Origin of the sequence: Curtobacterium sp. MCPF17_001 (assembly GCF_003234615.1) — a bacterium.
GTDB lineage: Bacteria > Actinomycetota > Actinomycetes > Actinomycetales > Microbacteriaceae > Curtobacterium.
The window spans coordinates 1-57041 of the sequence record NZ_QKSL01000007.1 but is presented as its reverse complement, the minus strand read 5'-3'; the positions used below and the strand labels follow the sequence as shown (position 1 = coordinate 57041).

Genomic DNA, 57041 nt, shown 5'->3' with positions numbered 1-57041 from the left:
GGCACGCTCGCGCGGCAGGAAGCCGGCGCGCTTGACGTTGCCCTTCCAGTTCTTGATGTCCCGCTGGTCGTGGCCGACGTTGAGGTCACCGACGACGACGGCGAGCGGGTTGTGCGCGCGGAGCGCGGGCAGCCGCTCGGTCATGGCGTCGAGGAACTTCCACTTCTCGTCCTGCTTCGGGGTGTCGACCTCGCCCGAGTGCACGTAGGTGGAGACGACCGTGACGGTCCGTCCGCCGATCTCGTAGTCGGCCTCCAGCCAGCGGCCGGCGGAGTCGAAGTCCTCGGCCCCGAGCTCGACCCGGTGCAGGTGCGCCCGGTGCCGCGAGGCGATGGCGACACCGGCGCGGCCCTTCGCCGACGCCGGGTCGTGCACGACGTCCCACTCGTCGCCGAGCAGACCGGTCAGGTCCTCGGTCGAGGCGCGGACCTCCTGCAGGGCGAGCACGTCGACGTCGCGCTCGGCGAGCCAGTCGCCCATCCCCTTCCGGAACGCAGCACGGATGCCGTTGACGTTGACGGTCGCGAGGCGCAGGCGTGTCATGCCGACCAGCCTATCGGCGGCGTCCGACGCGGCGGCGCGGACGTCAGCGGTGACCCGACGACGGACGGGAGGCCCGGTACCAGCTGGTACCGGGCCTCCCGTCCGATCTTGGTCGCGCAGGTCGCGCACAGGCCGGGTCAGGCGGCGTCGTGGTCCGTCTGCAGGAAGTCGACCAGGCTGTCCGCGGTGGTCTCGGCGTCGTCGCCGGACACGGTCAGCGCGACCTCGTCGCCGTTCTCGACGCCGAGGCCGAGGAGGCCGAGGATGCTGCCGGCGTTGGCCGACTTCTCACCCTTGGTGATGGTGACCTGGTGACCGGACGCGGTGACGGTCTGGACGAACAGCGACGCGGGTCGTGCGTGCAGGCCGGACGCGCTGGCGACGGTGACGGTGCGGGTGGCTTCGGACATCGATGGGCTCCTGTCGATGGGTGGTGCGCTCATGGTAGCGAGCGCCTGGCGGGTGGTTCCCGGGGTTGGTGGGACGCGGACGGGCCGGCGTGGTCGACGTCCCGTGGTCAGTCGCGCCCGGGCCAGAAGACCTCGGTGCCGGCGGCCTCGACCTCGCGCACCAGGTCCAGGTTGACGTCGGGGTCGGTGATGATCGTGTCGATCGCGGCGAGCGGAGCGACCCGACCGAACTCCTCGCGACCGAACTTGGTGTGGTCGGCGAGCAGGATGCTCCGGCGGGCGGACTTGATCATGGCGGACTTCACGGCGGCCTCGGCCATGTTGTGCGTCGTCAGCCCACGCTCGGGGGTGATCCCGTTGATGCTGACGAAGGCGACGTCGACGCTGACCATGCCGATGAGCTGGTGCGTCCACGTGCCGACGCCAGCGAGCGAATCGCTCCGGATGTTGCCGCCGAGCAGGTGCAGGTCGATGCCCGGGCGGTTGGCGACGGCCATCGCCACCGGCAGCGAGTGCGTGACGACGGTGAGACCGCGGTCGGTGGGCAGCATCTCGGCCAGGCAGATCGTCGACGTGCCGGCGTCGATCATCACGGAGCCGTTCTCCGGCAGCTCGGCGAGGGCCGCCTCGGCGATCACCATCTTCTCGGTCTGGTTGATGCCACCGCGGTCGCCGACGCCCGGGTGCAGGGTGATCCGCTCGACGGGGATCGCACCGCCGTGGGCGCGACGGACGAGTCCGCGGCGCTCGAGGCTGGTCAGGTCGCGGCGGATGGTCTCCGGCGTGACGGCGAGCAGTTCGGCGAGGTCCTTGACGTCGACCCGGCCGTGGGCGCGCGCCTGTTCGACGATGCGCTGGTGGCGTTCTGGTGCGTACATCGGGCCTCATCTGGTCGAGCGGGTCGCTCGGGTCGGGCTGTGCGTCCGGTCGGGGACGGCCATGTGGAGCGGAACGGACATGCTCGGGCACGATCCGTCCGGGAGGCCCGGGGCGCCTGTGGACGGCAAACGCAAACGGGCATCTGTTTCTGCATTTTTATCCCCGGATGTGTTTGTTTGTCAACGCGACGCGATGTATGGTGCTGCAGAGCCGTCCGGTCGCAGCACGCACCGGACGCAGCACCGCCCCCGAACCACCCACCGCTGCTGCGCGTGAGATGAAGGAGTCTCCCCATGTCCGATCTGCTCGGAACCGGCGTCGGCCGCGGCGTTGCCCACGGCCCCGTGCTCCGGATGGCGGACCCCCTGGGAACCCCTTCGACCGCCCCGCTCGAGGGTCCGGCCGACGACGCCAAGCAGGCCGTGCACACCGCGCTCGCCGCGGTGGCGGAGGACCTCAACAAGCGTGGACAGCTCGCCGGCGGCGACGCCCAGGCCGTGCTCGAGGCACAGGCGCTGATGGCCCAGGACCCGACCCTCCTCGACGACGTGCACGTCCGCATCGACGGCGGCACCAACGCCGAGCGCGCCGTGCACGAGGCGTTCGCGCAGTTCCGTGACCTGCTCGTCGGCATGGGGGGCTACATGGGGGAGCGCGCAGCAGACCTCGACGACGTCGCCCAGCGCATCGTCGCGAAGCTCCGCGGCGTCCCCGCACCGGGCGTGCCCGAGTCGGAGACCCCCTTCGTGCTCGTCGCCCGCGACCTCGCCCCGGCGGACACCGCCCTGCTCGACCTCGACAAGGTCCTGGCCCTCGTCACCCGTGACGGCGGCCCGACCTCGCACACCGCGATCCTCGCCCGGGCCAAGGGCATCACCGCCATCGTCGGCGTGACCGGTGCCGACGACCTCGCCGAGGGCCAGCACGTGGTCGTCGACGCCGGCGCAGGCACCGTCGTGACCGAGCCGTCCGACGAGCTCGTCGCCGACGTCGAGCAGCGCATCGCCGAGCGCCGTGCCGCCGCTGCCGCGCCCCTGACCGCCGGCGCCCTCGCCGACGGCCACGTCGTCCCGCTGCTCGCGAACCTCGGCAGCCCGGCCGACGCGCAGACCGCCGTCGACCTCGGCGCCGAGGGTGTCGGCCTGTTCCGCACCGAGTTCCTGTTCCTCGACTCGCCCACCGCCCCGACCGTCGCCTCGCAGCAGGCGTCGTACGAGCAGCTGCTCGCGGCGTTCCCCGGCAGGAAGGTCGTCGTCCGTGCGCTCGACGCCGGCGCCGACAAGCCACTGCCCTTCCTCACCGACAAGGACGAGGAGAACCCGGCGCTCGGCCGTCGTGGACTCCGGGCGCTCCGGAACCACCCGCAGGTGCTCCGCGACCAGCTGACCGCCCTCGCACAGGCCGACGCCGCGACCGAGGCCGACCTCTGGGTGATGGCCCCGATGGTCGCCGACGCCGAGGAGACCGAGTACTTCGTCGACCTCGCTCGCGAACTCGGCATCCGCACCGCCGGTGTGATGGCCGAGGTGCCCTCCCTGGCGCTGATGGCCGAGCAGGTGTTCCAGTCCGCCGACTTCGTCTCGATCGGCACGAACGACCTGACCCAGTACACGATGGCGGCCGACCGGATGCTCGGCACCGTCGCGCACTACCAGGACCCGTGGCACCCCGCCGTCCTGCGCCTCGTCGCCCAGCTCGGCACGGCCGGAGCGGACGCGGGCAAGGCGGTCGGCATCTGCGGCGAGGCCGCGGCCGACCCGCTGCTCGCCGTCGTCCTCGTCGGCCTCGGCGCCACCACGCTCTCCATGACCCCCGCGGCCCTCGCCGACGTGCGCGCCGAACTCGGCAAGCACACCCTCGACGAAGCCCGCGGGATGGCCCAGGCAGCACTCGCCGCGAGCACGGCAGCGGCCGCCAAGTCCGCTGCCGCCGCGGCGCACGCCGTCTGAGCCCGCACCTCGCCCCATCCCACAGCACCACACCCGATCCCTGCAGCAGCACCACACACAGAGAGTCAACGCACATGACAACGTCGTCCGTTGCAGCGCCAGACACCCGCGACAAGTCGCGGGGTGGCGCTCGCGTCGCCGTCCAGAAGTTCGGCACGTTCCTGTCCGGCATGGTGATGCCCAACATCGCGATCTTCATCGCGTGGGGCCTCATCACCGCCTTCTTCATCGAGACCGGTTGGACGCCCGTGGGCGTCCTCGGTGGTTTCGGTGAGACGAACGGCGTGGCCAACATCGGCCTCGTCGGCCCGATCCTCACCTACCTCATCCCGCTCGCGATCGCCTTCCAGGGCGGCCGGATGGTCTACGAGACCCGCGGCGCCGTCGTCGGTTCCGTGATGGCCATGGGCGTCATCATCGGCGCCAACGGCACGATCATGATCCTCGGCGCGATGATCTGTGGTCCGCTCGGTGCGTACCTCATCAAGCAGATCGACAAGATCTGGGACGGCAAGATCAAGCCCGGCTTCGAGATGCTCGTCAACAACTACGCCGCCGGCATCCTCGGCTTCGTGCTCGCGCTGATCGGCTTCTTCTGGCTGGCCCCGCTGTTCAAGCTCATCGCCGAGGGCCTCGGCGCCGCGGTGAAGTTCCTCGTCGACAGCTCGCTGCTGCCGCTCGCCAGCGTCATCATCGAGCCGGCGAAGGTCTTCTTCCTCAACAACGCGATCAACCACGGCGTGCTCGACCAGCTCGGTGCGCAGCAGGTCCAGGAGTCCGGCAAGTCGATCCTGTTCCTCCTCGAGGCGAACCCCGGCCCCGGTCTCGGCATCCTGCTCGCCTTCACCTTCTTCGGTGTCGGCATCGCCCGCTCGACCGCTCCCGGCGCGATCCTCATCCAGTTCTTCGGTGGCATCCACGAGATCTACTTCCCGTACGTGCTGCAGAAGCCGATCCTCTTCGTCGCCGTCATCCTCGGCGGTGCGACCGGTGTCGCCACGAACGTCGCCTTCCAGTCCGGCCTCGTCGCCCCGGCGTCGCCCGGGTCGATCATCGCGGTCCTGACCGCGACGGCGAAGGACAGCTACGTCGGTGTCATCCTGTCCGTCGTCCTGTCGGCTGCCGTGTCCTTCGCGGTGGCGTCGTTCTTCCTGATCGCCAGCCGCAAGCGTGACCTGGCCTCCGGCAACGGCGGCGACATGAGCGCCGCGATGGCGAAGCTCCAGCAGAACAAGGGCCGCGACGTCAACGCCGCGACCTCGGGCCTGCTCGGCACCAACTCCCCGGCCAACGAGGAAGAGGCCGAGGCCTCCCTCGGGGGCGTCGGCTCCGCCAGCACCGCCACGGCGACGCGCGTCGAGAACGTCGTCTTCGCCTGCGACGCCGGCATGGGCTCGAGCGCCATGGGTGCGAGTGTCCTGCGGAACAAGATCAAGAAGGCTGGTATCGAGGGTGTCACGGTCGTCAACAAGGCGATCGCGAACCTCTCGGGTGACGAGGACCTCATCATCACCCAGGAGGAGCTCACGGACCGCGCGAAGCAGAAGAACCCGAACGCACAGCACGTGTCGGTCGGCAACTTCATGAACGCGCCGCAGTACGACCAGGTCGTCGACCAGCTCAAGAACCAGTAAGACAAGAGCACGATGGGGGAGGGGACGGGCGACCGTCCCCTCTTCCGCCGTCCACCACGAACAAGGAGAACCGTATGCCCGTCCTGCAGGAGAGCCAGATCCGCATCCACACCGAGGACGCTGCGCCGACCAAGTCGGAGGCGATGAAGGAGGCGGCTGCGATCCTCCAGGAGGTCGGCGCGGTCACCGCGGACTACTACCCCGCCATGCTCGAGCGCGAGAAGAGCGTCTCGACCTACATGGGCAACTACCTGGCGATCCCGCACGGCACGAACGACGCGAAGGACGCCATCAAGGCCTCTGCGCTGTCGTTCGTCCGCTACGCCACCCCGATCGACTGGGACGGCAACGACGTCCGCTTCGTCGTCGGCATCGCCGGCGTGAACAACGAGCACCTCGACATCCTCAGCAAGATCGCGATCGTGTTCTCGGACGAGGACCAAGTCCAGGCACTGACGGACGCCCCCGACGCGGCCGCGATCCTCGCGATCCTCGGTGAGGTCAACGAGTGAGCACCGCCGTCCACTTCGGAGCCGGCAACATCGGCCGCGGTTTCGTCGGTCTGCTGCTCCACCAGGCCGGGTACGAGGTCGTCTTCGCCGACGTCGCCGCTCCGCTGATCGACGCCCTGGCCGCTGCCGACTCGTACACCGTGCACGAGGTCGGCGCGGGCGCCCAGGACCACGTCGTCACCGGGTTCCGTGCCGTGAACAGCGCGCAGGACGAGGCCGGTGTCGTCGCCGAGATCGCGACCGCCGACATCGTCACCTGCGCCGTCGGCCCGACGGTCCTGAAGTTCATCGCCCCCGTCATCGCGAGGGGGCTGCAGCAGCGCTCCGTCGATGCCGCGCCGCTCGCCGTGATGGCATGCGAGAACGCGATCAACGCCACCGACCGCCTCCGCGAGTTCATCGTCGACGCGTTGCCGGAGGACGAGCGGGCCGATGCCCTGGCGAAGGCCGTCTTCGCGAACACCGCCGTGGACCGCATCGTCCCCGCACAGGCTCCGGGGGGCGGGCTCGACGTCACCGTCGAGACCTACTTCGAATGGGCCATCGACCGCACGCCCTTCCACGGTGCCGAGCCGGAGCTGCCGGGCGCGCACTACGTCGACGGCCTCGCCGCGTCGATCGAGCGCAAGCTCTTCACGGTGAACACCGGGCACGCCACCGTCGCGTACCACGGGTTCCTCGCCGGCGCGGACCGGATCTCCGACGCCGTCGCGATGCCCGCGGTCCGTTCGGCGCTCGAGGCCGTGCTCGCCGAGACGAGCGACCTGCTCGTCCGTCGACACGAGCTCGACCCCGAGGTGCACCGGGCCTACGTGGAGGCCATCATCGGCCGCTTCGAGAACCCGCACCTGCCGGACACGGTCACCCGCGTCGGCCGCCAGCCGCTGCGCAAGCTCTCCCGCGACGAGCGGTTCGTGTCGCCGGCCGCCGCCCTCGCCGAGAACGGCACCGAGCCGACCGCGCTCCTCGACGCGATGGGTGCCGCACTCCGGTTCGACGTCGCGGACGACGAGCAGAGCGTCGAGTTGCAGGCGCTGCTGCACTCGGACCGATCGGACGCCGACATCGCCTCCGAGATCACCGGCCTCGGTGGCGAGCACCCGCTGCACGCCTCGTTCACGGGCCGGGTCGGCGCCGCCCGCGCCTGACGGGCGTCATCTGACCCGACGGGAGGCCCGGTACCAGCTGGTACCGGGCCTCCCGTCGCGTCTCGGTGCCGCACGCTCGACGACGCCGCCATGCCCGCGAGTACCGTCGCGGACATGACGAAGCAGTGGGTGGCACCGCGTCCGGGCGGCAGTGACGTGTTCGAACTGGTCGACGTCGAGGTGCCGGCCCCGGGCCCCGGCGAGGTTACCGTCCGCGTCCGGGCCGCCGGGATGAACCCCGCCGACGCGAAGCACACGCAGCGGGGCGACCCGTCCGACTTCCCCGTGCCGATCGGGTACGAGGTCGCCGGCGTCGTCAGCGCCGTCGGACCCGACACGACGATCGCGTCCGGCCCGGTCGCCGTCGGGGACGAGGTCCTGGCGTTCCGGGTCAGCGGTGGCTGGGCCGAGGAGCTCACGCTGCCCGCGGCGGACGTGTTCGCCAAGCCGCCGTTGCTCGGGTTCCCGGAGGCCGCGAACCTGCTGCTCGCGGGCACGACGGCGGCGGACCTCATCCGCGTCACGGGCGTGCAGTCGGGCGACACGGTGCTCGTGCACGGCGCCTCCGGGGCGGTCGGGGTCAGCCTGCTCCAGCAGCTCCGTGCGCTCGGCGCGCGTGCGATCGGCACCGCCTCCGAGGCGAACGCCGACACCGTCCGCGGACACGGCGGTACGTGGGTCGCGTACGGGGACGGACTGGAGGGCCGCGTCCGTGACCTCGCCGCCTCCGGTGTCGACGTGGCCCTGGACTGCGTCGGGTCGGACGAAGCCGTCGACGTCTCGTTGTCCCTGGTGGCGGACCGGAGTCGCATCGCGACCATCGCCGCCTTCGGGCGCGCGGAGGAGGCAGGCATCACCGCGATCGGCGGAGCCCAGCCCGACAGCGCCGCGTTCCGGGACTCGGTGCGGGCGCGCCTCATCGACCTGGCCGGACGCGGCGAGCTCGTCGTGCCGGTGGCCCGGACCTTCCCGCTCGCCGAGGCTCGGGCGGCCCTCGAGCTGCTCGAGTCGGGGCACCCGGGCGGGAAGCTGGCGCTGCTGCCCTGAGCCCTGCGCCCTGAGCGGTGTCGACGCGGGCAGGTGCTGCGCCGGTGTCGTGGGCGTGTGCCGTCGCGGCGCTGCTGTCCTGACGGAGCCGGGGCTGGCACACTGGATCCAGCGCGCGGAGTCAGTGTGCGGGGGAGCAGGACGGCGGGGCACGGGTCCCGGCGGTCGGCACCATCGCCCGGATCGCCGCGGGTACACCGACCCCGCACCCCGGAAGGAACCGCCGTGAGCGACCAGTACCCCCAGGACCCGTACGCCAAGCGTCCGGGTGACGAGCCCGACCCGTCGCAGGGGTCGCCGTACGGGCAGCAGCCGCCGGCGCAGTCGCCGTACGGGCAGCAGCCCTCCGGGTCCCCCTACGGGCAGCCCGCGCAGCAGCCGCCGTACGGCCAGCAGCCCTCCGGACAGCCGACGCAGCAGCCGCCGTACGGCCAGCAGGCCCCGTACGCGCAGCCCGGGCAGTACGGGCAGCAGTCGCCGTACGGGCAGCCCGCGCAGCCGGGTCAGCCGGGCCAGTACGGTCAGCAGCCGGGGCAGTTCGCCCAGCCGCAGTCGTACGGGCAGCAGCCGGTGGCGCAGGGCGAACCCCCGCTCTGGGCGCCCTGGTACGGCATCCCGTTCCCGAAGGCGTTCACGCGCTTCTGGAAGAAGTACGTGCGCTTCGACGGTCGCGCCAGCCGCAGCGAGTTCTGGTTCTGGGCGCTCTGGTGGGCGATCGGCAACATCGTCACGAACCTGATCGACACCGTCATCGGCGGCAGCGACTCGAACGTGGTCGGCGGACTCTGGGCGCTCGCGACCCTCGTCGGGTTCATCGCGCTCACCGTGCGCCGCCTGCACGACGTGAACTTCTCGGGCCTCCTGGCGCTGCTGTTCATCATCCCGCCGATCGGTGTGCTCTTCGCCATCGTGATCGGCTGCATCCCCTCCGTCCGTGAGGGTGCCCGCTTCGACCAGCCGAACCGCGGCTGAACGACGACTCCCGGCGGCCCTGCCACGTGGTCGGGCCGCCGTGGTGACCCGTGGGGCTGCCCCTCGGTCGGGGGTCGTCACGTTCCCCCCGGTGTGGACCGTTCCTGGTTGACTCAGAGCCGAGCACCACTCGACACCAGGGGAGACACCGTGAGCGACAACCCGCAGCAGCCGTACGGCAAGCCGGACGACCAGCAGCCGTACGGGCAGCAGAACCCGTTCGGACAGCAGCAGCAGGGACAGCAGCAGGGACAGCAGTACGGCCAGCAGGGCCAGCAGCAGTACGGCCAGCAGCAGCAGTACGGCCAGCAGGGCCAGTACGGCCAGCAGCCGCAGGGCTACGGTCAGCCCGTCCAGACCGGGCCGAACGGTGAGCCGCCGCTGTGGGCCCCGTGGTACGGCATCTCGTTCCCGAACGCCGTGAAGCGGTTCTTCAAGAAGTACGTCCGGTTCGACGGTCGCGCCAGCCGGAGCGAGTTCTGGTGGTGGTACCTCGCCAGCTTCATCGTCTTCGCCGTGCTCTGGACCCTCGTCGGTGTCGGGTTCGCGATGTCCGAGCGGCAGACCGTCAGCACCGGGTACAGCGTCACGTCGGTGATGACCTCTCCGTCGCCGCTCTACCTCATCGCCTACTCGATCGTGGGCCTCTTCTCGCTCGCCATCCTGCTGCCGACGCTCGCGCTGGCGTGGCGACGACTGCACGACGGGAACTTCGCCGGGCCGTTCTACCTGCTCGTCCTCATCCCGTTCGTCGGGCCGATCATCGTGCTCGTGCTGTTCCTCCTGCCCTCGAAGCCCGAGGGCCAGCGGTTCGACCGCCCCGAGCGCGGCTGACGCACCACTCCACGAAGAAGCCCTCCTGCCCCGGTCGGGGAGGAGGGCTTCGTCGTGGGACGGAACGGACTGACGACTCAGACCACGCGGACGCGGGCCAGCGATCCGTCGACGACCAGGTCGCGGACGGTCGAGGTCGGGTTCGCGATCTCGAACCGGAGCGCACCGCCCGGCTGGTCGAACCACGGCCGCACGAACCGGACGGTGACGAGGAACGGGCGCTCGACGACGTACCGGTGCACCTCGGGGGAGGCGGCCGTGTGCGGCGGCAGCGATCGTGCCGGCAGCGGCGTCTCGAGCGGGTGCAGGAGGTAGCCGTCCGGTCCGCCGATACGGTCGACGGGGACGCCGGCGGGGATCTGGATGGTCAGACCGGCGTCACCGGTCGAGGCGACCTGCTGCGCCAGCTGCGGGTAGGTCGACGCCGACCGGTCCCGCATCTGGTCGAGGTCACTGCGGCGGATGTCGCGTGCGTCCGGGAACGGCCGGTTCAGGAAGCGCCGGAGCATCTCGACCGCGTCAGCCTCGTTGCCGGCCGTGGCCAGGCGACGGGCGGTGCCGTAGTCGACGACCTCGAGCGCGAAGGAGCCGGCGTCGACCGGGACGATGCGCAGTGCACCCTCCACCGGCGGCTCGTGGAGCGTCTCACCGGGGAGCTGCACGTACCGGACCGTGTAGCCGAGCTGATCCAGGATGGGGCGGGTGTCCGCGAACGTCATGAGCGGGAGCCTAGCGCGCCCGCCCATGACGTTCCTGTCGGCATCGGCGTGCTACGCCCGGCCGCGCATGACGGCCTGCTTGACCTCGGAGATCGCCTTCGTCACCTGGATACCGCGGGGGCAGGCGTCGGTGCAGTTGAAGGTCGTGCGGCAGCGCCAGACGCCTTCCTTGTCGTTGAGGATGTCCAGGCGCACGTCGGCCGCGTCGTCGCGGGAGTCGAAGATGAAGCGGTGCGCGTTGACGATCGCCGCCGGGCCGAAGTACTGGCCGTCGGTCCAGAACACCGGGCACGAGGACGTGCACGCGGCGCAGAGGATGCACTTGGTGGTGTCGTCGAAGCGGGCACGGTCGGCCACCGACTGGATGCGCTCCTTGCCCTTCTCCGGCGCCGACTTCGGCTGCAGGAACGGCTGCACCTCGCGGAACGACTTGAAGAAGGGCTCCATGTCGACGATGAGGTCCTTCTCGAGCGGCAGGCCCTTGATCGCCTCGACGTAGATCGGCTTCGAGATGTCCAGGTCCTTGATCAGCGTCTTGCACGCCAGGCGGTTGCGGCCGTTGATGCGCATCGCGTCGGAGCCGCACACGCCGTGCGCGCAGGAGCGTCGGAACGTCAGCGACCCGTCCTGCTCCCACTTGATCTTGTGCAGCGCGTCCAGGATGCGGTCGGTCGGCAGCATCATGACGTCGAAGTCCTGCCAGCGCGGCTCGTCGTCCACGTCGGGATCGAAGCGTCGGACGATCACCGTCACGGAGAACGATCCGGGAGGGGCGTCCTGCACGGTGTCGGTGCGGGGCGCGTCGGAGACCAGGGTGTCGGTCATCTCAGTACTTCCTCTCCATCGGCTGGTACCGGGTGATCACGACCGGCTTCCAGTCGAGCGTGATGTGGTCGTCGGCGAGGGACGAGTGCGGGTCGCCCGTCAGGTACGCCATGGTGTGCCGCATGTAGTTCTCGTCGTCGCGCTTCGGGTAGTCGTCGCGCATGTGGCCGCCGCGGGACTCCTTGCGGTTCCGTGCCGAGTACACGACGACCTCGGCCAGGTCGAGCAGGAACCCGAGCTCGACCGCTTCGAGCAGGTCGGTGTTGAACCGCTTGCCCTTGTCCTGCACCGAGACCTGCATGAAGCGGTTCCGGAGCGTGTGGATGGTCTCCGTCACGCGGGCGAGGGACTCGTCGGTGCGGAACACCTGCGCGTTCTTGTCCATCTCCTCCTGCAGCTCCTTGCGGAGCACGGAGACACGTTCGGTCCCGGTGGAGGCCCGGAGCTGCTCGAGCATGCCGCGCACGTTCGCCGCGGGGTCCTCGGGCAGCGGCAGGAACTCGGCCGTCTGCACGTACTCGGCGGCGTTGTTGCCCGAGCGCTTGCCGAACACGTTGATGTCGAGCAGCGAGTTCGTCCCGAGACGGTTCGAGCCGTGCACCGAGACGCAGGCGCACTCGCCGGCGGCGTAGAGACCTGGGACGACGGTGTCGTTGTCCGAGAGGACCTCGGCCTTGACGTTGGTCGGGATGCCGCCCATCGCGTAGTGCGCGGTCGGCATCACCGGCACCGGCTCGACGACCGGGTCGACGCCCAGGTAGGTGCGGGCGAACTCGGTGATGTCGGGCAGCTTCGTCTCGAGCACCTCGGCACCGAGGTGCGTGCAGTCGAGCAGCACGTAGTCCTTGTTCGGACCGGCGCCGCGTCCCTCGGCGACCTCCTGCACCATGCAGCGGGCGACGATGTCGCGCGGCGCGAGGTCCTTGATGGTCGGGGCGTAGCGCTCCATGAACCGTTCACCCGAGGCGTTGCGGAGGATCGCGCCCTCGCCACGGGCGCCCTCGGTCAGCAGGATGCCGAGGCCCGCGAGCCCGGTCGGGTGGAACTGGAAGAACTCCATGTCCTCGAGCGGCAGCCCGGTCCGCCAGACGATGCCGACACCGTCACCGGTGAGCGTGTGTGCGTTCGAGGTGGTCTTGTACATCTTGCCGAAGCCACCGGTCGCGAAGACCATCGCCTTCGCGTGGAACACGTGCAGCTCCCCGGTCGAGAGCTCGAACGCGACCACGCCGGCCGGCTGCTTGCGGGTGACGCCGTCGTCGCCCACCACGTCGACCATGATGAGGTCGAGCGCGTAGAACTCGTTGAAGAAGTTGACCCCGAGCTTCACGCAGTTCTGGAACAGCGTCTGCAGGATCATGTGGCCGGTGCGGTCGGCCGCGTAGCAGGCACGGCGGACCGGGGCCTTGCCGTGGTCTCGGGTGTGGCCACCGAACCGTCGCTGGTCGATCTTGCCCTCGGGCGTCCGGTTGAACGGCAGGCCCATGTTCTCGAGGTCGATGACCGCGTCGATGGCCTCCTTCGCCAGGATCTCGGCGGCGTCCTGGTCGACCAGGTAGTCGCCGCCCTTGATGGTGTCGAAGGTGTGCCACTCCCACGAGTCCTCTTCGACGTTCGCGAGGGCGGCCGCCATGCCGCCCTGCGCCGCTCCGGTGTGGGAGCGCGTCGGGTACAGCTTCGAGATGACGGCGGTTTTCGCCTTCGGCCCGGCTTCGATGGCGGCCCGCATGCCGGCGCCTCCTGCGCCGATGATGACGATGTCGAACTGGTGGTGGTGCACGGTGATGTCGGTCACAGGGGTCTTTCGATCAGGAGGTGGAGCGTGCGGGGCGTCGGCGGGTGCGGTACGACGTCTACTGCGCGGGGCAGAAGGACGGCAGGTCCGCAGCGGCAGCGCCGGCGGGGCACGGGTCGAACGTCCAGCACACGAGCGTGCCGAGGACGATGAGGAGGACACACGCGACGAGCACGGCGCCGAGCAGGGTCTTGCGGACCCCGGCCTTGCCGACGTAGTCGTTGATGATCGTGCGCATGCCGTTCGAGCCGTGGATCAGCGCGAGCCAGAGCATCAGCGTGTCCCAGATCCGCCAGAACGGGCTCGCCCACTTGCCGGCGACGAAGGCGAAGTCGATCTGCTTGACGCCTTCGCCGGCGACCATGTTCACGAAGAGGTGGCCGAAGATGAGGACGACGAGCAGCACGCCCGAGGCCCGCATGTAGATCCAGCCCCACTTCTCCCAGTTGGTGGTGCGGCGGGCGGCGTCGGCGCTGCGGGGCGGTGCGACGGTCTCGGTGGTCATGACAGCCCTCGGTTCAGTTGAAGTCGGCGACGAGGTTCATGAGCTGGCGCGGCAGGAAGCCCGCGATCGCCACTGCCCAGAGCACGAGGACGACCCAGAACATGGCGCGCTGGTACTTCGGCCCCTTCGACCAGAAGTCGATGAGGATGATCCGCAGCCCGTTGAACGCGTGGAACACGATGGCGGCGACGAGGGCGATCTCGCCCAGGTTCATCAGCGGCGTCTTGTACGTGCCGATGACGGCGTTGTAGGCCTCGGGCGAGAGCCGGACCAGTGCCGTGTCGAGGATGTGCACCAGCAGGAAGAAGTAGATGGCGACGCCGGTGATCCGGTGCAGCACCCACGACCACATCCCGATCGAGCCGCGGTAGAGCGTGCCCTGCGGCGCGCGCGTCCGAGGTGCGTCGATCGACGTACCGTCGATGGTCACCTGCGGGGTGGCTGTCGCCGTCCCGCCTGCGGTCTGCTCGGCCATGAGCTCGCCTTCCCGTAGGGCCGGCGCACCGATCGGCGCGCCGTTGCCGTCGTGTTCGTGTGGAACGACACCATCCTACGTCCGGGCACCGACGTTCTCGTGCCACCCGGAGCGGGCGGTGCGGGGCACGGCCGGCGGAGCGCCGATCGTCCGCGCCGTCTCGTGGTGGGCGAGCAACTCGTCCCCGACCGACTCCCACGTCGTGCCCTCGACCCGCAGTCGACCCGCGGAGCCCATCCGCTCGGCGAGTGCCCGGTCGGCGTGCAACCGCGCCACGGCCGCGCGGAGCGCCAGCGGCGCTGCCGGGTCGTACAGCTCGCCGTCCAGACCCGGCGACACCAGGTCGAGCGGTCCGCCGGTGGCCGGGGCCACCACCGGCAGGCCGGCCGCGTGGGCCTCCTGCAGGGTCTGCCCGAACGTCTCAGCGGCCCCGGTGTGCACGAACACGTCGAGCATCGCGTACGCGTCCGCCAGCGCATCGCCGCGCAGCGGACCGGTGAAGGTCACGTCCAGGTGACGCAGGCGCCGCTCGAGCAGTGCCCGGGAGGGACCCCCTCCTGCGACCACGACCCGGATGCCCGGCATGCCGCCGAGCTCCGCGAGCCGTTCGACCTCCTTCTCCGGTGCCAGCCGACCCACGTAGCCGACGACGGTCTCCCCGTTCGGGGCGATCCGCCGGCGCAGGGCCCGGACGTGGGCGGAGGAGCGACGGTCCGGGTGGAAGAGGGCCGTGTCCACACCACGACCCCAGCGGGCCACCCGTGGGACGCCCGCTTCCGCGAGCATCGCGGCCGTCGCCGAGGACGGCGCCAGCGTCAGCGACGCTCCCGCGTGGATGCGCCCGAGGACCCGGCGGACCAGCGGGGCCGCTGCGGACAGGCCGTTCCGTTGTGCGAACCCGGCCACGTCGGTCTGGAAGACGGCGACGGAGGGGATGCCGAGCCTCCCGGCCGCCGTGATCGCGCGCCCACCCAACAGGAAGGGGCTGGCGGCGTGCAGCACGTCGGCGCCAGACGCGGCGAGGATCGTGTCGAGGACCGGGTGCGGGAGCGCGACCGGGAACTGCCGGTACGCGACCGCGGGGATCCGGTGCACGTCGAAGCCCAGGTGCCGCTCCTGCTCGGAGCGCGACCGCCAGGCCGCCAGGCCGGGGGTGTCCGGGGCGATGACGACGGCCCGGTGGCCGCGACGTCGCAGGTGTTCGAGCACCGCGAGGACGCTCGTGGTGACGCCGTTGAGGGTGGGCAGGAAGCTCTCGGTCACGACGGCGACGGTCCTGGGGGACTCGTCGCCTCGCTCCACGCTGCGTGCGTTCATGGCACGGCCCATGCTCACGCCGACGCGTGGACGACCGGGGGGTGCGACGTGAACGCGGTGCGCGCGAGGGGTGAACAGACCGTGCGCCGACACCGGGGTCGTCCACGACACGTCCAGACGACGCGCAGCTGCCGCATGGGTGCGCCGGTACGGTGGGCGCGTGACGGACGCACTCGACGACTTTTACGCGATCATCCCGGCCGGCGGCATCGGATCGCGCCTGTGGCCGCTCTCGCGTGCCGACGCCCCGAAGTTCCTGCACGACCTGACCGGCTCCGGGTCGTCCCTGCTGCGGCAGACATGGGACCGGCTCGAGCCGCTCGCCGGACCCGACCGCATCATGGTCGTCACCGGCCGCGCCCACCGCGTCGCCGTCGAGTCGCAGCTCCCCGGGGTCGAGGACCACAACGTCGTGCTCGAGAGCGAGCCGAAGGACTCCACCGCCGCGATCGGTCTCGCCGCCGCGATCCTGCACCGCCGCGAGCCGGACGTCGTCATCGGCTCCTTCGCCGCCGACCACGTGATCGGCGACGCCCGCGGGTTCCGCCGGTCCGTCCGCGAGGCCGTCGCCGCCGCCCGCGCCGGGTTCATCACGACGATCGGCATCACGCCCTCCGAGCCCGCCATCGGCTTCGGCTACATCCACGCGGCCGACGAGTCGCTCGACGTCGCGGGCGCGACCACCGCACACGCCGTCCGGTCCTTCGTCGAGAAGCCCGACCTGAAGACCGCGAAGAAGTACGTCGCCGACGGGTCGTACCTCTGGAACGCGGGCATGTTCATCAGCCGCGCCGATGTGCTCCTCGCCGAGATCGGGCGCAACGAGCCCGAGCTGCTCGTTGGCATCGAGGAGCTCGCCGCCGCGTGGGACACCTCCGCGCGCGGGATCGTCGTCGACCGCATCTGGCCCGCGCTGAAGAAGATCGCCATCGACTACACCGTCGCCGAGCCCGCTGCCGCTGCCGGGCGCATGGCGGTCGTGCCCGGCGACTTCGACTGGGACGACGTCGGCGACTTCGCCTCGCTCGCGAAGCTGCAGTCCGGCGGGCGGAAGAACAACCTGGCCGTGCTCGGCGACAACGCCCGCATCCTGGCCGACTCGGCGAGCGGCATCGTCGTGTCGCAGAGCAACCGGTTGATCTCGCTGATCGGGGTCGAGGACATCGTCGTCGTCGACACCCCGGACGCGCTGCTCGTCACCACGAGCGCGAACGCGCAGCGGGTCAAGGGCGTGGTGGACGCGCTGAAGATCAGCGGGCGGGACGACGTGCTCTGAGGAGCGCCCGTCAGCATGCCAGGAGGGGCATGCCGCACCATCGTGGGTGGTCGCAGCGGGGGTTGCGGGGGAGCCGGGGGAGAGCAGATGGCGGACATCGAGTACGACGCAGGGGACGCGTCAGCGTTGAGCGATGCGCTGCGCACCGCGGATGGCGTCCTGCGCGGGCAAGCGGGCAAGCGTTCCGGGGCGGTGACGACAGGTCCGCAGGACTTCTCCGGGGCCTACGCGAAGCGGTTCCAGGATGCCGCCGTGATCGAGGCCGAGGACCGGGGCAAGCTCGCCGGGGTCCTCGCCGACTTCGCTGACGACATCGACGCGGTGAGCCGACAGGCAGTGGAGGAACGTCAGCGGATCAGCGACCACGATGCGTGGAAGCAGCGTGAAGCACAACGCAACGCTTTCGTCCAGGCGTCCGGTGGCGGTATCGCGGGGGTGGAGGTGCCCCTGTGGGAGTTCGTGACCGACCGGGAACCCTCGACCACGCCGATCACCCCGAAGCCGCTGACGGCGGCGTTCCACGCACGGCAGCGTCCGCACTCGGCTGGCGGCGACGGCAGCGGGAAGAGCTCGGCAGACCCGACCCACTTGCGCACCTTCGTGTCCACCACCCGCTCGGCCGACGGGGCCGCCGACGCCGAGCTGCAGCGGCTGCAGACCGCATGGTCCACTTTCACGGCATCGTGCGGCTGGGCGGTCGTCGACGGGCAGAGCGCGCTCTCCGGATTCCGCCAGTACCTGCAGCACAACGAGTCGGACTGCACGTGGAGCGAGCACGTCGCCACCGCCTTCGAGAAAGCAGGGGGAGCCGGAGCGGTCTCCGACGTGGTGCTCGCCGTCGCCACGAACGGGCGGACGCCACCGGTGCTCGATGCGTTGTTCGCGGAGGGGCTGACCCCGGCCGAGGTCGCGAAGCGGTGGGCAGCGCTGGGGCTGTCGAAGTCCGATGCGCCGGCACTCCGCGCGTTACCGCAGTCCGTGCTGGAGAAGCTCGGCAACCTCGAGGGCGTTGCCTACTGGGCACGAGACACGGCCAACCGGTCGGTGCTCGGGCTCCGCATCGACCAGGTCCAGAGCCGGCTGGCGACCGCGCAGACCGGGTCCGCCTGGTCCGGCCAGTACGGAACGCCGTTCCAGCAGCAGATCGCGTCGCTCCAGAAGGAGTTGAAGGCCCTGCTCAACATCGAGGCCACCCTCGGTAAGAAGGCTTCCGGCGAGCGACACCTCGTCTCCTTGACCGACGACGTCCCACCGCTCGCGGCCGTGTCGGTCGGCGACCTCGACACCGCCAAGAACGTGACCTGGGCAGTGCCGGGTATGAACACGACGACGGCAGACATGTCGTCGTGGACTCGAGCCGCGCAAAACATCTACGACCGTCAGAAGCTTGCTGATGGAGACAGCGATCGTGCTGTGATCTCCTGGATCGGCTACGAGACCCCCGGAGAGACGACTGTCCTCGGCATGGACAAAGCGGAAGCCGGTGCCGAGAAGCTGGCGGCGTCCGTACACGGACTAGACGCCGTCCGGGCTGATGGCATGCCCACCACGAACATCGTCGCGCACTCGTACGGCACGACGACAGCGGGGGTCGCGCTCTCCCGGTCGGACATCCACGTCGACAGATTTGTTGCCCTGGCCTCCGCTGGTCTGCCGGACGCGGTCGATTCGGCGGACGACCTCCACGCCGGCGAGGTTTACGCCGGACAGGCACGGAACGTGCTCTTCGACGAAGGCGGAAAGGGGGACGAGTGGGCGACGGTAGGCCGGAGCTTCAGCCATGGCCATCACGTCGACCCGTCGAAACCAGCATTCGGCGCGACTACGTTCGGTGCTAATGGAGGGTCCGGTCTCGAAGGCAATGCACTTCAAGCCGTTCGGCATCACGATCCTCTACACGCCGATGGCGCTGGTTACCTCGACTCCGGAACCGAGACGCTATACAACGTCGCCGCTGCGACCACTGGCCACGACGAGAAGCTCACTCCCTCAGACCCGATACCAATGACGAAACGCGATCAATTGTTACTAGATGCCGGGGGCTACGAGGAAGGAAGCCGATGACGAGGGAAATGATTCGGAGGCGCGGGGCTGTCGGCTCGCTAACAGTCGTGGTGCTGAGTCTGCTGGCAGCGGGTTGTACACAGTCCCAAGCTGAGTCACCGGAACCAGAAAGGACATCCTCGGTGGATTCCGAAACTGCCTTGAATCAAATGATTGCTGCGGTCGACGACGCGACTAAGCGCCTCGGCGGAGAGTGGCACAAGGAAACTGGGCCGCGGTACGCCGAAGACTGCGAGCTCCCGGACGGGGGGCAAGGGGCGCAATGGCGTTATCTCGTCACGCGGCCTTCGGTTGGGGACGTCGCGAAGGACGTGGCCGGCATGGAAGAGCGCTGGAAGCAGCAGGCCATGACCATCGATCACTGGGGTACAGAGGAAGAGCCGACAATCGTGGGCCGCGGTGGTGACAGAACGAAATCGATCAGTCTCTCAGTGGCAAAGAACCTCTATGGTGTTGAGGCCATTTCGGTGTGTTTCACAGGTGACGCTGACGACTTGTGACGGGGTTAATGCAGCTGTGTTCTGCATGACGATGAGCAGGGTGCGCAGTGCCAGAACATTGTGGGGAGCGCCATCGAGGCGTGGTGCTTCCCGGGGGCCGGACCGACTCGGTGGCGCGGTGACGGACTCGAACGGCCTCTCGGTCTCTGATGACCAGTACGGGGTCCAGGCGGTGTCGCTGTGCTTCCCCGGGGACCCCGATGAGCTCTGACACGATCACCGCACGCCGGTGGACCGCGTCCGCGATCAGTGTGCTCGTCGTCGGCGCGCTCGTCGGCTGTGCGTCGCCCGCTCCGACACCGACACCGAGCGAGACGGCGACACCGGTGCTCGACGCCGAGACCGCACAACGGCAGATGGTCGATGCCGTCGACGCGGTCACGACGCGACTCGGGGGTGACTGGCGGCAGCGGAGTGGGCCGGACTACGCCGAGGACTGCATGGGGTCCGATGGCCGGGCGATGGCGCGGTGGACCTCGTTCGTCACCAGGACGGGCAACGACGGCGTGGCAGACCAGATGCCGACGGTCGAACGCGGATGGCGCGAGCAGGGGATGACCGTGGAACGGTGGGGAACCGCCTCCGAGCCGACCCTCGTGGGACGCGGTGGGGGTCGTCTTTCATCGATCAGCCTGTCCGTGGCCCCCGGTCTGACCGCTGTCCAGAGCGTCTCGCTCTGCTTCCCGGGCGACGCTGATGCGCTCTGAGCACAGGCTGCGACGACGCGCCGGGGTCCTCGGGACCGGTGTGCTCGTCGTCGGAGCGCTCGTCGGCTGTTCCGCGGCCGGTCCGGCCCCCGCAACGGCACTAACGTCCGAGCACGCTGTCCCGGCCGTCAACCGGGACGTCGCGCAGCAGCAGCAGATGGTCGACGACGTCGAGGCGGTCACCGGTCGACTCGGTGGGAGTTGGCAGCCGCGGACCGGCCCCGACTACCTGGAGGACTGCCGGCTCCCCGGCGGCGACCAGGGTGCGAAGTGGCGGTACCTCGTCACCCGCGCGGGCACCGGCGACGCGGCCGGCGACGTCGCTGCGACCGAGGCACGGTGGCAGCACCAGGGGATGACGATCGACCACTGAGGGACGGCGGACCGCCCGACCATCGTGGGTCGTGGTGGCGGGCGGACGGACTCGATCCGGCTGACGGTGTCGAAGGGGCAGTACGCGGTCCAGGCTCTCTCGCTGTGCTTCCCCGGCGACGCGGACGAGGACTTCTGAACCACCCTGCGGACCGGCGGATGTGCGGGATGCCTGCACGATCCTCCAGACCGTGGCCCGGCTGTAGCGCTCCATCACGAAACCCCGCGAACTGGGGTCACGGACGAGCCATCGCGTTTCCGGCGCGTTACGACGCGGTCGCGATCGCGTAACCGATGTCGGAGGGCCTGCAGACCGGTCCTGTACCGCCCGGCCGGTCGTGTACTGTCCTCACGATCGCCCGGTGCGCAGTGACTCCGGGCCGACTCCCGATCTCCCCGGAGGAACCCCCGTGTCATCTCGTACCCGCCGCGTCGCCATGAGCGGCCTCGCGCTCGTCGGCACCGTCGCCGTGCTCGCCGGCTGCGCATCCGCACCGTCCGACTCGACCTCGTCCAAGAAGTCCGACTTCCTGCCCTGCATGGTGTCCGACGCGGGCGGCTTCGACGACAAGTCGTTCAACCAGCTCGGCTTCGAGGGCATGAAGGACGCCGCGTCCGAGCTCGGTGCCCAGTACAAGGACGCCGAGTCCAAGGACGCCACCGTCTACGACTCGAACATCCAGCAGCTCGTCAACCAGAACTGCAACCTCATCGTCACGGTCGGCTTCAACCTCGCCGCCTCGACGAAGAAGCAGGCCGCGGCGAACCCCGACACCGACTTCGCGATCATCGACGACAACTCGATCAACGCGAAGAACGTCAAGCCGATCACGTTCGACACCTCGCAGGCGGCGTTCCTCGCCGGCTACGCGGCCGCGTCGTACTCGAAGTCCGGCACCGTCGGTACCTTCGGCGGCATGCAGATCCCGACCGTCACCATCTTCATGGACGGCTTCGCGGACGGCGTCGCGTACTACAACGAGCAGAAGAAGAAGGACGTCAAGGTCGTCGGCTGGGACGTCGAGAGCCAGAAGGGCTCCTTCACCGGTGGCTTCGAGGCCGGCACCCAGGCGAAGTCGGTCGCGCAGTCGCTGCTCGACCAGGACGCCGACGTGATCCTGCCCGTCGGTGGCCCGATCTACCAGTCCGCCGCAGAGGCGATCAAGGACGCCGACAACGGCTCCGTCCTCATCGGCGCGGACAGCGACCTCTACGAGGCCGACCCCCGCTACAAGGACATCGCCTTCACCTCGATCGAGAAGGGCATGAAGCCCGCGGTCAAGGACGTCGTCGAGCAGGCCGCCAAGGGCAACTACTCGAAGACCCCGTACGTCGGCACGCTGAAGAACGACGGCGTCGGCATCGCGCCGTTCCACGACTACGAGTCCAAGGTCGACTCGGGTCTGCAGGGTGAGCTCGACGAGATCAAGGCCGGCATCATCGACGGCTCGGTCAAGGTCGACACCGAGGCATCCGTCAAGTAGTCCGACGAACGCGGGCGGGGGATCACTCCTCCGCCCGCGTTCTCGCGCGCACGGGGACCCGTGCGCGCCCGAGACAGAAATAGACTCACCGACATGAAGCTCGAACTCCGCGGCATCACGAAGCGGTTCGGCACCCTGGTCGCCAACGACCACATCTCGATCACCGTCGAACCGGGCGAGGTGCACTGTCTCCTCGGCGAGAACGGTGCGGGCAAGTCGACCCTGATGAACGTCCTCTACGGCATGTACCAGGCCGAGGAGGGCGAGATCCTGCTCGACGACGTCGTCCAGCACTTCGACGGACCGGGCGACGCCATGCGCTCCGGCATCGGCATGGTGCACCAGCACTTCATGCTCGTCCCCGTCTTCACCGTGGCCGAGAACGTCATGCTCGGGCAGGAAGAGACCGCGTTCGGTGGCCGTCTCGACCTCGCCGGTGCCCGCAGACGTGTCCGTGAGATCTCCGAGCGGTTCGGGTTCGACGTCGACCCCGACGCCCGGGTCGAGGACCTGCCCGTCGGTGTCCAGCAGCGCGTGGAGATCATCAAGGCGCTCTCCCGTGACGCCTCCGTGCTGGTGTTCGACGAGCCGACGGCCGTCCTCACCCCGCAGGAGACCGACGAGCTGATGGGCATCATGCGCCAGCTCCGCGAGGCCGGCACCGCCATCGTCTTCATCACCCACAAGCTCCGCGAGGTCCGTGAGGTCGCCGACCGCATCACCGTGATCCGCCTCGGCAAGGTCGTGGGGGAAGCGTCCCCGACCGCGTCGAACAGCGAACTCGCGGCGCTGATGGTCGGCCGCAGCGTCGAACTCGTCGTCGAGAAGGCCCCGGCCACCCCGGGCGAGGCAGCCCTGGTCGTCGAGGGCCTCACCGTCACCGACCCCGCCGGCCTCGTGCTGGTCGACGACGTCTCGTTCACGGTCCGCCGTGGCGAGGTGCTCGCGATCGCGGGCGTGCAGGGCAACGGCCAGACCGAGCTGACCGAGGCGATCATGGGCCTCGAGCCGGTGCGCTCCGGCCGGATCACCCTGGACGGGCGCGAGGTCACCGGCCGCAGCGTCAAGCAGATCCTGGACGCCGGAGTCGGGTTCGTCCCCGAGGACCGCAAGGAAGACGGCCTGGTCGGTGAGTTCACGATCGCCGAGAACCTCATGCTCGACCGCGCGGACGCCGCCGACTTCGTCCGTGCCGGCACCATCCGCGCCGCCGAGCGGGACGCCTTCGCCGACGAGAAGATCGCCGAGTTCGACATCCGCACGCCCGGCCGGACCACCGCGGCCGGCCGGCTCTCCGGCGGCAACCAGCAGAAGATCGTCCTGGCCCGCGAACTCAGCCGCCCCCTGCGGCTCTTCGTCGCCGCGCAGCCCACCCGCGGCATCGACGTCGGCTCGATCGAGTTCGTGCACAAGCGCATCGTCGAGACCCGCGACAGCGGCGTCCCGGTGATCGTCGTCTCCACCGAGCTCGACGAAGTCGTCGCGCTCGCCGACCGGATCGCCGTGATGTACCGCGGCGCGATCGTCGGCATCGTCCCCGCGTCCACACCCCGGGACGTCCTCGGACTCATGATGGCGGGCGAACTGCCCGCAGGAACGGAGCTCGCCGCGTGAGCGACCCCACGCCGCAGCACGACGGCACCACGCCGTCGGACCGCACCACACCCACCCACGCGACCACGGGCCTCCCGGCCGACGCCGACACGACGCGTGCCGACACGACGCGTGCCGACGCGACGCGTGCCGACGCGACGCGTGCCGACACGACGCGTGCCGACGCGACGCCCGCCGTCGACGACCGCCTGCAGGAGGTCACCGGCGCACCGCACCTGATGACCGATTCGGCGACCGACAGCGAGCGCCGCGAAGGACGCTGGAGCGACGCGCTCCGGAGCATCGTGAACGGCTCGGTCCTGACCACCGTCCTCGCAGTGGTCCTGGCCCTCGTCGCCAGCGGTGTCCTCATCGCCCTCACCGACAAGGACGTCCAGGCCGCAGCCGGGTACTTCTTCGCCCGTCCGCTCGACACGCTCCGGGCGGTCGGGACGGCCGTCGGCGGTTCGTACTCGTCGCTGTTCCAGGGCTCGGTCATCAACTTCGGTGCCCCGTCGTTCGCGACCGCGATCGCCCCGATCACGCGCTCCGTCGACTACGCGGTGCCGCTCGTCGCCGCCGGTCTCGGCGTCGCGGTCGCGTTCCGCACCGGCCTGTTCAACATCGGCGGTCAGGGACAGGTCCTGATGGCCGCCGCGGCCGCCGGCTGGGTGGGGTTCTCGTTCGACCTGCCGGCCGTCGTGCACATCCCGCTCACGATCCTCGCCGGCATCGTCGGCGGTGCGGTGTGGGCAGGCATCGTCGGACTCCTCAAGGCCCGGACCGGTGCCAACGAGGTCGTCCTGACGATCATGCTCAACTACGTCGCGCTGTACCTGGTGAGCTTCATGCTCCGCACCCCCGGTCTCCTGCAGGCCGGCGGCAGCCCGAACCCGATCTCGCCGGCGACCCGCGACTCGGCGGTCCTGCCGTCGCTGTTCGGCTCGCGGTTCGGCATCGACGTCGGCTTCATCGTCGCCCTCATCGCGGTCGTCGTCGTGTGGTGGTTGATGAACAAGTCGTCGCTCGGGTTCCGCTTCCGCACGGTGGGCGAGAACCCCCGTGCCGCTCGCGTCGCCGGCATGAGCGTCCCGATGCTCACCGTCTGGGTGATGGTCATCTCGGGCGCCCTCATCGGCATCGCCGGCGCCTACCAGGTCGAGGGCGCCGTCACGACCGGCTTCACCTCGGGCATCGACGCCGGCATCGGGTTCGACGCGATCACCGTCGCGCTGCTCGGCCGCTCGAAGCCGTGGGGCACCTTCTGGGCCGCGATCCTGTTCGGGGTGCTCAAGAACGGCGGCTACGCGATGCAGGCCGCCAACGGCATCCCGATCGACATCGTCGGCGTCATCCAGGCACTCATCGTCCTGTTCATCGCGGCCCCGCCGCTCGTCCGCGCGGTCTTCCGGATCCCGCAGCCGGGCGCACGTCGCCGCACCCGTAAGAACTCCGAGCGGAAGGCGGTCGCCGCGTGAGCACCCTCAGTCCCACCGCGGTCCCGGCGACCCCCGTCGCCGACCGTGCGGTCGAGACCACCCGCAGCTGGAAGGCACCGATCGCGTTCGCCGTGTTCTCGGTGCTCGCCGCCGTGCTGTTCCTCGGCGTCCGCCGTGGCGGCACGACCACGTTCCGACTCGCCAACGCCGGTGACTTCGTGCAGCTGCCGAACGTCGGTCTGCCGTCGCTGGCGACCGGCGTGGTCGTCGTCGTCCTGCTGTCGTTGGGCACCGCCGTCGCCTTCTTCCTGGTCGGGCGGTACCGGCCGGTGCCGCTGTGGCTGACGAGCGTCTTCGCGGTCGTCTTCGTCGTCGGGTTCCTCACCTGGGCAGCCGCCGGCAAGACGATCCCGCTGCCCGGCCTGTTGGTCGGCGCGATCGGCCTCAGCGTCCCGCTGGTGTTCGGCGCCCTCGGCGGGGTCATCTCCGAGCGCGTCGGCGTCGTGAACATCGCCATCGAGGGACAGTTCCTCGCCGGTGCGTTCACCTCGGCGCTCATCGCCTCGCTGACCGGGTCCGCCTGGGTCGGGTTGATCGGTGCGCTCGTCGCGGGTGTGCTCGTGTCGTTCGTCCTCGCGGCGTTCAGCATCAAGTACCTCGTCGACCAGGTCATCGTCGGTGTGGTGATCAACGCGTTCATCTCCGGGCTCACCGGGTTCCTGTACTCGCAGGTGCTCTCGCCGTCCGAAACGACCCTGAACGTCGGCATCCGCTTCCCGAAGATCGAGATCCCGGTCCTGCACCAGATCCCGGTGATCGGCCCGGTGCTCTTCGAGCAGACCGTCATCGTCTACCTGGCGTACATCGCGGTGGCCGTGGTGACCTTCGCCCTGTTCAAGACCCGCTGGGGCCTCCGCCTCCGCGCGGTCGGCGAGCACCCGGAGGCGGCGGACACCGTCGGCATCAACGTCACCGGCACGCGGTTCTGGAACGTCTCGCTCGCCGGTGCGATCGCGGGTCTGGGCGGCGCCTACTTCACGCTCGACGCGGTCGGTCCGTTCACGAAGGACATGACGGCGGGCGCGGGCTACATCGCCCTGGCCGCGGTCATCTTCGGCCGGTGGGACCCGATCAAGGCGACGCTGGCAGCCCTGCTGTTCGGCTTCGCGTCGAACCTGCAGAACACGCTCGGGGCGATCAACTCGCCGGTGCCGAGCGAGTTCCTGCTGATGCTGCCCTACGTCGTGACGATCTTCGCGGTCGCCGGTCTGGTCGGGCAGTCGCGCGGTCCGGCGGCGTCCGGCAAGCCCTACATCAAGAACTGAGCGATCGGCGGGACACCGGTGTCCGTCGGTCGAACCGCGTCGACACGCGGTTCGATGGACCGACACCGGTGTCCCGCTGTACGACACCGCGCGCGCGAGAGCGCGCGACACCGCACCACGCACGGGAGGCACGCCACATGACCGACACGAACGCTGCGGGAGACCACGGGGTCGGCACCGACCCCGAGACCGGCGAGCCGGTCTGGGCGGACCCGGCCACGAGCCTCCCGGCCGACGCCGAGGCGCCGATCGACGGGAGCGCCCGCGTCGACGTCGACGTGGACTGGGACGCTCTCCGCGAGGCGGCCACGACCGCGATGGGCCGCGCCTACGTGCCGTACTCGTCCTTCCCGGTGGGGGCCGCGGCGCTCACCGACGACGGCCGGATCGTCTCCGGCTGCAACGTCGAGAACGCCTCGTACGGGGTGACCCTGTGTGCCGAGTGCTCGCTCGTGTCGCAGCTGTTCATGACCGGCGGCGGCAAGCTCGTCGCGTTCACCTGCGTCGACGGCGACGGGGCGACCCTGATGCCGTGCGGCCGCTGCCGCCAGCTGCTGTTCGAGCACTCCACCGAGGGCATGCTCCTCGAGACGGTCTCGGGCATCCGCACCATCGACGAGGTCCTGCCGGACGCCTTCGGCCCGCGGACCCTCGCCACCTACCGGCAGGAGCACTGACATGGCCGTCGAGCCGTTCGACACCGTCGACCTCATCCGCACGAAGCGCTCCAGCGGGACCCTGTCCACCGCCGAGATCGACTGGCTCGTCGACGCGTACACGCGCGGCTACGTCGGCGACGAGCAGATGGCCGCGCTCGCGATGGCGATCTTCCTCAACGGCATGGAGCGTCGGGAGATCCGGGACCTCACGCTCGCGATGATCGCGTCGGGGGAGCGGATGTCGTTCGGCTCGCTCGGCAAGACCACGGTCGACAAGCACTCCACCGGAGGCGTCGGCGACAAGATCACCCTGCCACTCGCACCGCTCGTCGCCACGTTCGGCGTCGCGGTGCCGCAGCTCTCCGGCCGCGGGCTCGGGCACACGGGTGGCACGCTCGACAAGCTCGAGTCGATCCCGGGATGGCAGGCGGCACTCTCGAACGAGCGCATGACGTCAGTGCTGCAGGACGTCGGTGCCGTCATCTGTGCCGCGGGCTCCGGCCTGGCACCCGCCGACAAGAAGCTCTACGCCCTCCGTGACATCACCGGCACGGTCGAGTGCATCCCGCTCATCGCGTCGAGCATCATGTCGAAGAAGATCGCCGAGGGCACCGCAGCGCTCGTCCTCGACGTGAAGTTCGGCTCCGGCGCGTTCATGGCGGACTTCGAGCAGTCGAAGCTGCTGGCGCAGACGATGGTCGACCTCGGCAAGGACGCCGGGGTCGCGACCTCGGCGCTCCTCACCGACATGGAGGTCCCGCTCGGCCTGACGATCGGCAACGCACTCGAGGTCCGTGAGTCCGTCGAGGTCCTCGCCGGCGGTGGTCCCGCCGACGTGGTGTCGCTGACCCTCTCGCTCGCGGAGGAGATGCTGCGCCTGGCCGGGGTCACCGACGCGGACCCGGCCGCCGCACTCGCCGACGGCCGCGCGATGGACACCTGGCGCCGGATGATCGAGGCGCAGGGCGGCGACGCCTCGGCCGCACTGCCGGTCGCAGCGGAGACGCACGTCGTCACCGCCACCGAGTCCGGTGTGCTCACCACCCAGCAGGCGCTCCCCTTCGGCATCGCGGCGTGGCGCCTGGGTGCCGGACGGGCCCGGGCGCAGGACCCGGTGCAGGCCGGCGCCGGCATCGAGCTGCACGTCAAGCCGGGTGACACCGTCACCGCCGGCCAGCCGCTGTGGACGCTGCACACCGACGAGCCGGCCCGCTTCGAGCGGGCCCTCGAGTCGCTCGAGGGGGCGTGGTCGATCGGGGAGTCCGCGCCCGAGCGCGGACCGATCGTGCGCGAACGGATCCAGTAGCGGCCCGCTGCCCGCATCACACCATCCGGACCGGAGGCTCCCCGCACGACGTGTGGGGAGCCTCCAGTCCATGGTCCACACCCTTGTCGACGGCGCCCTGCGGCGGCCGGTGACCACCGGTAGCCTTGGGCGCATGAGCGACGCCGCCCCCATCTACCGCCTGCCCGACGCCGGAGCGGTCATCAACGACCTCCCCAAGGTCTCGCTGCACGACCACCTGGACGGCGGCCTCCGCCCCGCGACGATCATCGAGCTCGCCGCGACCGACGGCGTCGAGCTGCCGACCACCGACCCGACCGAGCTCGCCACGTGGTTCGCCGACCAGTCGAACTCCGGCTCCCTGGTCGAGTACCTCAAGACCTTCGACGTGACCACCGCGGTGATGCAGACCGCAGCCGGTCTGACCCGCGTCGCGAAGGAGTTCGTCGAGGACCTCGTCGCCGACGGCGTCGTCTACGGTGAGATCCGCTGGGCGCCGGAGCAGCACCTGCAGCGCGGCCTGACCCTCGACCAGACGGTCGAAGCCGTGCAGGCCGGCATCGAGGAAGCGGTCGACGCCGCCGGCGGGTCCATCCGGATCGGCCAGCTCGTCACCGCCATGCGGCACGCCGACCGGTCGATGGAGATCGCCGAGCTCGCCGTCCGCCACCGCGACCACGGCGTCGTCGGCTTCGACATCGCCGGCGCCGAAGCCGGGTTCCCGGCGTCGGACCACCGTGCGGCGTTCGACTACCTGGCCTCCGAGCTGTTCCCCGTCACGGTGCACGCCGGTGAAGCCGACGGTCTCGCGTCGATCCGCTCGGCGCTCGTCGACGGTCGCGCACTGCGACTCGGCCACGGCGTCCGCGTGTTCGAGGACGTCTCGCTGTCGGACGGCGGCGACGGCTCGATGCTCGCCACCCTCGGCGAGGTCGCGTCCTGGGTCCGCGACCGTGAGATCCCGCTCGAGGTCTCGCCGTCCTCGAACCTGCAGACCGGTGCCATCGCCGCGTGGGGTGACGACCTGGCCGACCACCCCTTCGACGTCCTGTACCAGCTGGGGTTCCGCGTCACGGTGAACACCGACAACCGCCTGATGAGCAACACCTCGCTGTCGAAGGAGCTCGCGCTGCTGGCCGGCACGTTCGGCTACGACCTCGACGACCTGGCCGCGTTCCAGATCAACGCCGCGCTCGGGACCTTCCTGCCGCTGGAGGACCGCGAGGAGATCATCGCCGCGATCACCGCCGGGTACGCGGAGGCCTGAGTCGATGGGCCTGCCGCCGCTGCCGGACCCGGCCGTCGTCCTCGGGGCGTCCGCGTCGTCGTGGCGTGACGCGCTGCGGACGGCCGGCGGCGCCCTCGTGGCCTCCGGAGCGACCACCGACGCGTACACCGACGCCATGATCGGCATGGTCGAGGAACACGGGGCGTACATCGTCATCTCGCCGGGGCTGGCGTTCGCGCACGCCCGGCCGGGGTCCAGCGTGCTGCGTGACGGTCTGGCGGTCGTGACCCTCGCCGCACCGGTCGTGTTCGGGCACCCGCACAACGACCCGGTCTCGGTCGTCCTCGGCCTGGCCGTGGCCGAGGTCGGGACGCATCTCGAGTCGATCGGCGCGATCGCGAACCTGTTCAACGACGCCTCGGTCACCGGGCGGCTCGCTGCCGCCGTCACGGCCGACGAGGTCCGGGCCATCATGGGAGTGACGACGGCATGAAGATCGTGACCATCTGCGGCGCGGGCATCGGTGCCAGCGCGATCCTCAAGGTGAACGCGGAAAAGGCGCTGGCGACGCTCGGACTGACCGCAGAGGTCGTCGCCGCCGACGTCGCCTCGGTGCGGGACGTGTCCGACGACGCCAACGTGATCCTCACGAGCCAGGAGTTCGTCGAGGCCATCGGGACGACGTACGCCGAGGTCATCGTGATCCGGAACCACTTCGACCAGAGCGAGATCACGGCGGCTGTGGAGAAGGCGCTGGGCTGACCGACCGCCCGGTACGATCGGCGCATGGTCAGCACCGAGAACCCCCTGAACGACCCCGCCGTCGACCCCTTCGACGTGGCCCGCGACGCCGCCGCAGTCATCGCTGAGCGGTCCGGCATCGAACGCCACGACGTCGCCCTGACGCTCGGCTCCGGCTGGGGAAAGGCCGCCGACCTGCTCGGGGAGACCGTCTCCGAGATCCCCGCGGCGGACGTCCCCGGGTTCAGTGCCTCGGCCGTCCCCGGGCACTCCGGCACCGTCAGGTCGATCCGTCTCGCCGACGGACGGCACGCGCTCGTCATCGGTGCTCGGACCCACTACTACGAGAACCACGGCGTGCGTCGCGTCGTGCACAGCGTCCGGACCGCCGCTGCCACGGGTGCCTCCGTCATGGTCCTCACCAACGGTGCCGGGGGCATCAAGGAGACCTGGACGCCCGGCACCCCGGTCCTCATCAGCGACCACATCAACCTGACCGCGGACAGCCCGCTCGAGGGCGCGACGTTCATCGACCTGACCGACCTGTACTCGGCACGCCTCCGTGCGGTCGCGAAGTCCGTCGACCCGTCCCTCGACGAAGGCGTCTACACGCAGTTCCGCGGCCCGCACTACGAGACCCCGGCCGAGGTCCGGATGGCGAAGGCGATCGGCGGACACATCGTCGGCATGTCGACGGCGCTCGAGGCCATCGCCGCTCGTCAGGCCGGCATGGAGATCCTCGGCTTCTCGCTCATCACGAACCTGGCAGCCGGCATCCAGAAGACGCCGCTGTCCCACACCGAGGTGCTCGAGGCCGGCAAGCAGGCCGAGCCGGTCATCGCCGACCTGCTCGCCCGCGTGGTGGCGGCACTGTGAGCGTCGTCGACACCGCCAGGGCCTGGATCGAGCAGGACCCCGACGACGAGACCCGGGCCGAACTCCAGCAGCTCGTCGACGCCGGGGACACCGACGAGCTCGCAGCCCGCTTCGCCGGACGGCTGGAGTTCGGCACCGCAGGCCTCCGGGCCGAGCTCGGCGCGGGTCCGCTCCGCATGAACCGCGTCGTCGTGACGCAGGCCGCCGCGGGGCTCGCCCGGTTCCTCATCGACTCCGGCCGCGATCGCAGCGTCGTCATCGGCTACGACGGCCGCGTCAACTCGGACGTCTTCGCGCGGGACTCGGCCGAGGTCATGCGCGGCCTGGGTCTCGACGTGACGCTGCTGCCCTCGGCGCTGCCGACACCGCTCGTCGCGTTCGCCGTCCGGCACCTGGGCGTCGGCGCGGGCGTCATGGTGACGGCGAGCCACAACCCGCCACGGGACAACGGCTACAAGGTGTACCTCGGCGGGGACGACGAGGGCTCGCAGATCGTGCCGCCGGTCGACGGTGAGATCGCCGCCGCCATCGACGTCGTCGCAGCCGGGGACATCCGCTCGCTCACCCGTGCGACGGACTACACCGTCGCCGATGCGTCGCTCGTCCAGGCCTACGTGGACGCGACGGCTGCGACCGTACCGGCCCCGGGCCTCCCGGCCGATGCGCAGCCGTCCGTCGTCTACACGGCCATGCACGGTGTCGGGTGGGAGACCGCCCGCGCGGTGTTCGCGCAGGCGGGCTTCCGCGAGCCGGCCGTCGTGCCGGAGCAGATCGAGCCGGACGGCGCCTTCCCGACCGTCTCGTTCCCGAACCCCGAGGAGCCGGGTGCCATGGACCTGGCGATCGCCCGGGGCGCCGCGGTGGGTGCCGACCTGGTGATCGCGAACGACCCGGACGCCGACCGACTGGCACTCGCGATCCCGGACGGCTCCGGCTCGTACCGGCGTCTCGCCGGCAACGAGGTCGGCTGGCTCCTCGGCTGGCGCGCCGCCGCACGGGCCGCCGACGCCGGCGTGACCGGGAGGCTGGCCGCGTCGATCGTCAGCTCGCCCGCACTCGCACGCGTCGCCGAGCAGTACGGACTCGGGCACCGGGACACGCTGACGGGCTTCAAGTGGGTGTCCCGCGTGCCGGACCTGCTCTTCGGCTACGAAGAGGCGCTCGGGTACCTGGTCGACCCGCAGGTCATCCGCGACAAGGACGGCATCTCCGCTGCACTGGAGCTGCTGTCGCTGGCGACCGAACTCGCTGCCGAGGGCAAGACCATCGCGGACCAGCTCGAGGCGTTCGCCGAGCGGTTCGGAGCCTTCGCCTCCGGGCAGGTGGCCACACGCGTGGACGACCTGTCACGCATCGGGGAGATCATGGCGTCGCTCCGGACGTCCACCCCGACGGACCTCGGCGGTGTCGAGATCACGTCGGTGACGGACTTCCTCGACGGGGTCGAGGGCTTCCCGCCGTCGGACATCCTGCGCTTCGACCTCGACGGTGGCGCCCGGGTCATCGTCCGCCCGAGTGGTACCGAGCCGAAGGTGAAGGTCTACATCGACACCGTCGCTGGGACCTCCGCCGAAGCCACCGCGCTGGCCGACCGCCTGGCCGCGGCCGTCCGCCCGCTGGTCTCGTAGGGCGCGGCGGCGGCGCCGCGCCGCTGCGCCTGCGCCGCCGCGGCGTGCCGCCGCCTGCGCACAACAGGAACCCGCTCGCGCCGCTGCATCCCGCGGTTCGAGCGGGTTCCTGTTGTGCGGCGTCAGTCGGAACCGGGCTCCTGCACGACAGCGGGCGCCAGCGCGGTCGTCCACAGGGTCGGCGAACGCCCTGCGGCGGCGGTGGGCGTCCGCGAGGCTGCGGAGATGCAACGACTCGAGATCATCAGGGGTGGGAGCGTCGACCCCACCGGCCGTCGCGGTCGGGACCTCGTCGCAGCGGCCGACCGGGGCGCACTCGTCCGGCTCGCACCCGGCAGGTTCGTCGACGCCGAGCGCTGGCGAACGGCCGACGCCCGCGTCCGCCATCTCGCTCGGATCGACGCCGTCGACGAGTTGATCGCTCCGCGCCTCGTGCTGTCCCACGTGTCAGCCCTCGCCTTGCACGGGCTGCCCTGGAGCGGTGAGCTCCCCGAGGTCGTCGACGTCATCGATCCCGAGCGGGAGACATCCCAGTCCCTCCGGCTGCTGCGGAAGCACCCCGGGAAGGGCAGGTCGCTGGGTATCGCCCGGGCGTCCTCGGGCCGGCCGGTCACGGACCTCCGGAGCACCGTCGTCGACATCGCGCTCACCCAGGACCTCCGACGTTCCGTGCCCGTCCTCGACGTCGCGCTCCAGCGCGGTGTCGACCGGTCGACGCTCCGAGCTGAGCTGGACGCCAAGAGGGCCGTGCACGGCCGGGACCGTGCACGCTTCGCGATCGGGTTCGCCGACCCACGCAGTGGCTCGGTGGGGGAGTCGATCGCCCGTGTGGCGTTGGACGAGCTCGGAGCGCCACGGCCCGAACTCCAGACCGAGTTCCACGACGCTGCGGGCTTCGTGGCGCGGGTCGACTTCTGGTTCCCCGACCACGGCGTCGTCCTCGAGTTCGACGGTGCCGCGAAGTACCGGGACCCGGCCCTGCGCGCCGCGGGCCTCACCGCGGAGGACGTCCTCCTCCAGGAGAAGCGCCGCGAGGACCGGCTCCGCCGTGTGTCCGACGTCCGTCGACTCGGTCGGTTCGGGTGGCCGGAGACGCGGGACACGGAGCGGCTCCGAGCGCTGCTGCTGGGGCTGGGCCTCCCGCTCGAGACCCGACGTTTCCGCCGGATCCGCTGACGCTGCGTCCGCTGGTTCCACCTGGCGCCGCACAACAGGAACCGCCCCGAACCGCGGGAAGCCGTGGTTCGAGGCGGTTTCTGTTGTGCGCAGCCGATCGGCGCCGGGCGCCGGGCGCCGCGCGCCGGACGCCGCGCGCCGCGCGCCGCGCGCCGGGCGCCCGCTACGCGAGCTCGAGCAGGACGTGGCCCGAGGAGACCGTCTGGCCGACGGGGGCGTTCAGCCCGGTGACGATGCCGTCCTTGTGCGCCTGGACGGGCTGCTCCATCTTCATGGCCTCGAGGACGACGAGCAGGTCGCCCTTCACCACGGTGTCACCCTCGGCGACCGCGAGCTTCACCACGGTGGCCTGCATCGGCGACGCGACCGAGGAGCCGGACGCCGCACGGCCACCCTTGACGCCGGAGGACCGACGCTTCGGGGGAGCGGACGGGCCGGACGGGCGACGCGCGCCGCCGGCACCACCGCCGACGACGACGGAGGGCATGGTCACCTCGATGCGCTTGCCCTGCACCTCGACGACGACGCTCTCGCGCTCGCCCGGCGCGGGCAGTTCCTCGGGGGAGCCGCTCCAGGCCGGGATGTCGTTCACGAAGTCGGTCTCGATCCACTGTGTGTAGACCGAGAACGGCGTCGCGTCGTCGGTGGCGAACGCGGGGTCCGCGACGACGGCACGGTGGAACGGGATGACCGTCGGCAGGCCGGCGACCTCGAACTCGGCGAGGGCACGGCGGGAGCGCTCGAGCGCCTCTGCACGCGTGGAACCGGTGACGATGAGCTTCGCGAGCATCGAGTCGAACGAGCCCGAGACGACGTCGCCGGACACCACGCCGGAGTCGACCCGGACGCCGGGGCCGGACGGTGCGTTGAACACGTGGACGGGGCCCGGCGCGGGGAAGAAGTTGCGGCCCGGGTCCTCGCCGTTGATGCGGAACTCGAACGAGTGGCCGCGCGGGGTCGGGTCGGCGTAGTCGAGCGTGCCGCCCTCGGCAATGCGGAACTGCTCGCGGACGAGGTCGATGCCGGTGACCTCCTCGGAGACGCAGTGCTCGACCTGCAGACGCGTGTTGACCTCGAGGAACGAGACCGTGCCGTCGGCGCCGATGAGGAACTCGCAGGTACCGGCACCGACGTAGCCGACCTCGCGGAGGATCGCCTTCGACGACTCGTACAGCAGGGTCTGCTGCGCCTCGGTGAGGTACGGCGCCGGTGCTTCCTCGACGAGCTTCTGGTGGCGTCGCTGCAGCGAGCAGTCGCGTGTGGACACGACGACGACGTTGCCGTGCTCGTCCGCGAGGCACTGGGTCTCGACGTGCCGCGGCTTGTCGAGGTACTTCTCGACGAAGCACTCGCCTCGGCCGAACGCGGCGATGGCCTCGCGCGTGGCGGACTCGAACAACTCGGGGATGGAGGCCCGGTCCCGCGCCACCTTCAGGCCACGGCCACCGCCACCGAAGGCGGCCTTGATCGCGACGGGCAGTCCGACCTCGTCCGCGAAGGCGACGACCTCGGACACGTCCTGCACCGGCTCGATCGTGCCGGGGGCGAGGGGTGCGCCGACCTTCTCGGCCACGTGCCGTGCGGAGACCTTGTCGCCGAGACGCTCGATCGAGTCGGGCGACGGCCCGATCCAGGTGAGCCCGGCGTCGATGACGGCGCGCGCGAAGTCGGCGTTCTCGGCGAGGAAGCCGTACCCGGGGTGCACGGCGTCGGCGCCGGAGCGTCGGGCGACCGAGATGATCTTCTCGATGACCAGGTAGGTGTCGGCGCTCGTGGTGCCGTTCAGCGCGTAGGCCTCGTCGGCGAGGCGGGCGTGCAGGGCGTCACGGTCCTGGTCGGCGTACACCGCAACCGAGGCCTTGCCCGCATCGCGGGCCGCTCGGATGATGCGGACGGCGATCTCGCCGCGGTTCGCGATGAGGACCTTGCTGATGCGGGTCATGGGACATCAGCGTATTCGTGCGCCAGGGCCCTGTTTTGACCGCCATCCACAAGAAACACCGCGTGCAGCAGGTGGATGTCTACAGGCGGGGAGGTGGCGAGCGCGCCGGCGGGCTCCTACCGTGTCCAGAGGTCGTGCCAGGCGATCCCGAACCCCTGCAGGAGCATCGACCGCAGCATCGGCAGCGACAGACCGACGACGGCCGAGGGTGCTCCGTCGATCCGCGTGATGAAGGCGGCGGCGCGCCCGTCGATCGTGAACGCGCCGGCGACCTCGAGCGGCTCGCCGGTCGCGACGTACGCGTCGATCTCCGCGGGCGTCATGTCGTCGGCGAACGTCAGCACGGCGCTGTCCACCGCGACGACCCGGTCACCGTCCACGACGAGCGCGGAACCGCCCGGTGCGACCGGCCCCAGGTCGCCCACGGGGCGGACGGGAGGCGCGTCACCAGCCCGTCCCGCGCCTCCCGTCCCGGCAGTGGTCACCCCGACCCCGGCGCGCCGGTCCACGACGCTGTGCCCGCTCCACAGCGTGCCGCCGCCCGCGGCGAGCATCTGCCGCCACCGCTCGCGGGCCACCTCCGGGTCGTGCGGCTTGCCGTACAGCACCCCGTCGACCTCGAAGGCGGAGTCGCCGCCGAAGACGATGCCGTCGAGGCCGGTGTCGGTGCCGTCGGCCAGCTCGACGCGCCCGTCCGCGACCGCCGTGGCCTTCGCGACCGCGAGCAGCGAAACGAGTTCCGGTCCGGTGAGCCCGCGACCGAGTCGGTCCTGCTCGGTGGCCGCCACCGCGTCCTCGTCGACCCCCGGCGAGACGAGCACCGGTTCGATCCCGGACTGCGCCAGGAGCGCGCGACGGGCGGGGGAGGTGCTCGCGAGGTACAGACGCATGGGAACATCGAACCATGGGTGAATCCGTCGGCACACTGCTCGAACTCGACGTCACCGGGATCGCCCACGGCGGCATCTCGGTGGCACGGCACGAGGGGCGCGTGGTGTTCGTCACGGACGCGATCCCCGGGGAGCGGGTCGTGGCCCGGGTGACGGAGGACCGGAAGAAGTCGTTCTGGCGCGCCGACACCGTGCAGGTCCTCGAACCGAGCGAGCACCGGGTGGACCACGTCTGGCCCGAGGCCGGCCTGGACCGCGACCCCGCCGTGCGCCCCGGTGGTGCGGAGTTCGGGCACATCGCCCTCGCCCACCAGCGGACCCTCAAACGCGACGTGCTCGTCGACTCGTTCTCCCGGTTCGGCCGCATCGACCTCGACGCCGTGCTCGGCGCGCCGGTCGTCGTCGAGGCCGCACCCGGCGACGACGAGTCGAACGGCCTCGGCTGGCGCACCCGGGTCCGCCTGCACGTCGACGCCGACGGCACGCCCGGACCGTTCGCCGCCCGGTCACACACCGTCGTCCCGGTCACCTCGCTCCCGCTGGCCACCGCCACCGTGCAGGGCTCAGCGCCGCTCGGCCGCGGTTCGATGCCCGGCGCCGAGGTCGTCGACGTCCTCAGTCCGAGCGGCTCCGGCGGCGCACGCCTGGTCATCGATGCCCAGCGCCCCACGGTCGTGCAGGAGGTCGTCGGCGAACGGACCTTCGACGTGGACGACGACGGCTTCTGGCAGGTGCACCGGCAGGCTCCCGCCGTCCTCACCGCCGCGGTGCAGGACCTGGTCGATCGTGACCGCCTCGACCCGGAGGGCCAGCACCTCGACCTCTACGGCGGCGTCGGGCTGCTCGCCGCGGCCCTCGCCGACGTCGTCGGGCCGCGCGCCCGCGTGACGAGTGTCGAGAGTGCGACCCGCGCGACCGAGCACGCGCTCGAGAACCTGTCCGAGTGGATCGGTGCCCGTGCCGAGACCGGCCGTGTCGACCGGTGGCTGTCCCGGATCGTCGAGTCGGCCTCCCGTCCGGAGCGCGAGCGCTTCCGCGCCGGCACGATCGTGTTGGACCCGCCCCGGTCCGGTGCCGGTCGTGAGGTCGTCGTGTCGATCGCCGCGCTGCAGCCGGCCCAGGTCGTCTACGTCGCCTGCGACCCCGTTGCCCTGGCGCGCGACGTCGCGACGTTCGCGGATCTCGGGTACCGCCTGGAGGCACTCCGCGCCTTCGACCTGTTCCCGCACACCCACCACCTGGAGGCCGTGGCGCGGCTGGTGCCGGTCGCCTGAGCCCCGGCGGGTGGTCGGCTCCGCCAGGTCCCGTTGTGGGGTACGAAGCTGAGGTTGACCTGGGTATCCTTGGTGGCGACGGCAACCGGGATCAGGGCCCGGCGCGCTGTCGGAACGAGAGGCAACCGTGGGAGACACGACCACCAGCACATCGACCGGCACGACAGGGACTGCCGGTCCCGAGACCCGGCCGGTCCGGGTCGCCATCGTCGACGACCACGAGTCCGTCCGACTGGGGATCCAGGCCGCCTGCCAGAACGAGGGGTTCGAGGTGGTCCTCACCGCCGCGAGCGTCCCGGAGTACATCGCCCAGCTCGGCGGGCGCGAGGTCGACGTCGTCGTCCTCGACCTGTCGCTGGGTGACGGCTCGACGGTCACCGAGAACGTCAAGGGCGTGCAGGGCACCGGTTCGGCCGTGCTCGTGCACAGCATCGCCGACCGCGTCGCGAACGTGCGGGAGGCACTGGCGGCAGGGGCTGCCGGCGTCATCCCGAAGTCGTCCGCGACGAAGACCGTGATGGCCGCCGTCGCGACCGTGGCCCGGGGTGATGTGCTCAACAACCTCGAGTGGGCGAGCGCCATCGACGCGGACCGCGACTTCGCGAAGGCCCAGCTCGGGCGACGCGAACGCGAGATCCTGCACCTGTACGCCTCGGGCCTGCCGCTCAAGCTGGCGGCGCAGCAGCTCGGCATCGGGTACTCGACGGCCCGGGAGTACCTGGACCGCATCCGCGTGAAGTACGTCGAGGTGGGTCGCCCCGCCCCGACCAAGGTCGACCTGCTCCGGCGTGCCGTCGAGGACGGGATCCTGCCGGGGCTCGACTCCGGCATCGACCCCGACGGCGATGGTCGCTGACGACACCCGCGCCGGTCGGTCCTCGTGACCACCGACGCAGCGGCGGACGCCGGGCCGGCAGCGGCCCGGCGTCCGTCGTCCCCGGGAACCCCCGCATCCGCCGCGGCCGGTCCGAGCGACGCCGGGCACGCCGGGCCCACCGGGCCCGCCGGACCTGACGGGCACGGTCCGGGGCACGCCCGCGGCGTCGGCTGGGCCGATCCGTCGCGGTCGGTCCGTGCCACGATCACCCAGGCGTCGCTGGACCGGGCGTTCACGATCCTGATGGCCATCGCCGCGATCGGGTTCGGCGCGGTGAACGTCCCCGGCTTCCTCAAGCAGCTGCCGTACCTCGACGCGTTCTGGGCGCCGGCAGCGGCGATCACGATGGCACTCTCGCTCGTCGCGGTCGGGGTGTCGGCGATCGTGCAGCGCTGGTCCCAGGCCGCGCAGACCGTCTGCGCGCTGCTGTTCCTCGTCGCGCTGTTGACCTTCCCGCTGACGGTCGACCAGGCGTTGCCGGTCGACCAGTCCCCGTGGCCGTGGTGGCTCTGCAACGTCGGCACGATCGCCGCCTCGCTGAGCTTCGCCACGTGGCGCGCCGCGGTCTACAACGCCCTCGTGCCGATCATCTACGTCGTGCTGCGGCTCTCGCCGGCCGGCGGTGCGGTCGGCCCGCAGCGGGCGTTCCTCGACGGCGCCTACACCGCGGTGCTCGGCATCGCGGCGCTGATCCTCATCGTGGTGCTCCGTCGCGCCGCGGCGGCGGTCGACGTGGCCCAGGCCACCGCGGTCCGCCGGTACTCGCGGGCGATCCGGGAACACGCCACCGAGGTCGAACGGGTCCAGGTCGACGCCATCGTGCACGACAGCGTGCTCACGACGTTGCTGTCCGCCGCGCGTGCGGACACCCCGGACGCGAAGACCCTCGCCGCACGCATGGCACGGAACGCCATCGACCACCTCGCCGCCGCCGCCGCGGACGGCCCGGGGGAGGACCAGGTCGTGCCGTTCGACGTCCTCCGGAACCGGATCGCCACGTCCGTCACGTCGCTCGGTGCCCCGGTGGAGGTGCGGAGCCTCCCCATGGCGGGCCCGGCGCTGCCGTTCTCGGCGGCGGACGCGATCGCCTCGGCCGCGCTCCAGGCGGCGGTGAACAGCGTGCAGCACGCCGGCGACGACGTCGCGCGCTGGGTGACGATCGTCGCCGACGGCTCGTCCGTGCAGGTCGAGGTCGCCGACGACGGCACCGGGTTCGACGCGCACGCGGTCCCGGCTGAACGCCTCGGTGTCCGGCGCTCGATCATCGAGCGGATGGCCGCCGCCGACGGCGAGGCCGACCTCCGCACCGCCCCCGGCTCCGGCACCCGCATCGTGCTCCGTTGGCCGGCGCTCGGCGCCGACGACCGTCCCGCTCACCGGACCGGTTCGGTCCACCAGGCGGGGGCGGACGCATGAGGGCCTCCATCCCCGCGGGTGTCGCCATCGGACTCGCGGCGCTCTTCTCACTGCTGCACCTGGTACTCGCCGCCACCACGCTCCCCGGGACGCCGGCGAAGGCCGCTCCGGTCATCGCCTGCATGGTCCTCTACGCGGCGGCGACCGCTCTCGCGCTGCTGGTGCGTGGTCCGGTGCTGCCCGTCTGGGTCGCGTGGTTCGCACTCGCCACCGCCGTCGTGATGCCCCTCGTCTGCTCCACCGTCGTCGACCTCCGGGTCGCCCCGACGTACGCCACGTGGTGGATCGCCGCCGTCGGCACGCTCATGGTCGTGCTGGCCGTCCGGCAGCGCGGCCGCTTCGCCTGGGTCGGCGTCGCCTTCTGCACGGTGCACTCGGTCGGCTGGGCCGGCCTGGAGGCACTGGGCGAGCTGGGTGCACTCGGCAACGTGATCTGGTTGTCCGTCGCCACCGGGTTCGCGATCGCGATGAGCCACGCCACCCGGATCACCCGGGACTTCGTCCGCGCGGAGCAGGAGACCGTCGACTGGCAGGCGGCGCAGGACGCGCACGTGTCGGAACGACAGGTCCGGCTCGGCCAGACGACGCGGATGGCGCTGCCGATGCTCCAGCGCATCATCGACACGTGCGGTGGCTTGGACGAGGACGAGCGTGCCGAGAGCCTGCACCTCGAGCAGGCGATCCGTGACGAGATCCGCGGCCGCTCGCTGCTGTCCGACGACGTCCGGGCAGAGGTGATGCGCCTGCGCCGTCGCGGCGCCGTCGTGCAGCTGCACGACGACGGCGGCCTGGACGACCTGGAGACGGTCGAACAGGAGCGTGTGCACGCCGAGCTCGCCGATGCACTCCGACGCGCGTACGAGGCCGACGCCGACAACGTGATCGTCCGGACCGTGCCGGACAACGCCGACGCCGCGGTGACCGTGGTCGGACTGCGGCTCGACGCGGCCGAGAGCGAGTCCGCAGCCCTCGGGGCGGCGGACGACGACGAGGACGACGACGGGGACGACTCCGTCGCGCTGTGGCTCGAGATCGACCGGTACGCGACCCAGGGCTGACGCCGAGCCGGCAGCGCACACGAGGGGAGCGGCGAACGCCCCGGAGACAGGGAACGCCTCGGATGCGGGAAACGACCCGGAAAACGGGGAACGGGCCGGTCGGAGCTACCGACCGGCCCGTTCACGACCCGAGGCAGAGCGACAACCCGAATATCGCCCTGACTCGTCTCGGCGGTGGCTTCGTACCCTAGTCGGCCACCGACCGGCGATGCACTTCAACGAAGAACACCGAACACAGACAATGATGCCAACAGCACCAGGGGGTGTCAGTCGTCATTTCGGGGGACAATTCGGGCGATCTGCGGCGGTTCCCGGCGTGGACGACCCCCGAGTGAGGGGAGACCGAACGGTGCGTCCGCCGCTGTGCCGAGGTCGACACCGGTCGGTACCGAACGGGGTACAGACAGCCGGTGGTACCGGACCGTCACCGGACCGGTACCGGACGCGAACGGGTTCAGCGGAGGGACCGGCTCCAAGAGCCCTGCTGGAGCGGTCCGCGCATCCCCCGGGCAGATCGGGTCCAGCCGTCGCGCGGTGACGACTCCGTCTGGGCTCGGCCGGCAGCGGCGGCCTCGTCGGCCTGACGCTGCAGCACCGCGATCACGGCTGCGAGCTCCTCGGGTGTCGGGTCCCCGCCGACGACACGCACGCCCGCGACCGACGCGGTGGCGTCGGCCGGGGCGTCGGCAGCATGGCGTGGGCTCACAGGGGGATGTTCCCGTGCTTCTTCGGCGGCAGGCTCGCCCGCTTGCCGCGCAGCGCCCGGAGCGCCTTGATGACCGACACGCGTGTGGCGTGCGGCTGGATGATCCCGTCGAGTTCGCCGCGCTCGGCCGCCAGGTACGGCGACGCCACGTTGTAGGTGTACTCGTTCGCGAGCTTCGTGCGGACGGCAGCGACGTCCTCGCCGGCTTCCTCGGCACGCTTGATCTCGCTGCGGTAGAGGATGTTCACCGCACCCTGACCGCCCATGACCGCGATCTCCGCGGTCGGCCAGGCGAGGTTGATGTCCGCCCCGAGCTGCTTCGAGCCCATCACGATGTACGCGCCGCCGTACGCCTTGCGGGTGATCACGGTGACGAGCGGCACGGTGGCCTCGGCGTAGGCGTACAGGAGCTTCGCACCGCGGCGGATCACACCCGTCCACTCCTGATCGGTGCCGGGCAGGTACCCCGGGACGTCGACCAGGGTCAGGATCGGGATCCCGAACGCGTCGCAGAACCGGACGAAGCGCGCGGCCTTCTCGCCGGCGTCGATGTTCAGCGTCCCGGCCATCGCCTGCGGCTGGTTCGCGATGATGCCGACCGTGCGACCCTCGACACGACCGAAGCCGATCATGATGTTCGGCGCGAAGAGTGGCTGCACCTCGAGGAACTCGCCGTCGTCGACGACGTGTTCGATGACCTGGGTGACGTCGTACGGCTGGTTGGTGGAGTCCGGGATGACGAGGTCGAGCTCGCGGTCGGCGTCGGTCGTCTCGAGCTCCGGCGCGACGTCGTACGTCGGCGGATCGGACAGGTTGTTGTCCGGCAGGAACCCGATCAGCGAGCGCGCGTAGTCGAGCGCGTCGGTCTCGTCCTCGGCCAGGTAGTGCGCGACCCCGGAGACCGCGTTGTGGGTCTGCGCGCCGCCGAGTTCCTCGAAGCCGACGTCCTCGCCGGTGACCGTCTTGATGACGTCCGGGCCGGTGACGAACATGTGGCTGGTCTTGTCGACCATGATCACGAAGTCGGTGAGGGCGGGGGAGTAGACGGCGCCACCGGCAGCCGGGCCCATCACGATCGAGATCTGCGGGATGACGCCGGAGGCCGCGGTGTTGAGGCGGAAGATCTCGCCGTACTTGCCGAGCGCGACCACTCCCTCCTGGATGCGGGCGCCACCGGAGTCGAGGATGCCGATGATCGGCACTCCGGTCTTCAGCGCGTGCTGCATCACCTTGACGATCTTCTCGCCGGCGACCTCACCGAGGGAACCGCCGAAGACCGTGAAGTCCTGCGCGTAGACCGCGACCTGTCGGCCGTGGATGGTGCCGTGGCCGGTGACGACCGCGTCGCCGTAGGGACGCTTCGACTCCATCCCGAAGGCGTGGGTGCGGTGGCGGACGAACTCGTCGAGCTCCACGAAGGAGTTCTCGTCGAGCAGCTGCTCGATCCGCTCGCGGGCCGTCATCTTGCCCTTGGCGTGCTGCTTCGCGATCGCGGACTCGCCTGCGGCGGTCACGGCTTCGTGGTACCGGTCGCGGAGGTCAGCCAGACGGCCTGCGGTCGTCGAGAGATCGGGGGTGTCTCCTGTGGTCACCCGCTCACCCTACCGGCGGTGCGGGACACCCCCGTTGGAGGACCCCCACGGTTCCGGGCCGTAGGTTTGCGTGCATGTCCACACCGGTCACACCCGACTTCGTCTCCGTCAGCGCCGCCGTCCAGGGCGCCGGCGCGACGATGACGGTGCTGCCGACGACGGGGTCCACCAACGCCGACCTGCTCCGCGACGCACCGGACCTGGCCTCCGGCAGCGTCGTGGTGACCCTCGACCAGACCGCCGGACGCGGACGGCTGGACCGGTCGTGGGTGGCCCCCGCGGGACAGACCCTGGCCGCGAGCGTGCTGGTGCGGGCGGACCTCGACGCCCGCGACCGGGGCTGGCTGCCGCTCGTCGCGGGCGCCGCCGTGCGCGACGCCGTCGCCGGCGTGCTCGCCGACGGACAGACGGACGCAGGCGCGCAGCCGGACACGGACGACCGCGTGCTCGTGAAGTGGCCGAACGACGTCCTCGTCGACGGCCGCAAGGTCAGCGGCGTGCTCTGCCAGGTCGCCGCCGACGGGTCCGTCGTCGTCGGCGTCGGCGTGAACCTCACGATCCCGGCCGGCGCGCTGCCCACCCCGACCGCCACCTCCCTCCTCGTGGCCGGTGCGACCGGACCGGCCACGGCACTCGCCGACGCGGTCCTGACGGACCTCTGGACGGGCCTCCAGGAGGCCGTGGCCGGGCTCGTCGCCGGAGGTGCCGCCGCCGACGCGGTCCGTTCGCACGTCCGGGCCGTGTGCGGGACGGTCGGCCAGCGGGTGCGCCTCGAGTTGCCGGACGGATCGACGGTCGAGGCCGACGCGACCGGCGTCGACGACGACGGCCGCATCACGATCCGGGACCGGACCGGCGCCTCCAGGGGCGTCGCGGTGGGGGACGTCACCCACCTGCGCTATGCATGAGCCCATGACGGACGAGCCTGCCCCCGAGCTCGTCGTCGCCCGGCTCCGGCCACACGCCCGACGACTCGTCCGCCCCGCGGTCTTCGTCGTGCTCGTGGCGGCCGCCGGCGGGTTCGGCTTCGGGGTGTTCCGCGCGGAACTCGCCTGGCTCAACGTCGCGGTCGCGGTCCTGGTCGTCGTGCTCGTCCTGCTCGGCGGCGTCGTGCCGCTGCTGCGGTGGATGTCCCAGCGGTACGTCGTGACCACCCGGCGACTCGTGGTCTCGCACGGTCTCGGCACCCGGACCCGCCGGGAGCTGCTGCACTCGCGCGGGTACGACGTCACCGTGCGGCGACAGGGTGCCCAGGGGCTGTTCCGTTCGGGCGACGTGCTCGTGTTCCCGGGGGAGGACCCGGCGCTCGTGCTCACCGACGTCCCGCACGCGGACCTCGTCGTCGCCGTGCTGCACGACCTGGTCGAGGCGCACGAGGCACGACGTCGGCACCGCGAACCCGACTGGGACGACATCGTCCGCGGGACCGCCCGACACGACCGCTAGCCGCTTCCTCCGACTGCGATCTGCGGAGACACTGCGGGGAACCGCGCGTGGTCTTGCGGTTCACCGTCTCGTGGACCGGGCGACGACCCGGTACCGTCGTCCCGTGCGTATCTCTGTCATCGGCTGCGGTTACCTCGGTGCCGTCCACGCCGCCTCCATGGCCAAGCTCGGACACGACGTCGTCGCGGTGGACGTCGACCCGGGGAAGATCGAACGACTCGCGGCGGGCGAAGCACCGTTCTTCGAGCCCGGTCTGCCCGAGATCCTGACCGAGGCCCTCGCCTCCGGTCGGATCCGGTTCACGACCGACATGGCCGAGGTCGCCGGCGCGCGGGTCCACTTCGTCGCCGTCGGCACCCCGCAGGGACCGACCGGCGCCGCCGACCTCACGTACGTCGACGCGGCCGTCGCCTCGCTCACCGAGCACCTGTCCGCCGGGGACTTCGTCGTCGGCAAGTCGACCGTCCCCGTCGGCACCGCGGCCCGCCTGGCCGCGGACGTCAGCGCGGCCGTCCCCGGTGCCACGCTGGTCTGGAACCCGGAGTTCCTCCGCGAGGGCTTCGCCGTGCAGGACACCATCGCGCCGGACCGCCTGGTCTACGGCGTGCCCGCCGGCCCCGAGGGCGAAGCCGCCGTCGCGGCGCTCGACGAGGTGTACGCCGTCGCGCTCGCCGAGGACACCCCTCGTCTCGTCGTCGACCTGGCCACGGCGGAACTCGTCAAGGTCAGCGCGAACGCGTTCCTCGCGACCAAGATCTCGTTCATCAACGCGATGGCCGAGATCGCCGAGGTCGTCGGCGCCGACGTCACCGCACTCGCCGACGCCATCGGACACGACGCCCGCATCGGCCGGAAGTTCCTGAACGCCGGCCTCGGCTTCGGCGGCGGCTGCCTGCCGAAGGACATCCGTGCGTTCCAGGCCCGCGCCGACGAGCTCGGCGTGGGCGAGTCGCTCGCGTTCCTGGCCGACATCGACGCGATCAACCTCCGCCGCCGGGCGCACGTCGTCGAACTCGCCACGCAGGCCCTCGGCGGCGACGTCACCGGCAAGCGCGTCGCGGTCCTCGGACTCGCGTTCAAGCCGAACTCCGACGACGTCCGGGACTCGCCGTCGCTCGACATCGCCGCGCGTCTGCGTGAACTCGGTGCCGACGTCGCCGCGTACGACCCGGAGGCCATCGTCACCGCCCGCCGTCTGCACCCCGAGCTGGACTACGTCGAGACCGTCACCGAGGCCGTCACCGGCGCCGACATCGTGCTCGTGCTCACCGAGTGGAACGAGTTCCGTGAGCTCGACGCCGCCGCTGTCGCCGCGGCCGTCGCCACCCCGGTCGTCATCGACGGCCGCAACTGCCTGGACCGGGACGCCTGGCGCGCCGCGGGCTTCGCCTACCACGGCATGGGACGCTGATCGATGGCGCTGCGAGTCGGGGTCATCGGCGGTGGCCAGCTGGCGCGGATGATGGTGCCCGCAGCGGTGGAGCTCGGCCTCGACATCCGGGTCCTCGCCGAGGGACCGGGCATGTCCGCGGCCATCGCCGCGACCGCCGAGGGTGACTACCACGACGCCGAGACGGTCCTGGCGTTCGCGCAGGACGTCGACGTCGTCACCTTCGACCACGAGCACGTGCCCCAGGACGTCCTCGCCGCGCTGGTCGACGCCGGTGTGGCGGTCCGGCCGGGCCCCGCGCCGCTCGCGGTCGCGCAGGACAAGATCACGATGCGTCGTCGGCTCACCGAGCTCGGGCTCCCGGTGCCGGACTGGGCCGCAGTGCACGACGCCGACGAGCTCCGCGCGTTCCTCGCCGAGCACGGCGGACGCGCCGTCGTGAAGACCCCGCGGGGTGGGTACGACGGCAAGGGCGTCCGTGTCGTCACGGATCCCGCCGACGTCGAGGACTGGTTCATCGCGGTGGCCGAGTCCGGCGGAGACCAGGCACTCCTCGTCGAGGAACTCGTCGCCTTCACCCGCGAGCTCGCGCAGTCCGTCGCCCGACGGCCGTCCGGACAGATCGTCGCCTGGCCGCTCGTCGAGACGACGCAGCGTGACGGGGTCTGCGCCGAGGTGATCGCGCCCGCGCCCTCGAGTGCCGGTCGGATCGCCGACCTGGCCGAGTCGATCGCCGTCCGCGTCGCCGAGGAGCTCGACGTCACAGGGGTCCTGGCGGTGGAGCTCTTCCAGACCGACGATGACCGGATCCTCGTCAACGAACTCGCGATGCGTCCGCACAACACCGGCCACTGGTCGATCGACGGGGCGACCACGAGCCAGTTCGAGCAGCACCTGCGGGCCGTGCTCGACCTGCCGCTCGGCACGACGGGGACGAACGCTCCCGTCGCGGTCATGGTCAACGTGCTCGGCGGGCCCGGCGACGGTGACCTGGCGGGTCGCTACCCGGCGGCGCTCGCCGCGTTCCCGGAGGCGAAGTACCACTTCTACGGCAAGGCCCCGCGCCCCGGTCGGAAGATCGGCCACGTCACGGTGACCGGAGACGACGTGGACGACGTCGTGTACCGCGCCCGGGCCGCGGCAGCGCACTTCGACGACTGACCCCGGATGACTGACGGCTGACGGCTGCCGCGCTGCGGGCTGACGGACGGACGCCGCTCGGGCGGGGAGGGTCTCCTGCTCCGTGCCCCTGTCAGACCCCTGTGCCGGGTGCCACCACGTCGGGTGGCACTCGGACTGGCGGGTGGTCGTCGTGGGCGAGCCGTGGTGCCATGGGGAGGCTGACCACGCTGACTCCCGGGGGACCCACATGCGCTCGACCAGGGCACCGCGAACGACCAGGGCGTCGCGCTCGACCAGGGCGTCGCGCGCGACCAGGGCGTCCGCCGTCGCGCTCGCCGTCGCCGTCGTGACGGTCGGACTCGTCGCCTCCGGGCTCGTCCTGTCCGAGTCCGACTCGAGCCCCGCAGCCGCTGCCACCCCGACCGAGCTCCGCGCACGCACCGCGGCACAGGTCTACGGCGGTGGACAGTACAACCCGCCGACCGGTGAGGCCGCGAAGGCCGCCGCGGCGCTCCGCACGACCGACCCGGCCGGAGCCGCCGCCGCCTCGACGATCGCCCGCTACCCGGTGGCGACCTGGCTCGGCGAGTGGACGCAGGGCACCACCCTGACCGAGACCGTGACCGCCGCCACCGACGGTGCCGCCGCCACCGGCACGACCGCGGTCTTCGTCACCTACGCGATCCCGCAGCGTGACTGCGGCGGCTACTCGGCTGGTGGTTTCGACGAGAGCTCCTACGACCGCTGGGTCGACCAGGTCGTGTCACTCGTCGCCGGGAAGCGTGCGGTGGTCGTCGTCGAACCGGACTCGCTCGCGATGCTCAGCAACAGCGCTTGCACCGGGTCGTTGGACCAGCAGCGCTACCGGATCCTCTCGCGCGAGGTCGCGGCCTTCACCGCTGCCGGTGTCCCCGCGTACCTGGACGCGGGGAACTCGAACTGGGTGCCGGCGGCGACGATGGCGGACCGGCTCGTCCAGGCCGGCGTCCAGACCGCCCGCGGGTTCTCCACCAACGTCGCGAACTACTACCCGGTCGCGCAGGAGCAGGCGTACGCGCAGCGCGTCTCCGCCCTGACGGGAGGGTCGCACTACGTGATCGACACGTCGCGGAACGGCACCGGGTGGCGGGGGACCTGGTGCAACGCGCCGGGCGCCGGCCTCGGTACGACGCCCCGGGTGGCCACCGACGGCACCGCGCTCGACGCACTGCTCTGGGTGAAGACGCCCGGCGCGAGTGACGGCACCTGCAACGGCGGACCCCGGGCCGGGACGTGGTACTCGGCGTACGCGCGGGCACTCGTCGCGAACGCCGCGCTCGGTACCCCGGTCCTGACGCCGACCCCCGCGACGCGGCAGCCCGTGGCACCGCGGGTCGCACTCGACTCGGCGACCACGGCCCCGGCGGGCATCGCGGTCCGGGGCTGGACGGTCGACGCCGACGCGCCCGGCGCGTCGCTCCCTGTGGGCATCACCGTCGACGGTCGGACCGTCGCGACGACCACTGCGGGCCTCGACCGCCCCGACGTCGCACGGGCCACCGGTGCCGGAGCAGCACACGGGTTCCAGACCGTCGTGCCCGGTCCCGCGGGCACCCACCGGGTGTGCGCGGTCGTGTCCGACGTCGGTCCCGGTGGCACGAGCACCACGGCCCGCACCGTCCCGACCTCGGTGTGCCGGACCGTGACGGTGGCCGCGAGCGCTCCCGTCGGCCGGCTCGACGCCGCGACGTCCCCTGCGACACGTCGCGTGGCCGTGTCGGGTTGGGCCTTCGACCGGGACGCGGTCAGCACCCCGGTCACCGTCACCGTGCGGATCGACGGTCGGCGGCCGACGGGTGTCGCCGCCTCGGGCTCCCGTCCCGACGTCGACCGCGTGTACAGCGCCGGATCGTCGCACGGTTACGCGCGGACGCTGGCCGTCGCGTCAGGCCGGCACACCGTGTGCGTCACGGCGACCGGGCTCGGCCGCGGCGGGGACGCCTCGCTCGGTTGCCGCACCGTGACGGTCCGCTGACGGACCCGTCCCGTCGCCCGGCTCACCCGGCTGGCCTGGCTGGCCCGGTTGGCCTGGCTGGCCCGGTTGGCCTGGCTGGCCCGCTTGGCCCGGCGGGCCCGGTGGGAGACGCCCGCCACCCGCCGCTAGGCTCGGCAGGGTGACCGACAGCGCCGCTCCCGCCCCCCTCGTCTCCGTCATCATGGGTTCCGACTCGGACTGGCCGACCATGCGCGCCGCGGCCGACGTGCTCGACGAACTCGGGATCCCCTACGAGGCGGACGTCGTGTCGGCGCACCGCACCCCGGACAAGATGATGCGCTTCGGGCGCGAGGCCGCGGGCCGCGGCATCCGTGTCGTCATCGCCGGGGCCGGCGGTGCAGCGCACCTGCCCGGCATGGTCGCCTCGGTGACGACCCTGCCCGTGATCGGCGTCCCGGTGCAGCTCGCCCGGCTCGACGGTCTCGACTCGCTGCTGTCGATCGTCCAGATGCCCGCGGGCATCCCGGTCGCGACGATGGCCATCAACGGTGCGGCGAACGCCGGGCTCCTCGCGGCGCGCATCATCGGGACGTCCGAGCCCACGGTCGCGGCCCGGCTCGCCGAGTACGCTGCCGAGCTCGAGCAGGCCGTCGAGCGGAAGGCCCAGGCGCTCCGCGACGCCCGCTGACCTGCCCGACGCCCTGACCTGCCCGTCGCCTGCTGACCTGCGCGACGCCCGCTGACCTGCCCGTCGCCCGCGCCCGCGGGAGGTCAGTGGCGCCGGTTGACGGTCAGGAGGCTCGGGCCGCGCCCGTCACGCCGTCCACGGTCACCGTGCGGCTGGCTCCACCCGCGGACACCGTCGCGGTCCACGTCGGCGCGGAGCCGCTCCCGCCGAGCTGCAGGGTGGCGAGGGTGCTGCCCGGGACCGCTGCGGTGGCCTTCGCGGCGGCGGCGTCGGCGTCCACGCGCAGTCCGGCGGCACGTGCTGCGTTCGCGGTCTTCGTCGCGGCGTCGGAGTCCTTCGGGAACGGTCCGGAGGTGACCCGGCCGAGCGTGGCGGACACCACGGACTGCGTCAGCGTGCCGTCGGGCCCCGCGACGACCACGGTCCAGAGGTCGCCCGACCCGGTGAGGGAGACCACCGTGCCCCCGCCGGCGGCCGCGATGCCCTGCTGGGTCACGACGCCGAGGTCGACGGTGCCGGGGTCGGTGACGCCGCCGCCGTTCCCGGCGCCCTGCCCGGAGCCGTCGTCGCCGTCGTCGTCACCCGGCGTCGGCGTCGCGCTGGCCGGCGAGGACGGGACGACCGGGGTGGTCTGCGAGGGGGTCGGGGACGCGGTCCGGGTCGGCTCGGCGGTCGCGGTCGCCGTCGCACTGCGGGTCGGTGCCGGGGTGTCGCCGCCGGAGCACGCGGTCAGGAACAGGGCCGCGCCGACGCCGACGGTGATGGCGGCGGTGAGGGCCGTGGACGGGTGACGACGGGTCATGAGCCGATCCTGGCAGTCGGGGACGGGCCTCCCGGCCAGGGACACGGCGGAGCGGACGATCGATGCCGAGCCGTGACGCTGCCGGACGGACCGGTAGCGATGCCGACCAGTACCGGCGCCGACCAGCACCGATGCCGACCAGCACCGATGCCGACCAGCACCGACGCCGACCAGCACCGACGCCCCGGGTCAGAGGTCGGCGTGCAGCTGCCAGGTCTCGAGGGCGGAGTCGCGCCAGTCGAACATCCGGGCGCGGTCCGGACCGGCGATGGCGAGCTGGCCCGCGAGGTGCGGGTCGTTGACGACCTGGTACATCGCCTGCGCGAGACGCTCGGGGTAGGTGTCCCGGGGGTTCCGTGCGACGCACACACCGGCATCGGACGCGACTTCGCTGACGGCTTCGTCGTCGGAGTGGATCACCGGGACGCCGAAGCTCATCGCCTCGATCACGGGGAGCCCGAAGCCCTCGGCCAGGCTCGGGAACACGAAGACGGTGGCGCGGTCGTACGCCACGGCGAGGTCGGCGTCGTCGACCCGCCCGAGCACCTTCACCCGTGACGGGTCGAGCCCGGCGCGTTCGGCGGTGCCGTGCACGTCCACGTCGCCCCACCCGTCCGGCCCGGAGATGACCAGGGGGACGTCGGCCGGAGCGTCGGGGTGGGCCATCGCGTCGATGAGCGCGGTGAGGCCCTTCCGGGGCTCCAGTGTGCCGACGGCCAGCACGTAACGGTCGGGCAGGCCCAGGCGCTCGGCGCGGAGGTCGGCGTCGACCGGCACGCGAAGGCGCCCGCTCGGTGCACCGCCGATGACCCGCAGGCGGTCGTCGAACCGGTGGATCTCGTTGAGCTGTCCGGCGACCGCGTGGGTCGGGACCACGACGGCGTCGGCGTACTTGTACGCGCGCTTCACCATCGCCTTGTGGAAGTGCACGCCGCGCGGCGTCAGGGTCTCGGGATTCGTCCACGGCACCGTGTCGTGCACCGTGACGACCGTCTGGCGACCCGGTTCCTGCACACGGTCGTGCTTGACCAGCGGTGCGAGCACACTCGGTGCGTGCACCATGCCGTGCGAGGCGCCGTGGGCGAGACCGCCCTGCCAGGCGAGGGCCAGCTCACGACGGGGGAGCGCGAGCCGGTCGAGGTCGGCGAGCCCGGGCAGGAGTGTCCGGAGACGCTGCAGTTCGGCGGCCGAGGACGCGGAGACGACCGCTTCGACGTCGCAACCGTCCGGGGCGGTCGCGATGAGCTGCCGGGTCAGTTCCTCCGCGTAACGGCCGATGCCGCCGGGTACCGGTGCGAGCACCTGGTCCACGATCACGCGGAGTGTGGTCATCTGGCAGGGCTCCTCGGTGGTGCGTCCCGGGTCGTCCCGGGGTCGACTGACGAGGCTACCAGTGGCGTTCGGGAGAACCGGGGAGGTCGCTGGTTTCGTCCACAGCAGGCGCACGCCGACGGCGGCGTTCCCCGAGCACGGCAGCCCCGGCGAACACCAGGTCGACGACCGTCAGGAGCACACGGGAGGTCACGGCGACGCTGACCGCCGCTGACGCGCCGAGCGGCACCCCGGCGGTGAGCAGCGCGGTGAGGACGGCCTCGCGTCCGCCGAGCCCAGCCGGCAGGAAGAAGACCAGGAAGCCGACGAGCCAGGCGAGGGCGTAGGCGCCGACGGTGAGCGTCGTCACGCGGAGGTCGACGTGTCCGAGCGGCACCAGCACCAGGACGATGTGCAGGCCGAACACCACCCACGCCAGCAGCGCCCACCCGAACGCACGGACGACGGCGCCGGTGCTGATCTCGAGCGTGCCGAGGTCTCTGCGGGTGACCTTCGAGGCCAGGCGCAGCCCGAACCGGAGCACGGCCGGGTGCAGGGCCGCGAGGACCACGGGCACGAGGAGCACCACGAACCAGTACCGCGAGAAGGCGTCGGGCTGCACGAACGGGATCGTGACCGCCGCGATCGAGACACCCGCGCCGCAGCTGATGAGGAGGGTGAGCATGCCCACCGCGACACTGCGCGCCGCGGGGACCCGGTGCTCGCGGCCCAGGTCGGCCTGCGCCACGATCGGCCACACGGAGCCCGGGATGTACTTGCCGATCTGGGACAGGAAGAACACCCGCTGCGCGGCACCGAGGGGGATGCGGTGCCCCGCTCCGGACATCAGCGCGCGCCAGGACAGGAACGTCACGTAGGTCGCCGCGCCGCCCGTGACGAACGCGCCGACGAGGGTGAGCGGGTCCTGCCGGCCGATCGCGTCGACGATGTCCCCGGCGCGCGGGACCAGGAAGGCCACGCACAGGACGAGGGCGACGACCAGGCCGACGACACGGACGATCGTCTTCGTCCGGGAGCGTCCGGCGGGCTGCTGGGGTTCGGTCATTCTCACCTAGGGTTGATCGGGCGCCGGCTCGGATGCGGCGCACGCGAGCATCGGAGAGGACGGCCCACGTGCGGATCTTGGCCTTCGGAACATACCAGGCGGCGGACCACCCTCGAGTGCGTGTGCTCGCCGACGGCCTCCGCGCACGCGGACACGTCGTCGCCGAGGCGAACGTCCCGCTCGGCCTCTCCACGCGCGAGCGTGTCGCGATGCTCGGCGCCCGCTCCGGAGCCGTGCAGATGGCGGGGCGACTCGTCCGGAGCTGGTCACGGCTCACCGGGAAGGCGGTGCGCGCGCGGGCCGCCGGCCGGCCGGACGCCGTGCTCGTCGGCTACATGGGGCACTTCGACGTCTGGCTCGCACGCCTGCTCTTCCCGCGCACGCCGATCGTGCTCGACCACCTGGTGTTCGCCGCGACGACCGCACAGGACCGTGGGGTCGGCGGCACCGGCCTCAAGCAGCGGCTGCTCCGCGCGATCGACGGCGCGGCACTGCGGATCGCCGACGTGGTGGTCCTCGACACCGACGAGCACCGCGACCTGGTGCCCGAGCGGTTGCGGGCGAAGGCGGTCGTCGTCCCCGTCGGGGCCACGGCGCAGTGGTACGACGCCGCGCAGGAGTCGACGCCCTCGGCAGCCACCGACGGGCCCTTGCGTGTGGTGTTCTTCGGGCTCTTCACCCCGCTCCAGGGTGCGGCGACGATCGGCGCCGCGATCGGGGGACTCCGGCCGGAGGACCCCGTCCGCGTCACGATGGTCGGCTCCGGCCAGGACCTCGAGGCGGCGCAGGCCGCTGCTGCGGGGGGCGCCCCCACCGAGTGGATCCCGTGGGTCGCGTCCGAGGAGCTGCCGGCCCTCGTCGCCGGGCACGACGTCGGCATCGGCATCCTCGGCACGACGCCGAAGGCACGCAAGGTCGTGCCGAACAAGGTCTACCAGTGCGCGGCCGCCGGCCTCGCGGTCGTGACGAGCGACACCGCGCCGCAGCGCCGGGCCTTCGGGGACGCGGTGATCGGCGTCCCGCCGGGCGACGCCGGCGCCCTCGCCGCCACGCTCCGTGCCCTGGCCGAGGACCGGGCGTTCCTCGCCGAACGCCGCTCCGCTGCTGCTGCGGCTGCCGAGCGGTTCCGGCCGGCGGCAGCCGTCGGACCGCTCGACGAGCGGCTGGCTGCGATCGTCCGCTGACGGAGCGCACCGGACCGACGACGGACGGGAGGCGCGGTGCCAGCTGGCACCGCGCCTCCCGTCCGTCGTCGCCCCGTCAGGACGAGTCAGCGGCGCAGGGCCCCCGCCTCGACCGCCGCGTGGAGCGCTTCGCGCCAGTCACGCATCGGGGCCAGACCGGCTCGGGACCACGCGTCGTGCCCGAGCACGCTGTACGCCGGGCGCGGTGCGGGACGGACGAAGGACGCGCTGTCGGTGGGGAGCACGCGCTCGGGGTCCAGTCCGTTCTCGGCGAAGATCGCGCGCGTGAAGTCGTACCAGGAGCCCTGGCCCGAGTTCGTGCCGTGGTAGATGCCGGCCGGAGCGTCCCGGTCGACGAGCTCGACGATGCGGGCGGCCAGGTCGCCGGTCCAGGTCGGCTGCCCGACCTGGTCGGTGACCACCGAGACCGTGTCGTGCGAGGCCGCGAGCCGGAGCATGGTCGCGGCGAAGTTCGGGCCGTGCTCGCCGTAGATCCACGCCGTCCGCACGATGTACGACGAATCCGGCGCGACCTGTCGGACGGCCGCCTCGCCCGCCGCCTTGGTCCGCCCGTACGCGTTCAGCGGATCGGTGGGTGCGTCCTCCGCGTAGGGCGCGGTGCCGTTGCCGTCGAACACGTAGTCCGTCGAGATCGTCACGAGCTTCGCGCCGTGGCGTACCGCTGCCTCGGCGAGGAGCCGTGGGCCGGTGGCGTTCACCGCGGCGGCCTCGTCCTCGTGTGATTCGGCGTCGTCCACCTTCGTGTACGCCGCCGAGTTGATCACGACGTCGTGGCCGGCGACGGCCGCGTCGACCGCGTCCGGGTCGGTGATGTCCAGGTCGGCGCGGCCGAGCGCGGTCACGTCACGGCCCTGCAGCGCGAGCTGGAGGTCGCGGCCGAGCATGCCGGCGGCGCCGGTGATGAGGGTGCGCGTCATCGTCGTCGCCGGGCTCAGCTGAGCGCCGCGCGCTCCTTGAGGGGCTCCCACCAGGCGCGGTTGTCGCGGTACCACTGCACGACGTCGGCCAGACCCTGCTCGAACGGCACCTGCGGCTCGTAGCCGAGCTCGGCCTGGATCTTCGAGATGTCGACCGAGTAGCGCAGGTCGTGGCCGAGACGGTCCTGGACGCGGTCGACGTACGACCAGTCCTTGCCGGTCGCGTCGAGGAGCAGCTGGGTGAGCTCCTTGTTCGTGAGCTCGGTGCCGCCACCGATGTTGTAGATCTCGCCCGCGCGGCCCTTGGTCAGGACCATCGCGATGCCGCGGGTGTGGTCGTCGACGTGCAGCCAGTCGCGGATGTTGTCGCCCTCGCCGTAGAGCGGCACGTGCCGGTCATCGATGAGGTTCGTGACGAAGAGCGGGATGACCTTCTCCGGGAAGTGGTACGGCCCGTAGTTGTTGGAGCAGCGCGTGATCGAGAGGTTCAGCCCGTGCGTGCGGTGGTAGCTGCGTGCGAGCAGGTCGCTGCCGGCCTTCGACGCCGAGTACGGCGAGTTCGGCTCGAGCGGGCGCTCTTCGTCCCACGAGCCCTCGCTGATCGACCCGTAGACCTCGTCGGTCGAGACGTGCACGAACCGCTCGGTGCCGTGCCGGAGTGCGGCGTCGAGCAGACGCTGGGTGCCGACGACGTTCGTCTCGACGAAGATGCCGGAGTCGCGGACCGAACGGTCGACGTGGGACTCGGCGGCGAAGTGCACGATGGCGTCGATGCCCGGGACGACCTCGTCGAGCTTGGCGGCGTCCGTGATGTCGCCCTGCACGAAGGTGTACCGCGGCGAGTCCGCCACCGACGCGAGGTTCTCGAGGTTGCCCGAGTAGGTGAGCGCGTCGTACACGACGACGTCGGCACCTTCGAGGCCGGGGTAGGCGTCCTGCAGCGTACGGCGGACGAAGTTCGAGCCGATGAAGCCGGCCCCTCCGGTGACGAGGATCTTCACGCGTTGTTCCTTCAGTGATCGGTGAGCGGTCGGTCGGCGGTGAGTCTACCGGGCGCCGTGGTGGGGGTCGGGGTCCTACGAGGAGCTCGTCTTCCGCATCTCGGTCGCCGGACGCCAGACGCTCTTCGGCTCGCTGCCGTACGGCGTCCGTCCGCTCGCGGCCCTCGTCGTCGCCACCGCACTGGTCGGCCTCGTGACCCTCGTGCTGGCCTGGGCTGTTGTCGGGCGACGGGGACCGCAGCGTGCGGCGACCGCCTCCTCGGTCGGAGCGGACGACACCGACGCTGCCCGCCCCGTCGGCACCGGCCCGCAGGACGTGCCCACCGCCGACCAGCCCGACCAGCACCGACGCCCCGGGTCAGAGGTCGGCGTGCAGCTGCCAGGTCTCGAGGGCGGAGTCGCGCCAGTCGAACATCCGGGCGCGGTCCGGACCGGCGATGGCGAGC

At 71.4% G+C, this 57041-nt stretch carries 54 protein-coding genes (1 of these 54 running past the window's edge); 35 read left to right on the top strand and 19 right to left on the bottom strand.

The window, feature by feature from the left end; translation table 11 throughout:
• The 3 genes from DEJ24_RS08425 to DEJ24_RS08415 all read right to left on the bottom strand — a co-directional run.
• Positions 1–543, bottom strand: the 5' portion of a protein-coding gene (locus tag DEJ24_RS08425; RefSeq protein ID WP_111078244.1) for an exodeoxyribonuclease III. 300 nt of this gene lie to the left of the window's left edge; only the first 543 of its 843 coding nucleotides appear in the window; it begins with the start codon at positions 541–543; the stop codon falls past the left edge of the window.
• 137 nt (positions 544–680) lie between these two features.
• The gene (locus tag DEJ24_RS08420) at positions 681–953 is read right to left on the bottom strand and encodes an HPr family phosphocarrier protein (RefSeq protein WP_110902694.1); all 273 of its coding nucleotides are present in this window, start codon (positions 951–953) and stop codon (positions 681–683) included.
• A gap of 107 nt (positions 954–1060) precedes the next feature.
• Positions 1061–1831, bottom strand: coding sequence for a DeoR/GlpR family DNA-binding transcription regulator (locus DEJ24_RS08415; protein WP_111078243.1), 771 nt, complete (start codon positions 1829–1831; stop codon positions 1061–1063).
• Between the two features lie 294 nt (positions 1832–2125).
• On the opposite strand from DEJ24_RS08415, the gene ptsP reads away from it, so the two are divergent.
• The 7 genes from ptsP (at position 2126) to DEJ24_RS08380 (ending at position 9928) form a co-directional block, all read left to right on the top strand.
• Positions 2126–3781 carry a phosphoenolpyruvate--protein phosphotransferase gene (ptsP, locus tag DEJ24_RS08410; protein WP_111078242.1) on the top strand — a complete coding sequence of 552 codons (1656 nt, stop codon included), beginning with the start codon at positions 2126–2128 and terminating at the stop codon, positions 3779–3781.
• 74 nt (positions 3782–3855) lie between these two features.
• Positions 3856–5415: a PTS mannitol transporter subunit IICB gene (locus DEJ24_RS08405; protein ID WP_181421476.1), complete on the top strand. Its 1560-nt coding sequence runs from the start codon at positions 3856–3858 to the stop codon at positions 5413–5415.
• Positions 5416–5489: 74 nt separating this feature from the next.
• Positions 5490–5927 (top strand): PTS sugar transporter subunit IIA, encoded by a 438-nt coding sequence (locus DEJ24_RS08400; protein WP_111078241.1) that lies wholly within the window; start codon positions 5490–5492, stop codon positions 5925–5927.
• The gene (locus DEJ24_RS08395; RefSeq protein WP_111078240.1) at positions 5924–7075 is read left to right on the top strand and encodes a mannitol-1-phosphate 5-dehydrogenase; all 1152 of its coding nucleotides are present in this window, start codon (positions 5924–5926) and stop codon (positions 7073–7075) included. The genes DEJ24_RS08400 and DEJ24_RS08395 overlap by 4 nt, the downstream gene beginning before the upstream one ends.
• A 114-nt stretch (positions 7076–7189) precedes the next feature.
• Positions 7190–8122 carry an NADP-dependent oxidoreductase gene (locus DEJ24_RS08390; RefSeq protein WP_111078321.1) on the top strand — a complete coding sequence of 311 codons (933 nt, stop codon included), beginning with the start codon at positions 7190–7192 and terminating at the stop codon, positions 8120–8122.
• A 225-nt stretch (positions 8123–8347) separates the two neighbouring features.
• Positions 8348–9094, top strand: a complete 747-nt coding sequence (locus DEJ24_RS17235; protein WP_258374767.1) for a DUF805 domain-containing protein — start codon at positions 8348–8350, stop codon at positions 9092–9094.
• Positions 9095–9244: 150 nt separating this feature from the next.
• On the top strand, positions 9245–9928 hold the full coding sequence (locus DEJ24_RS08380) for a DUF805 domain-containing protein (RefSeq protein WP_111078239.1): 684 nt from the start codon (positions 9245–9247) through the stop codon (positions 9926–9928).
• A 77-nt stretch (positions 9929–10005) separates the two neighbouring features.
• Here the strand turns inward: DEJ24_RS08380 and DEJ24_RS08375 are convergent, their stop codons facing one another.
• From DEJ24_RS08375 to DEJ24_RS08350, 6 genes are all read right to left on the bottom strand, one after another.
• Positions 10006–10647, bottom strand: a complete 642-nt coding sequence (locus DEJ24_RS08375) for a TNT domain-containing protein (protein ID WP_181436566.1) — start codon at positions 10645–10647, stop codon at positions 10006–10008.
• A 51-nt stretch (positions 10648–10698) separates the two neighbouring features.
• On the bottom strand, positions 10699–11472 hold the full coding sequence (locus tag DEJ24_RS08370) for a succinate dehydrogenase iron-sulfur subunit (RefSeq protein WP_110902701.1): 774 nt from the start codon (positions 11470–11472) through the stop codon (positions 10699–10701).
• A 1-nt stretch (position 11473) separates the two neighbouring features.
• A complete protein-coding gene (gene sdhA / locus DEJ24_RS08365) occupies positions 11474–13267 on the bottom strand; it encodes a succinate dehydrogenase flavoprotein subunit (RefSeq protein ID WP_111078237.1) in 1794 nt (597 codons plus the stop codon).
• Between the two features lie 58 nt (positions 13268–13325).
• Positions 13326–13772 carry a succinate dehydrogenase, hydrophobic membrane anchor protein gene (gene sdhD / locus DEJ24_RS08360; protein WP_111044342.1) on the bottom strand — a complete coding sequence of 149 codons (447 nt, stop codon included), beginning with the start codon at positions 13770–13772 and terminating at the stop codon, positions 13326–13328.
• A 13-nt stretch (positions 13773–13785) separates the two neighbouring features.
• A complete protein-coding gene (gene sdhC / locus DEJ24_RS08355; RefSeq protein WP_110902704.1) occupies positions 13786–14247 on the bottom strand; it encodes a succinate dehydrogenase, cytochrome b556 subunit in 462 nt (153 codons plus the stop codon).
• A 75-nt stretch (positions 14248–14322) separates the two neighbouring features.
• Positions 14323–15564 carry a glycosyltransferase family 1 protein gene (locus tag DEJ24_RS08350; protein ID WP_258374766.1) on the bottom strand — a complete coding sequence of 414 codons (1242 nt, stop codon included), beginning with the start codon at positions 15562–15564 and terminating at the stop codon, positions 14323–14325.
• Positions 15565–15724: 160 nt separating this feature from the next.
• Here DEJ24_RS08350 and DEJ24_RS08345 point away from each other — a divergent pair, with 160 nt between their 5' ends.
• Positions 15725–16840, top strand: a complete 1116-nt coding sequence (locus tag DEJ24_RS08345) for a mannose-1-phosphate guanylyltransferase (protein WP_111078320.1) — start codon at positions 15725–15727, stop codon at positions 16838–16840.
• A gap of 120 nt (positions 16841–16960) precedes the next feature.
• Here DEJ24_RS08345 and DEJ24_RS16870 read toward each other — a convergent pair whose 3' ends face one another.
• Positions 16961–17362, bottom strand: coding sequence for a hypothetical protein (locus DEJ24_RS16870; protein WP_181436565.1), 402 nt, complete (start codon positions 17360–17362; stop codon positions 16961–16963).
• 78 nt (positions 17363–17440) lie between these two features.
• On the opposite strand from DEJ24_RS16870, the gene DEJ24_RS08340 reads away from it, so the two are divergent.
• From DEJ24_RS08340 to DEJ24_RS08265, 16 genes are all read left to right on the top strand, one after another.
• On the top strand, positions 17441–18904 hold the full coding sequence (locus DEJ24_RS08340) for an alpha/beta hydrolase (RefSeq protein WP_181436564.1): 1464 nt from the start codon (positions 17441–17443) through the stop codon (positions 18902–18904).
• Between the two features lie 122 nt (positions 18905–19026).
• On the top strand, positions 19027–19404 hold the full coding sequence (locus tag DEJ24_RS08335; protein WP_146242536.1) for a hypothetical protein: 378 nt from the start codon (positions 19027–19029) through the stop codon (positions 19402–19404).
• Positions 19405–19604: 200 nt separating this feature from the next.
• Positions 19605–20111 carry a hypothetical protein gene (locus DEJ24_RS08330; protein ID WP_111078233.1) on the top strand — a complete coding sequence of 169 codons (507 nt, stop codon included), beginning with the start codon at positions 19605–19607 and terminating at the stop codon, positions 20109–20111.
• Positions 20101–20484: a hypothetical protein gene (locus DEJ24_RS08325; RefSeq protein ID WP_146245963.1), complete on the top strand. Its 384-nt coding sequence runs from the start codon at positions 20101–20103 to the stop codon at positions 20482–20484. The genes DEJ24_RS08330 and DEJ24_RS08325 overlap by 11 nt, the downstream gene beginning before the upstream one ends.
• 409 nt (positions 20485–20893) lie before the next feature.
• Positions 20894–21967 carry a BMP family protein gene (locus tag DEJ24_RS08320; protein WP_110902712.1) on the top strand — a complete coding sequence of 358 codons (1074 nt, stop codon included), beginning with the start codon at positions 20894–20896 and terminating at the stop codon, positions 21965–21967.
• A 93-nt stretch (positions 21968–22060) separates the two neighbouring features.
• Positions 22061–23581: an ABC transporter ATP-binding protein gene (locus DEJ24_RS08315; RefSeq protein ID WP_111078231.1), complete on the top strand. Its 1521-nt coding sequence runs from the start codon at positions 22061–22063 to the stop codon at positions 23579–23581.
• Between the two features lie 218 nt (positions 23582–23799).
• Entirely contained in the window at positions 23800–25038 is a 1239-nt protein-coding gene (locus tag DEJ24_RS08310) for an ABC transporter permease (protein WP_111078319.1), read from the top strand.
• Entirely contained in the window at positions 25035–26324 is a 1290-nt protein-coding gene (locus DEJ24_RS08305; RefSeq protein ID WP_111078230.1) for an ABC transporter permease, read from the top strand. The genes DEJ24_RS08310 and DEJ24_RS08305 overlap by 4 nt, the downstream gene beginning before the upstream one ends.
• A 137-nt stretch (positions 26325–26461) precedes the next feature.
• The gene (locus DEJ24_RS08300; protein ID WP_111078229.1) at positions 26462–27001 is read left to right on the top strand and encodes a cytidine deaminase; all 540 of its coding nucleotides are present in this window, start codon (positions 26462–26464) and stop codon (positions 26999–27001) included.
• A gap of 1 nt (position 27002) precedes the next feature.
• Complete coding sequence (locus DEJ24_RS08295) at positions 27003–28289, top strand: thymidine phosphorylase (RefSeq protein ID WP_111078228.1); 1287 nt, start codon at positions 27003–27005, stop codon at positions 28287–28289.
• A gap of 133 nt (positions 28290–28422) precedes the next feature.
• On the top strand, positions 28423–29535 hold the full coding sequence (locus tag DEJ24_RS08290; protein WP_111078227.1) for an adenosine deaminase: 1113 nt from the start codon (positions 28423–28425) through the stop codon (positions 29533–29535).
• A 4-nt stretch (positions 29536–29539) separates the two neighbouring features.
• Positions 29540–29989: a PTS sugar transporter subunit IIA gene (locus tag DEJ24_RS08285; RefSeq protein WP_110902717.1), complete on the top strand. Its 450-nt coding sequence runs from the start codon at positions 29540–29542 to the stop codon at positions 29987–29989.
• Positions 29986–30258, top strand: coding sequence for a PTS sugar transporter subunit IIB (locus DEJ24_RS08280; RefSeq protein ID WP_111078226.1), 273 nt, complete (start codon positions 29986–29988; stop codon positions 30256–30258). The genes DEJ24_RS08285 and DEJ24_RS08280 overlap by 4 nt, the downstream gene beginning before the upstream one ends.
• A gap of 24 nt (positions 30259–30282) precedes the next feature.
• The gene (locus tag DEJ24_RS08275; RefSeq protein WP_111078225.1) at positions 30283–31113 is read left to right on the top strand and encodes a purine-nucleoside phosphorylase; all 831 of its coding nucleotides are present in this window, start codon (positions 30283–30285) and stop codon (positions 31111–31113) included.
• Complete coding sequence (locus DEJ24_RS08270) at positions 31110–32741, top strand: phospho-sugar mutase (RefSeq protein WP_111078224.1); 1632 nt, start codon at positions 31110–31112, stop codon at positions 32739–32741. Before DEJ24_RS08275 ends, DEJ24_RS08270 begins: the two co-directional genes overlap by 4 nt.
• A gap of 225 nt (positions 32742–32966) precedes the next feature.
• Positions 32967–33917, top strand: coding sequence for a hypothetical protein (locus tag DEJ24_RS08265; RefSeq protein ID WP_146242535.1), 951 nt, complete (start codon positions 32967–32969; stop codon positions 33915–33917).
• Between the two features lie 163 nt (positions 33918–34080).
• Here DEJ24_RS08265 and DEJ24_RS08260 read toward each other — a convergent pair whose 3' ends face one another.
• A complete protein-coding gene (locus DEJ24_RS08260) occupies positions 34081–35859 on the bottom strand; it encodes a biotin carboxylase N-terminal domain-containing protein (protein WP_111078222.1) in 1779 nt (592 codons plus the stop codon).
• 116 nt (positions 35860–35975) lie between these two features.
• On the bottom strand, positions 35976–36749 hold the full coding sequence (locus tag DEJ24_RS08255; protein ID WP_111078221.1) for a nucleoside triphosphate pyrophosphatase: 774 nt from the start codon (positions 36747–36749) through the stop codon (positions 35976–35978).
• 14 nt (positions 36750–36763) lie between these two features.
• Here DEJ24_RS08255 and DEJ24_RS08250 point away from each other — a divergent pair, with 14 nt between their 5' ends.
• The 4 genes from DEJ24_RS08250 (at position 36764) to DEJ24_RS08235 (ending at position 41374) form a co-directional block, all read left to right on the top strand.
• Positions 36764–38023, top strand: a complete 1260-nt coding sequence (locus DEJ24_RS08250) for a class I SAM-dependent RNA methyltransferase (RefSeq protein ID WP_111078220.1) — start codon at positions 36764–36766, stop codon at positions 38021–38023.
• A gap of 127 nt (positions 38024–38150) precedes the next feature.
• Positions 38151–38879 (top strand): response regulator, encoded by a 729-nt coding sequence (locus tag DEJ24_RS08245; RefSeq protein ID WP_375334549.1) that lies wholly within the window; start codon positions 38151–38153, stop codon positions 38877–38879.
• A gap of 24 nt (positions 38880–38903) precedes the next feature.
• Positions 38904–40316: a sensor histidine kinase gene (locus DEJ24_RS08240; protein ID WP_111078219.1), complete on the top strand. Its 1413-nt coding sequence runs from the start codon at positions 38904–38906 to the stop codon at positions 40314–40316.
• The gene (locus DEJ24_RS08235; protein WP_111078218.1) at positions 40313–41374 is read left to right on the top strand and encodes a hypothetical protein; all 1062 of its coding nucleotides are present in this window, start codon (positions 40313–40315) and stop codon (positions 41372–41374) included. The genes DEJ24_RS08240 and DEJ24_RS08235 overlap by 4 nt, the downstream gene beginning before the upstream one ends.
• A 454-nt stretch (positions 41375–41828) precedes the next feature.
• On the opposite strand, the gene DEJ24_RS08230 is transcribed toward DEJ24_RS08235, so the two are convergent.
• Positions 41829–42080: an acyl-CoA carboxylase subunit epsilon gene (locus tag DEJ24_RS08230; protein WP_111078217.1), complete on the bottom strand. Its 252-nt coding sequence runs from the start codon at positions 42078–42080 to the stop codon at positions 41829–41831.
• The gene (locus DEJ24_RS08225) at positions 42077–43672 is read right to left on the bottom strand and encodes an acyl-CoA carboxylase subunit beta (RefSeq protein WP_111078216.1); all 1596 of its coding nucleotides are present in this window, start codon (positions 43670–43672) and stop codon (positions 42077–42079) included. Before DEJ24_RS08225 ends, DEJ24_RS08230 begins: the two co-directional genes overlap by 4 nt.
• Positions 43673–43746: 74 nt before the next feature.
• Here DEJ24_RS08225 and DEJ24_RS08220 point away from each other — a divergent pair, with 74 nt between their 5' ends.
• From DEJ24_RS08220 to purE, 6 genes are all read left to right on the top strand, one after another.
• Positions 43747–44580 (top strand): biotin--[acetyl-CoA-carboxylase] ligase, encoded by an 834-nt coding sequence (locus tag DEJ24_RS08220; protein ID WP_258374765.1) that lies wholly within the window; start codon positions 43747–43749, stop codon positions 44578–44580.
• A 4-nt stretch (positions 44581–44584) separates the two neighbouring features.
• The gene (locus DEJ24_RS08215; protein ID WP_111078215.1) at positions 44585–45118 is read left to right on the top strand and encodes a PH domain-containing protein; all 534 of its coding nucleotides are present in this window, start codon (positions 44585–44587) and stop codon (positions 45116–45118) included.
• Positions 45119–45221: 103 nt separating this feature from the next.
• Entirely contained in the window at positions 45222–46529 is a 1308-nt protein-coding gene (locus DEJ24_RS08210; protein ID WP_111078317.1) for a UDP-glucose/GDP-mannose dehydrogenase family protein, read from the top strand.
• Positions 46530–46532: 3 nt separating this feature from the next.
• Positions 46533–47669, top strand: coding sequence for a 5-(carboxyamino)imidazole ribonucleotide synthase (locus DEJ24_RS08205; RefSeq protein WP_111078214.1), 1137 nt, complete (start codon positions 46533–46535; stop codon positions 47667–47669).
• 307 nt (positions 47670–47976) lie between these two features.
• Positions 47977–49644, top strand: coding sequence for a glycoside hydrolase family 6 protein (locus DEJ24_RS08200; protein WP_111078213.1), 1668 nt, complete (start codon positions 47977–47979; stop codon positions 49642–49644).
• Between the two features lie 139 nt (positions 49645–49783).
• Complete coding sequence (gene purE, locus DEJ24_RS08190; RefSeq protein WP_258374610.1) at positions 49784–50293, top strand: 5-(carboxyamino)imidazole ribonucleotide mutase; 510 nt, start codon at positions 49784–49786, stop codon at positions 50291–50293.
• Positions 50294–50396: 103 nt separating this feature from the next.
• Here purE and DEJ24_RS08185 read toward each other — a convergent pair whose 3' ends face one another.
• The 3 genes from DEJ24_RS08185 to DEJ24_RS08175 form a co-directional block, all read right to left on the bottom strand.
• Positions 50397–51095: a hypothetical protein gene (locus DEJ24_RS08185; protein ID WP_111078210.1), complete on the bottom strand. Its 699-nt coding sequence runs from the start codon at positions 51093–51095 to the stop codon at positions 50397–50399.
• Positions 51096–51284: 189 nt separating this feature from the next.
• On the bottom strand, positions 51285–52427 hold the full coding sequence (locus DEJ24_RS08180; protein ID WP_110902732.1) for a glycosyltransferase family 1 protein: 1143 nt from the start codon (positions 52425–52427) through the stop codon (positions 51285–51287).
• A 55-nt stretch (positions 52428–52482) separates the two neighbouring features.
• The gene (locus DEJ24_RS08175; RefSeq protein ID WP_111078209.1) at positions 52483–53472 is read right to left on the bottom strand and encodes a YbhN family protein; all 990 of its coding nucleotides are present in this window, start codon (positions 53470–53472) and stop codon (positions 52483–52485) included.
• A gap of 68 nt (positions 53473–53540) precedes the next feature.
• On the opposite strand from DEJ24_RS08175, the gene DEJ24_RS08170 reads away from it, so the two are divergent.
• The gene (locus tag DEJ24_RS08170) at positions 53541–54656 is read left to right on the top strand and encodes a glycosyltransferase (protein WP_258374764.1); all 1116 of its coding nucleotides are present in this window, start codon (positions 53541–53543) and stop codon (positions 54654–54656) included.
• Between the two features lie 86 nt (positions 54657–54742).
• Here the strand turns inward: DEJ24_RS08170 and rfbD are convergent, their stop codons facing one another.
• Positions 54743–55594, bottom strand: coding sequence for a dTDP-4-dehydrorhamnose reductase (gene rfbD / locus DEJ24_RS08165; RefSeq protein ID WP_111044318.1), 852 nt, complete (start codon positions 55592–55594; stop codon positions 54743–54745).
• A gap of 14 nt (positions 55595–55608) precedes the next feature.
• Positions 55609–56595, bottom strand: a complete 987-nt coding sequence (rfbB, locus tag DEJ24_RS08160; protein ID WP_111044317.1) for a dTDP-glucose 4,6-dehydratase — start codon at positions 56593–56595, stop codon at positions 55609–55611.
• Between the last annotated feature and the right edge of the window lie 446 nt (positions 56596–57041).

Excerpts from the sequence above, each read along its gene's own strand:
- DEJ24_RS08420 (WP_110902694.1), bottom strand. The coding sequence starts at position 953 with ATGTCCGAAGCCACCCGCACCGTCACCGTCGCCAGCGCGTCCGGCCTG.
- DEJ24_RS08415 (WP_111078243.1), bottom strand. The coding sequence starts at position 1,831 with ATGTACGCACCAGAACGCCACCAGCGCATCGTCGAACAGGCGCGCGCC.
- ptsP (WP_111078242.1), top strand. The coding sequence starts at position 2,126 with ATGTCCGATCTGCTCGGAACCGGCGTCGGCCGCGGCGTTGCCCACGGC.
- DEJ24_RS08405 (WP_181421476.1), top strand. The coding sequence starts at position 3,856 with ATGACAACGTCGTCCGTTGCAGCGCCAGACACCCGCGACAAGTCGCGG.
- DEJ24_RS08400 (WP_111078241.1), top strand. The coding sequence starts at position 5,490 with ATGCCCGTCCTGCAGGAGAGCCAGATCCGCATCCACACCGAGGACGCT.
- DEJ24_RS08390 (WP_111078321.1), top strand. The coding sequence starts at position 7,190 with ATGACGAAGCAGTGGGTGGCACCGCGTCCGGGCGGCAGTGACGTGTTC.
- DEJ24_RS08375 (WP_181436566.1), bottom strand. The coding sequence starts at position 10,647 with ATGACGTTCGCGGACACCCGCCCCATCCTGGATCAGCTCGGCTACACG.
- DEJ24_RS08370 (WP_110902701.1), bottom strand. The coding sequence starts at position 11,472 with ATGACCGACACCCTGGTCTCCGACGCGCCCCGCACCGACACCGTGCAG.
- sdhD (WP_111044342.1), bottom strand. The coding sequence starts at position 13,772 with ATGACCACCGAGACCGTCGCACCGCCCCGCAGCGCCGACGCCGCCCGC.
- sdhC (WP_110902704.1), bottom strand. The coding sequence starts at position 14,247 with ATGGCCGAGCAGACCGCAGGCGGGACGGCGACAGCCACCCCGCAGGTG.
- DEJ24_RS08350 (WP_258374766.1), bottom strand. The coding sequence starts at position 15,564 with ATGAACGCACGCAGCGTGGAGCGAGGCGACGAGTCCCCCAGGACCGTC.
- DEJ24_RS08330 (WP_111078233.1), top strand. The coding sequence starts at position 19,605 with ATGAGCTCTGACACGATCACCGCACGCCGGTGGACCGCGTCCGCGATC.
- DEJ24_RS08325 (WP_146245963.1), top strand. The coding sequence starts at position 20,101 with ATGCGCTCTGAGCACAGGCTGCGACGACGCGCCGGGGTCCTCGGGACC.
- DEJ24_RS08315 (WP_111078231.1), top strand. The coding sequence starts at position 22,061 with ATGAAGCTCGAACTCCGCGGCATCACGAAGCGGTTCGGCACCCTGGTC.
- DEJ24_RS08310 (WP_111078319.1), top strand. The coding sequence starts at position 23,800 with ATGACCGATTCGGCGACCGACAGCGAGCGCCGCGAAGGACGCTGGAGC.
- DEJ24_RS08300 (WP_111078229.1), top strand. The coding sequence starts at position 26,462 with ATGACCGACACGAACGCTGCGGGAGACCACGGGGTCGGCACCGACCCC.
- DEJ24_RS08295 (WP_111078228.1), top strand. The coding sequence starts at position 27,003 with ATGGCCGTCGAGCCGTTCGACACCGTCGACCTCATCCGCACGAAGCGC.
- DEJ24_RS08290 (WP_111078227.1), top strand. The coding sequence starts at position 28,423 with ATGAGCGACGCCGCCCCCATCTACCGCCTGCCCGACGCCGGAGCGGTC.
- DEJ24_RS08285 (WP_110902717.1), top strand. The coding sequence starts at position 29,540 with ATGGGCCTGCCGCCGCTGCCGGACCCGGCCGTCGTCCTCGGGGCGTCC.
- DEJ24_RS08280 (WP_111078226.1), top strand. The coding sequence starts at position 29,986 with ATGAAGATCGTGACCATCTGCGGCGCGGGCATCGGTGCCAGCGCGATC.
- DEJ24_RS08275 (WP_111078225.1), top strand. The coding sequence starts at position 30,283 with ATGGTCAGCACCGAGAACCCCCTGAACGACCCCGCCGTCGACCCCTTC.
- DEJ24_RS08265 (WP_146242535.1), top strand. The coding sequence starts at position 32,967 with ATGCAACGACTCGAGATCATCAGGGGTGGGAGCGTCGACCCCACCGGC.
- DEJ24_RS08260 (WP_111078222.1), bottom strand. The coding sequence starts at position 35,859 with ATGACCCGCATCAGCAAGGTCCTCATCGCGAACCGCGGCGAGATCGCC.
- DEJ24_RS08255 (WP_111078221.1), bottom strand. The coding sequence starts at position 36,749 with ATGCGTCTGTACCTCGCGAGCACCTCCCCCGCCCGTCGCGCGCTCCTG.
- DEJ24_RS08250 (WP_111078220.1), top strand. The coding sequence starts at position 36,764 with ATGGGTGAATCCGTCGGCACACTGCTCGAACTCGACGTCACCGGGATC.
- DEJ24_RS08235 (WP_111078218.1), top strand. The coding sequence starts at position 40,313 with ATGAGGGCCTCCATCCCCGCGGGTGTCGCCATCGGACTCGCGGCGCTC.
- DEJ24_RS08220 (WP_258374765.1), top strand. The coding sequence starts at position 43,747 with ATGTCCACACCGGTCACACCCGACTTCGTCTCCGTCAGCGCCGCCGTC.
- DEJ24_RS08215 (WP_111078215.1), top strand. The coding sequence starts at position 44,585 with ATGACGGACGAGCCTGCCCCCGAGCTCGTCGTCGCCCGGCTCCGGCCA.
- DEJ24_RS08205 (WP_111078214.1), top strand. The coding sequence starts at position 46,533 with ATGGCGCTGCGAGTCGGGGTCATCGGCGGTGGCCAGCTGGCGCGGATG.
- DEJ24_RS08185 (WP_111078210.1), bottom strand. The coding sequence starts at position 51,095 with ATGACCCGTCGTCACCCGTCCACGGCCCTCACCGCCGCCATCACCGTC.
- DEJ24_RS08180 (WP_110902732.1), bottom strand. The coding sequence starts at position 52,427 with ATGACCACACTCCGCGTGATCGTGGACCAGGTGCTCGCACCGGTACCC.
- DEJ24_RS08175 (WP_111078209.1), bottom strand. The coding sequence starts at position 53,472 with ATGACCGAACCCCAGCAGCCCGCCGGACGCTCCCGGACGAAGACGATC.
- rfbD (WP_111044318.1), bottom strand. The coding sequence starts at position 55,594 with ATGACGCGCACCCTCATCACCGGCGCCGCCGGCATGCTCGGCCGCGAC.